The sequence below is a fragment of the Flavobacteriales bacterium genome (assembly GCA_016779935.1).
Taxonomy (GTDB): Bacteria; Bacteroidota; Bacteroidia; order Flavobacteriales; family UBA7312.
Genome location: JADHMQ010000007.1, coordinates 1 through 57,671 on the forward strand (window position 1 = coordinate 1; position 57,671 = coordinate 57,671).

Genomic DNA, 57,671 nt, shown 5'->3' on the forward strand with positions numbered 1-57,671 from the left:
CTCAAGTCTGCACCACCGAAAGAGAGTCTTAAATCATCCGGCAAAAACATAAGCCCTGCTACGGCTAATGGAATTATAACCGATATAGCCACAATAAGTGGTATATAAAATTTATCGTTTTGATTCATCTTTATCCTTCTTCGCCAAATTGTACTCAGCCATTAACACCTTAATATCGTCAATAAGTAAATCTACCTCGTAATCGCTTGTTCCGTCATAGACTCCAATATTATTTCCATTATCGTCCTCTCGTGCTCTGATTCGACCCTCTTTATCAATAAGCACAAAATACTCTGAATGCAAGAAACCGCCCTCTGCAGTGCTGTCTTCCATTGCACTTACGAAATAGCTTTTGGCAATGCCATAAATGTCTTCTCGATTACCGGTTACAAAATTCCAATTGGATAAATCGGCTTCCATCTTCTGAGCATATTCAAGCAATACTTCTGGGGTATCGTATTCTGGGAAGACAGAGTGAGAAATGATTTTAAAATCAGAATAGTTTTCCATCTTTTGCTGTATGCGACGCATATTGTAAGTCATCACTGGGCAAATAGTTGGACAGGTAGTAAAGACAAAATTCGCTAAGTAGATACTCCCTTTGTAATCGTCTTGGCTTATAGCCTCTCCAAACTGATTGGTAAAACTAAATTCTGGGATATATTGGTGTTGTGATTCATCTTCTCCACCAACATAAGGCAGATGGGCAAAGTTATGATTGCCATAACTAAAGAAAATATAAATAGCCGATGGCAGTATGAGAATTAGGGCTGCTAATAAGCCTTTATACTTCTTCATTTCTTATAAGGTTCCGAAGATGTAGTGACCTTCTGTTAGTAAAATAAATACTAGGTAAGGAATCAATACAACTGCAGGTAATAAGATGGAAAGTTTTAATCCCTTCACCTCATGTCCTAAGTGCATGAATTCCATTACAATATAAGCTGCCTTAATGATAGTTAGAACAATAAAGATTAGGTTCAATAAGGTTGTTCCTAAAAATGAATTGTCAATCAATACTGCAGGCTTAATAATTCCTAAAATAACCTCAACAGCGGTAACGATAAGGAGTATCCAAAATACTCTCCAAATCCACCATGTTCCTGTTTGCTCTGACATAATATTATTTTTTATTGTTAGACTAAATAGAAGAATGTAAATACGAATACCCAAACTAAATCGACAAAGTGCCAATACAGTCCGACTTTTTCAATCATTTCATAATGTCCTCTTCTTTCGTATGTTCCTTTAATTACATTAACGAATATCACTATTAAAATTACCACTCCACTGAAAACGTGAAATCCGTGAAATCCAGTGATGAAGTAAAAGAAATTAGCGAATAACTGATGTCCATATTCATTACGGATTAAGTTTGCGCCTAATACTACTTCTGCATTATTCAAATACGCTTGTGCTGCGGCATCGCTTACTACGGATTTATCAGTTAATCGTATTCCTAAATCTGGGCGTTGAGCTAACGCTTCTTTTACATCTTCAATAGTAATGTTTACATCATCGGCATATGAGTCAACACCAACCAAATCGTAAATAGAGTAAAAGTGTTCGTCTTCATCTACTACATGAACTATCTCATGGTTTGGTAATTCTATTCCTCCTTTATCGCCGTGAATAAAGTGTCCCCACTCCCATGCTTGAGAGCCTAAAAAGGTAAATCCACCAATTATGGTTAGTAACATCCAAAGGGTTACTCCTTTTTTATCGTTTTTGTTTCCTGCATTTACAGCCAATACCATTGTTACGGAACTCATAATAAGTATGAAAGTCATAAGGGCAACGAACAATAATGGATGGTCGCCGTGTAAGAATGGGAAATGTGTAAATACGTCTTCAGCTACTGGCCATAGATGCGAGTACTTGAATCGCATAAAACCATATGCTGATAAAAATCCAGAGAAAGTAAGTGCATCTGAAACTAGGAAGAACCACATCATTAGCTTGCCGTAGCTCGCTACAAATGGTTTTTCTCCACCAGACCATGCTTCTTTTTCATTTTTAGTGATGTCTGTCATTTTTTCTAGGTTTGAAAAGTTTTGCAATATTAATGATTATATAGTAAAAACAGGAATAAATAAAGCCATAAAAAGTCAAGAAAGTGCCAAAAAATAGCACAAAGCTCAACTCCTAGATAATTATTGCTATTGTATGCTCCTTTTTTCGCTTTGTAAGTTGTTACTGCTAGGGCCAATAACCCGCCTCCTAAATGAAATAAATGCATAAGAGTAAGCACATATAAAAAAGAGCCTGACGCATTACTTCCTGGACCTGTAAAATATACACCGTTGGTATATAAAACTTGCCATGTTATGTACTGTGATAATGCAAAGGCCAATCCTAATACAAGGGTGTAATTGAAGCCTTTTTGTGCTTTTTCTAGCTCATCATTTTTTATGCTCTTCTTAGCCCAATTCATAGTCAAGCTGGAAAGGATTATGAAGACTGTACTCAGGTAAAACCATATTGGGAATTCGAAATCCAACCAATTACCTTCTGCTTTTCGCACTAAATAAGCACTGGTAAGACCGGCAAAAATCATTGCCATACTTATCATTGAAATCCATAATAACGGCTTAGCCGATTTCTTTTTTTGCTCTTCAAATGTTGTCATAATAGTTTATCAATAACATAGATTAATTGTAAAATAGGAAGGTAGAAGAATGAGGCAAACATCAGTTTTTTTGCGTCTTCGTCTTTTAAGGTTTTAAAAAGGATAAGGGATTTTGTAAAAAACCATAGTCCAAGCAATACCGCCAAAAGCAATGCCACAGTGGACATCTCTAATGCTCCTGTGAAACTGAATACTGGTAATATGGACAAGGGTATTAGAAAAAATGTATATATCATGGTTTTTGATGCTGTACCCTTATCTTTTCCACCAGGCAACATTTTGAATCCAGCTCTTGTATAGTCATCATCACAAACCCAAGCAATCGCCCAAAAGTGTGGAAATTGCCATATAAACTGTATGGCAAAAAGTATTCCTGCTTCAATGGAAAAGTCATTTGTAACTGCTACCCAACCCAACATAAATGGTATTGCTCCCGGAAAGGCTCCAACAAATACCGAAAATGAAGTCGTTCTTTTTAAAGGAGTATACGCTAAAACATATAGCAATACTGATAAGGCTCCAAAAAACCCGCAATACAAGTTTATCATGAATAAGAGGAGTACTCCAAAACCTCCCATAAAAACAGATAAGAAAAAAGCCTGATTGACTTTCATCCTACTTTTTGGTAACGGACGATCGGCAGTTCTCAGCATAAGCTTGTCCAAATCTTTTTCAATAATCTGATTGAAGCCGTTCGACGAAGCCACAACTAAAAAACCGCCAAGTATTAAACATAGCAAGTCGATAGAATTAAATGCTCCACCTGCTATAAAAAAGCCAGCAATGGCAGAAAAAACAACACTTGTTGTCAGTCTAATTTTTGAAAGTTGAAGAATGTCGCTTAAAGACATTTTATAAGTGGTTGATTTAATGTAACTTACGTATTATTTGAAAGGTTTTTTTCCAAAGTGTAAATTTACCACTTTTTCTATTTTCAAAGCCCTCTTAAAAGGATAAATATTATCAAATTTAGAAAAGGTCTAAAAATCGTAGTATATATTTCTTAAATCTGTTTTAAGTCCAAAAAATAAATATTGATTTTCCGTACTCATACTTAAATCTTCTGTATTTCTACTGGACACTCCTACCTCAAGCTTCAGATTGGTGATAGGGTTAATCAGATAACCCACTCTAAAATCTACAAATTGTAGGTCAGTAGTATTTCCTTGAGCCACTTCGTTTCCATAATCTTCTCTATTTTCATCATAAGAAACAAGAATATCACTTCCGTAGTTTCTGGAGTCACCATCAATTTGACCACCATGTTGAGCAACAACTACTTTTAAATCAGCAGTCCACCTATCCTTTCGGTACCTCAATATGCTTACATTCTCTATAAAGTTTGCTCCAAGAGGGTGAGCCAATGGCTGTGAATAATGTGCGTAGGATAAAATGGGACTTTTATGGCTAAATGTAAACGGTCTTGCTGAGTTTATCTCCGTTTGAAAACTTAAATTCTCATACCCAAATAAGTCAAAACATTTAAAGCCTATTTGCCCCCCAAATTTATTAGCCCAATAGCCATTTCTTGCTCTTAACTCAGACAAAGTGAATTCATCAAGAACTACTTGTCCATACAAATGAGATAAATCAGAAAGCTTGTATTTAAAGCCTAATCCCATAATAGCATTGCCTTGTCTAGAATAGGAAACCGAATATTCAACGGGTCTGTAGAATATTATTGGATTTAAGTAATTGATGTCAAAAACATTGCCTAAGCTATCTTCTCCCAATATGATAGACTCAAAGATATTTAATGTTAATCGACTGCCAATATTTGCACTCAAATAATGAGTCGCGTTAAATTTTTCACGACTGAGATCAGGGAAACCATTATGGGCGGTAGTCTCTGAATCCCAATCAATCTGTTGAAGGCTTGAAAAAAGGTTAACATACTTTACTTTCCAGATACTAGTAGTTATCTTAAAGTAAGGATAGTTGAAGGAGTTATCGGACAATAACATAGAGCGATAACCGTCGCCGAAGAAATGTTTACCATGACCTATTTCAAAGTTAAAATAGTCATTCGCATCATAATTTACATAGGCTTGGGAAAAATAAAAATCTAAATCGGAATTGGGAACAGAATTATTTTTTTTTGCCATTCCCTGGCCAGGAACCACCCTGTCGTGAGTCAGCATATAATCGTAGATATAATCAGATACATTCATCTGATTTTCATAAAAAGAGGAGTTAAAACGTACTTTATCACCTATTCTACCTTTAAGCTCAATTCCTCGAGTATTCACATATCTGTTTTCATCATCAGCACCAATTTCTAGATGTAAAAGGGGGTTTACATAAAAGTCGTAATTTTTTGATTTTACAAAAAATAAATTATCATTCAAAAAATTGTGGAGATAGGTTTTTTTTGTTTCAATAGGGAAAATTGAACTATAATACGAGGTATCATTCAAGGATAATTTAAAAGGTTTAATAGATGTATGTTCCGAAATTCCAATAGCATGCGAATCTTTCTCAAAATTGGCATAATAGGCATGACTCAAAGGGGTATTAAACTGAGCAAATGAAGCCTTAAATATCAAGAGAAAAATAAATTGAAAGAGTATCCTTTTCATATTTAAACAAAGGTAATTAAAAGATTAAGACAGTAAACTTTTGTACGAGGCTGCTATTTGATTCCACGAAAAACTAGAGTTCATTGTTTCAAGCGCTGACTTTGAATAAGTATTTATTGACTTCTTGCCGTCGAAAAGACTATTAATCTTGTCGGCTAAATCGTCGATACTAAGTGATTCAAAAAGCAATCCATTTTTATTATGCTCTACGACTTCTTCAAAAGGAGTAATGTTGGAGGCTACTACCGGTAACCCATAGGACATCGCCATAAGTAGAACTCCACTCTGAAAAATTATTTCGTAGGGTAAAATCATAGCATCCACCGCTTTAAAATACAATTCTCTTCTAGCGTCAGAAATATAATTTATGTCCAAAATTAAGCGTTGGCTTATATTAAGCTCATCAATGATTTTTTGATACTTTTCAAAATTTTCTTTTCCTGTATCGCCTGCAATTATCAAACGAACATTCGGATTAACTTTTGGAATAGCTCTTAACAAAACATCAAGTCGTTTAGTGGGTTTAAATCTACCAAAGAAAAGGATATATGGGGAATCAGCGTCTAGTTTTAATTCCTTTCGAGCAATCGTTTTGGTAATGTTAGAATCTGGTAAATCTGTAAATCCTCCATGTTTTATTATGCGAATTTTAGAATGCACTTTAGGAGATATTAAAGGGAGTAAATTTTTCCTAGAATAGTCGTTGTGTACTATTATATGCTCTGACCAATGGTTGTATATTAATCGGTGATACAGACTATTGTCTTGATTCGTGAAAGATGAAACATCATGAGAAATGGTAATGATTTTAAAACCAAAAAACTTACTTATCAAATACGTAAAAAAGGCCATATTATGCGTAGAAAACACATGTACTATAAGCTCTTTTACGCCTTGTCTTTTACAATCTAAACAAGACAAAACCATTCCCTTCAAGAAGTTAAATGTTTGATGAATTTTTGACGAAAAGAACGTTCCAAAAAACACTTTTGCAACTATAGATTTTGAACGGTACTCAAAGTTAGAGTAAATAAAAGTCTGAACATTTATATTGTCTAGGGCTTGGCATAAATATGTATCATAATGATTCATGCCACTTTTTATCCCAACAGGATCTATTATGGCTACTCTTTTTTCCATCTACTTAAATCTACTTCTAACATGGACTCTATTTTTTCAATGTCAGTTAGGTAATGTAATCTTATTTTTGATTTTAGTTCATCTGAAAATACAGGCTTGCTTTTTTTAAGAAAAACTGCTTTTCTCAGACGATCTAGGTTCTTTTTTGAAAGTAAAAACTTAACGGATTTTCTTACCCAATTGTACTTGTAAAGAAAAGAGATGATTGTAGACGATGGGGATAAGAAAGGGTTTTGAACAGTAAAGTCTGTATCCAATTTTTCAATTTCTAAAAAGTCCACAAGCTCTTCCATAACTTGAGCAGTATTATTTTTAAAATCAGAATAAAAAATGATTTTCACTTTATCTTTTCCAAAAGTAGAAAGATAACGTTCAAGCTGAGCATGATATAAACCCAACTCTATGAACTGCTGAAAAAATTTTGGATATTTTTCTTTGTTTGAAATAATATCTTCAAAACTCACATTACAAAACCCTAACCGACAATCCATAAGGTAATGAGATAACGCCCTTTCGACTGGGCTTCTTAGCATAATGATGATTTTAGCATTCTTATTGTAATCATAAATACGCTTTGGAACATCTTCATAGAAAAGGTAAGACACACTGGCCTCACCCATTATCTTTTTATCTTCAGCAAATAGATTATGATAGTTTTTTGTGCTTTCAATTGACTTAGAATTGTAATATAAGGAGGAGACTTCTTTTGATGAAAAAAAGTTAGGCTCTTTGACTGTACTCATGCTTACTTTAGCATGTTTACTTAAATAAAAATGAAGAGAGGTTGTTCCTGCTTTTGGAGCGCCAACTATAAATGTATTTACCTTCATCATTACATTTTTAATCCTTTAAAATATGAGGACTGAATTAATTTAAAGGTGCTCCATTTTTTTTCAAAATTAACGCTGAAAAAAAACCTTAAAGTCACATAAAACCATAATTGAATAAGGTATATAATTGAAAAGCGTGATTCATTTTTTTTCAAAAAGTATACATGATTTTTGCAGTTTTGTTTAATGAAAAAATCACTGTAATAATTTGAGCCCTTTGAACTTCTGGACTTTGTTAGGCTTCCAATTTTATGAAAAAACTCCACATTATGCATATATCTTATCTCATGTCTATCATCAAGCTTAAGTCTGTAAAAAAAGTCAGAGTCATCAAAATAAACGAAATATTTTTCATCCATATACCCAATATCCTCAAAGACTTTTTTGTGAATTAACACACAACATGAAGGTGCATAGTCAACAATATCGTCTTCATTATACTGCTGAGTATCAACTTCTCCTTGACCTCTGTGATAATTCAATAAGGCTTTATTCTTATTATAAAATCCGCCCGCATACCAAATTTTGTTGGGAGGGGAAAAATAATTCATCTTAGGAACCACTACACTTGAACCATACTTTCTTTGAGTGTTCAGTAATTTAGACAGTAAGCTAGATTCAAAGACTGTATCGTTATTAAGTAAAAGGACAAAATCACAATCGTTTTCAATAGCTAACTTTATGCCTTGATTATTACCTGTTGCTATACCTAAATTTTGCTTGTTTTCAACGAGTATTTTATTAGTAAAGTTCCATGAATTAATGTTGTCTACCGATTTGTCTGATGAAGCATTGTCAATAAAAAAAAGAAGAAAATTTTTATATTCTTGTTGCTGAATTGAGTTGAAAAAATCGGCTAAGACATGTTCACTGTTATACGTAACGGTTACAATTCCTATTTTCATTTCATCAAGCCTTTTTTCTTCATTTCGTTGATAGATTTCTCATAATCATCAGATTGAACATCTTGTTGCTTTACCCAATCAACAAAGTTTCGCAGACCCACATCGAATGATGTTTTAGGAATGAAACCTAACACTTCTTCTACCTTTTCTATATTCGCTTTATTATGACGAATATCACCTATTCTATAATCTCCAGAAACATTGACCTCAACATCTGAGTCATAAAGCTTTTTCAGGCTGTCGGCTAGATGCTTTACTGTCGTTGAAACTCCAGAGCCAACATTTAATGCGATATTGTTTTTAATATCCATTTGAATTGCTAATACAGTAGCGTTTATCACATCATCTATATACACGAAGTCCCTACTCTCATTACCGTCTTCAAAAACGTTAATTGGGTTATTATTAAGTATTCGAGTTGAAAAAATTGATAGTATGCCTGTATAGGGATTAGTTAACGATTGACCTGGACCATAAACATTCTGATACCTTAGAGCTACAGCCGAAATACTCAAACTCTCACAGCTCATTAACACCATTTGCTCTTGGCTGCTTTTTGTTATGCCATAAATTGATTCAGGGTGAATTTTAGAGCTTTCATCAGTAGGGATAAGGTCTAATGGTCCACCACAAAAATTACAAAAACACTCAAATTTTCCGTTTTCTAAATGACCTTGACTTCTTTTTTCTGGAAAAACTTCTCCATGTTTTTCACAACGGTATTTTCCTTCTCCATAGATAGCTCTTGATGAAGCAACTATCACTTTTTTTATGGTGTGTTGGGAGTTTGCCAAAACATCGAGCATTTTGGCTGTTCCACCACAATTGACCTCAACATATTTGTCTATTTGATACATAGACTGGCCTGTGCCTGTTTCGGCTGCCAAGTGTACTATGATGTCATTTCCATCAATGGCTTTTTGCCAATCATCAAGGCTGCGTACATCACCGTGAATAAAGTGGACTTTCCCTTTTATGGAGGTGTATAAAAAAGACTCTTCAGGTTTATCTGAATGAATCTGTTTTGAAAGATTATCCATTACAGTTACTTCGTACCCTTGCTCAACCAAGTACAAACTTAGTCTTGAGCCAATAAAGCCTGCTCCTCCCGTAATTAATATTCTTTCCATCTAAATTGTTCAAAAAAATGTATCGTTCCAGACATCACAAAGGTTAAGAAAAATGGCCTAAGTAATAGTGGCTCTGACATCAAAGAAATTACTATAAATATAAAAAACCATAATCGTTTTTCCAAAAATAACTGCTGATTGTAAAGCATATAGAACACCACAAAGAAAAATGGAATTCCTGCTGCAGCTAAAAAAAAGGTTACCGAATTTGTCGATCCTTTTTTTCTGTTCGTAAAATCAACAGCATCAAGGTTTAAAGAATATGATGTGCTTTGCCGGGTGCTAACATATTGCTCCTCATCTAATCCCACTCCAGTTAGCGGACTATCTGCTAGTATATATAAAGGTTGAACTAAATCAAATAATCTCGCTTGAAAAGAAACTTTTCCATCTCCAGATATTTTATTTTGCACATTTGCAGCAGTAATTAAATAGACCACGCCAATAAGTCCAAAAACAATAGCAGATATAAATATGTTTTGTTTGAAAGTGTTAAAGAAATATAAAATCAATTGAACCAACATCACTACAAAACCTGTAGTAGAAAAAGTGCTGACAATTGAAAATATAGAAAGCCAAAAAACTAATCCTCTTTTTTTCATTATAAATGCCTCAATAAATAATAAAAGGTTCATAAAGATTTGCAATATGCCTGGCTCCCAAAAGATTCCTTGGTTTCGAGCCATTTCAAATGCAGAAAATTTGATAAGATGTGTTTCTCCTAAATAATAAAACAAGTAATTATAGGTCAGACAATCATACCTTTCATTACTAATTTCAGTCAAGTTAAGTTCAATGTATGGGTATATAAAGAAGTTGATTAGGCTATGAACTAACACAATCTTTAATAAGATACGTAAATGAGAAATGAATTTATTTTTATTTTCTTCTCTGGAATAATATAGTGCCGAAAAAATTGAAGTCGTAAATATTAAAATATTTGCTAATAATTTTTGGATAGACTGCTTTTCAACGGCAAAATAGTAGTTTACAGTTAGAAGTAGTGAAAATAGAGCAAACAACTGAAAAAATCTGACGAGCTCATTTTTATATAAACCTCTAATAAAAAATATAATTAAGAATAAAAAGAATATTACAAAAAGCAATTCTTTTCTAAAAAATACATAGCCAATAGTTCCTGCTGAAAATAAAAGTAATAGCATTGGGAACCAGTTGAAATTATATTTTTTTAAATCAATTTCCATTTGCTACACCTCAATCCAACAGTTAGTAGTGTAATCAAACTTCTTTATCACTTTTGCCGGAGTACCTACAGCCATTGAATAGTCAGGGATGTCTTTTGTAACCACTGAATTTGCTCCTATAATACACTGTTTGCCTATATGAGAAGACAGCACACATACATTTTCTCCTAACCAGGACCCTTGACCTATGAGCACTTCTTTTTTGAACCCAACACCTTGGTCTTTATAGGGTTTGTTTCCATTTTCAAAATGATGATAATTATCAGCCAAATAAACATTATCGCTTATCAATACATCGCTAGAAATATGAACTCCTTTTATTGCAACAATATGCACATTTCTTCCAATATAAGTTTTGGAGCCAATACTTAATTTTTCATTTGTTGAAGCGTCATCATCAAGAGCAAGAAGCCATGAGTTAGGCTTTATATAAACCTCCGATTCTATGGATATGTATTTAGCCCCATTAACACTAAATGGCATACATAAAATCGATTTTCTACCCATTTTTTTAAACGAGCTTCGATAAAGCTCAGTAAATGCTTTATCATAAATCTTTTTTAAAAAATTATGAATCCTTTCCATTGTTCAGCCAGTTGACATTGTGTAAAGGTAATATCTCTTTTAATTTATTCATATCATCCAAGAAAAAAGATTCTAATTTCAATCTAATAGCATCATCCATTTCCTTCTTTGATTTTGTTAAGTTCTTTCGCATAATTAACTCTCTCATAAGTTTAGTCTTGTCTTGTCCAAAAAGGCTGTAAAACACTTTTTTAAGAACTTTAACATTTGAAAAATACTGCAATAGAGAGTTTAGCCATTGCCTTTTAGGAACTCCTGTACTCTTCTTATTTACCATAAAATTAGAAGGCACAAAAGACGGGTCTACTTCTAAAAACTCAAAGATATCTGAAAGTGTTCCGTTAATATCCTTTATGAAGTTTTCAAAAAATAAAACCTTAACCTCCTTGAATTCCTTTTGATATGCACCGACATGTTTGGAATACAAACTTAGGTGTTTATAGTACCAAAAGGAATTAAATTTTTTCTCTAAACGTTGCTCTTCTTCATCAATAGCCTTATCAAAACTTAAATTTTCAAATGTTGACAAATTGTGCTGATAATTCGAATACGATCTTTCGACAGGGTTTCTTAATAAGATTAATATTTTCGGCTCATTCTGTAATGCTTTAATTTTTGGAATAACCTCGTCATGATGAAATAAATACTGAGTGCTTGAGTCGCATAAAATCTTTTCAGTCTTGCCTTTATATAAGTCAAAATATTCTTTTTCATCTAAAACAGAACTTCTAAGAAGGTAGGGTTTTATAGGATCCTCATCAGATACTTCGAGAATCGAGTCTTTAATAAAATAACGAGGCTCTTTCTCTGGAATACATATATCTGGGTGTTGCTTCAAATAATGGTAAAGGGAAGTTGTCCCAGACTTTGGAGCTCCAACAATAAAAAAATTAGGACACTTTATCATCTAATCCAAGGTATATATATGGTGTAAAAACCAAATTTCTTTTTAATGTAAATTATCATTGATGCATTCCAAAATATTCCTGAAACTGCACTTGCTATGGCTGCCCCACCAATACCATAAATGGGTATGAGCAAATAATTTAATACTACGTTAATTATTGCTGCTAAGATAAGTATGTTTTGAAATACTTTTTGCTTACCAACCATTTGAAGAAATGTACCTACAGAACCAGAAATAGCACTAAACATTTTGCCTATGGATAATATCACTAAAGTGTATGATGCTACTTTGAATTCATCGCCAAACATACTCAAAATGAATTCAGGAAAGAGCAATAATACAATTAGCACAGGTATGCTCAACCAAAAAATTGTTTTAGTTGATTGTTGGACAATCTTTTTTAGCCCATCTATATCTCCAGAGGAATGAATTTCAGAAAATTTTGGTGCAGCAATACTATTAACTGCCATCAGTCCCATATAAGACAACATCGATAATTTCAGGGCGACATTATATATGCCTACTTGTGCTGACCCACTCATATTTGCTAGCATAAACAAATCTACTTTTCCCATAATAATCATCATAGATTGTCCTAGTAATAGTGGAAAAGAAGTAGTGAGTAATTCGTTAGTCGATAAGGCAGCTTCATTATCTGAATCTTCTACTTTAACTTTTGCCTTATGATTAAACCACAAAAAGTAAGAAAATAGGGTAAGAATGAATACACTTGAAACATAAGCGTAAATCGGCAACATATCCGATGCGCTAAATATTGAAAATATTACTAGAAAAATGAACACCCCTAAGGTTATGGCTACATTATTTAAAAATGAATACGATATCATTTTTTTCAATCCACGTATAGCCTGAACATTCATATAAAACAAAACCAAAGGAATAAAGGAAAACGAAACTATCAATAAATAATCCCTATTCAGATTCATAAAGTCTGCAATTTCGACTGAGAAAAACAATAAAAGTAGGGTGAAGAAAATAGCTGAAAAAGTTACTAAAGCAACCGATTTGAAATACAACTGATTAATTAATTTTAAAGAACCCTTTTTGGCATATTTTGAAACAAACCTAACTAGAGATGTGTCGATTCCTAAACGGGAAATTATACTAAGTATTTCTACAACTAATAAAGCCGTTACATACTGACCAAAAACAAAGGCTCCATACTTATTAGAAATATAAATCGCAAAACCATAACCTACGATAAGGCCAAATAATTTTATTATCAAAGTACTAGAAGCCCCTTTCAGCAATTCCATAAGATGGATGTCATCGTATAAATTTGTTAGATATGTTCTAATTTTATTCAATGATAAAAGTTGAATTACTAGTAGTCAGAATTGCTCTCTAAGCCTTTTAAAATCTTGAGTGCTGAAGAGGTCCCAAGTCGCTTAACCCCTAAGTTAATCATACGGATGGAATCTTCTATATTTCGTATTCCACCTGATGCTTTTACTGGCAAAGGGAAAGAATTTTTTATCATAGTTTTAATTCCTTCAAGTGTTGCTCCACTTGGACTTCCGTCAGTAGTTTTAAAAAATCCAGTTGAAGATTTAACAAATACATCATTTGCTTTTTGGCTACCAAAATTTTCAATAACAGTATTCTTTATAAGAGTGCAAATTGATGATAATTCATCAATTGTAAGGGCTGCCGATTCAACAATCCATTTCGTAATTTTTCCATTTTCAAGACATAAAGAAGTACACTTTATAACCTCCTCAGTAACTTCAGAAATATTACTTTTTTTAAAACTGGAATAGTTGATGACTATATCAATTTCATCTGCACCCAAATCAATGGCTGATTGTATCTCTTCAAGCTTTTGACGGCATGAAGAATTGCCGAACGGAAAATCAATGACTGTGCCTACAAGTAATTTACTTTCGTTAGCTGATATCAACTTTCTAGCTAATGAAATATATTGCTGCCGTATCATAACAAGTTTGAATTTATACTCAATAGCTTCGTTAATTACAGAAGTGATATTGACTATATTTTCTTCTTCTGAAATCTGTTGTTGTTCGGAAGTTTTAAGATAGGTGGAATCGAAAAAATCGGTAATAGGTTCAGTCATAAATGCTCTGAATTGGTAAAGATTATAAAGGTACTTTTTTTTATGGGAACTAAAAAAGGCTTGTCGAAATTGACAAGCCTCTTTAAAATTATTATTAAAACTTAGTTTAGTCTAAAACTAATTGGAACATTATACTGCACCTTTACAGGTTTTCCTCTTTGCTTTCCTGGTCTAAACTTGGGCAGACTTTTAACAACTCTTACTGCTTCAGCATCTAAGTATTTATCTACTCCTCTAAGTATTTTTACATTTGTTACTGAACCCGTTTTATCTACTACAAAACTAACAAATACTCTACCAGTGATATTGTTTTCCTTAGCAATTGGCGGGTATTTTGTTTTTCTAGCGATGAATTGCATTATTTTTGTTTGAGTACAGGTTTCATCCGAACATCCTTCAAAACGAGGCATATCCTCAACTACCATAAAGATTTCATCAGTAGTTTCTTCTTCTTCCTCAATAACCTCTAAATCTTCATCCGACTCTGTTTCGTCAATTATCGTTTCTTCTATTTCCTCTTCGTTTTCAACGATAACGATTTCATCAGGTGGTGGTGGTGGTGGTGGTGGTGGTTTTTCTTCTCTAAAGGTGTTCTCGATTTCTTCTTCGAAATCAGCCTCTAAAATTAAATCTCCAAGAGAAGAAACTACTTTTTCATAAGTTCTGTATTCAAAAGCACCAAGAACTATCAAAAGAGAAAGAGCCAAGCCTATTTGCATAAATAAGCCTCTTTTTTTCTCTAAATCGACTTTAGGATTTTTCTTTGGGTCCATATTCAATAAATGTTACAAAACAAATTTAAACTTTTTTACAAGAAGTGGTAGAGGATAAAAAAGGAATTTTACGAAAAAGTATAAGGCCTATCAAAATTCCACAAATATCAGCCAACCAATCAAAGACATCCATGCTTCTATTTTCAAAAAAATAGCCTTGAGAATATTCTAAGGCAAATCCATAGATGACTAAACCAACAATTATATAACGAAATGAAGGCGGTTCATATTGCCTTTTTTCTGCATTAGCTAATAAGACAAAAGCAAGAATAAACATTGTAGCATGAACTACTTTGTCAATATGTAATCCATCTAAAAAATCAAATTTTGAGATGTCGTCACCTGGAATTGCGTGTAGTATCGCTATTAACACTAACCATGATATAGCGAGAGTGTAACGCATTAATGAATCAGGTCCTTGTAATCTTCAGCAGATAATAAACCGTCTAATTCTGATGTGTCCGAAAGCTTTATTCGAATCATCCAGCCTTCACCATAAGGGTCTGAATTTACGGTTTCTGGAGCATCTTCCAAATCAGAATTGAAAGTCATTATTTCTCCAGAAAGTGGCATGAATAAATCTGATACGGTCTTTACGGCCTCTACTGTTCCAAAAACTTCTTCTTTATCAATAGTTTCGCCTTCAGTTTCAATTTCAACGAATACGATATCGCCCAATTCACTTTGAGCAAAATCCGTAATTCCTACCACTGCTTCATCGCCTTCGATTCTTACCCACTCGTGGTCTTTAGTATATTTTAATTCAGTTGGGATATTCATAATTAGTAAATTTTAATGGTGCAAAAGTACAACATTTGTTGTACAATAATTCTATTGTGCCAATGTAAATCTCACACTAAAACCTCCATTTGTAACAGCAGAGGGGAAGCTATTTGAAACATATGGATTAGTCATGACTTTATCGAAGAATAGGCGCAAGTTAAATCGGCTACTTACCACATAATCAGCAGTAAATTTCAATGATAGCACGCTATTTCCGCCTGTTATTTCCTCTAAATTTTCTTCAAGTTTTCGGATGACTACTTTATTTGAACGTATTGAAAAATCTAACTTTAAATCCAGGTCAGAGCTAATCTTTTTAGACCTTCCTGCTGCCTTCACATTAAATGCTAGTTCTTTAATTCTATAGCCCGTTCCAATTATCAATTCGTTAGAAGCTCTTTCGGTAAGTTGGTTATTACTCAATCCAAGATTAAGCGTTCGTTCCTTTTTAATTTCAAAACGAGCCATCAAACTATTTTTAAAGGTCATGTCCACTTTAATTAGTGGATTTAGGCTTTCTCTTAGTGTAACTTGATTAATCTCATACTTTTCGAAGTAATTCGAGGTCGCTTCATTCACTTTATTAGGCCAATCTTCAAATCCTTGCTCATAATCTAAACTTGTAACATAATTTCCAACGCTATAAGTCGATTGATAGGAATGGCTGAGGATAATATTATTCAAACGTTTTTTAATCCAATTTACATTTCTTAATCCGTCAAAATTTATCCTCCAATTTGGTATTGGAATATTTGGAAATTTATTCAAGCTAACCGTAGATGGATTTTTGCCGGCATAAGCTGCTAAAAATGCAGGAATTAAAACCTCTTGAGAGGAACTCTGATAACCCAACGGAAAACCAGTGCTATCAACAATTGAATTATCATAAGGGTTTTCATTTGCTAGCCTATTAGCAATAATAATTCTATTGTTTCTAAAGTCTTGGAAGGTCTGGTTAGAATGGTCTTCAGCATCACGAATAAAGGCTGTATTCCAACTTATGAATGAGATACTATGACTTCCATTTTCAACGGTGTTGAAAGATTGATAATCATTAGTCAAATCATCATATCTAAATATCTCTTGAGAGTTAATGGTTTTTGTTCTATTAGCAGTCAGCTCTATTCTAAAGCCTTTTGCCGGTTCGAGCGTTCCTCTTAAATTTACTGTTTCACTATTAGTAAGCCTAAAGAACTGGTTTAAATCCGTTCGGTTGGTCAACCAGCCTCCTTGAGTACTTAACTCCCTGATGTCTATGTCCTGACTGCCCAATGCAAATGGTATCCCTGGCGCCATTGCGTCCCAGTCTTGACCAAAGAAATGAGGTTTTTTGGTGAAACCTGGCATTACTATTCCCTGATTTTGTCTATAGGAAACGGAGACATTTCTTACGAGCATAGTGGTTCTCAATAAGGTGTTTAATACATCTTTAATTGAGGTTTTTACCGTATCCTGAGCTTCATTTGGTAATTGTATAACGTTTGCAGAAGTTCGAGAGGTTCGACGGGGACTAGGCTTATTTAATTTTTTAAGGAAAGGTACTTTGTTGTATAACTGAGTGAAGTTAAAGGTTGTGTTAATCTGTTTATTATTGCTATTTTGTATGGTATTCCCTAAACTTTGAATACTCAAAGGTGCTGAAAGCCAATCATAGTTTGCTGTGTATTTAGCATTCATATTTATCCAAGATGTTAACGGAAACTTGGATAATGGCACATTGTATGTAGCATTTACAGAATGATGGTACAATGTTGGACGACCAAAATTGAGGATGTTATTCCAAACTGAATCTCTTTTAACAGAGTAATATGGGTCGGACTTTGCTAAATCGCCAAGGGGCTCGTCTATACTAGCAGTATTTCTGACCTTAAACTCTGTTTTTAAAGTACGCGTTAAATCATATTTAATGCTATAATTTCTATTCCATACAAACGCTTTATTATAGAATGGTGATAGGATAAAATCTGGATTGTTTAGATTTCTAAACTGTGTCTTATTGTAGTATCTGTCCAAATCTGTTTGGAAGCTTATTGATTTAGGCAAAGTGTAGAAGTTGAAATCTCTAATTAGAGCAAAGTATTTGTTTTTAAACAACTTCACTTTTTGGAAAGGCTTAATATTCTTTGGTTTCGAAGAATAGCTATAATTCAAAGCTAATTTTGAGGTTACCGTAGTACGTTCTTTAAGGCTGGAATTTCTTGAAAAGGTCTCATTTCTTGAATATGTAGTTGAGAAGTTTTCTAAATCATAAATTCTACTCTTTTTGGATGTGGAATTAGATTTATTTTTTCTGACGTTCGTAAAGTTTATTGACTTTCGCTTTGTAAGGTCTTGTGCAATTTCTTTAAGCTCATCTTTTTCCTCTTTAGTTTCTAATTCATCCAAAGAAGCTTTTAGTGTTATGTCAGGGTCAAGAGGATTGTATTGAGGGTTTTGAATAGACTCCGATACCCCAATATACATTGGCACTTTTATATTGGCTTTTTGCCCAAAGAAATTACCAAGTGCAAAGGATGATGAAAAGTCGTATTGGTAAGCATCATACTTTTGTCGTGCAGTGAGACTTTGGTCAATTGTACCGAAGCCAATAGTACTCATGCTTCCGGTAAGATTCACATTTGCAAAGTCCGCTAATCGAGCATTAATACGTCCATTGGCCGCATAACCACCTCTTTCGTCAAAGTCAGTTAACCTTAACTCGTTCAGCCACACTTCACCACATTTTGTAGAGCCATCATCAAAACTTGAAGAGTTAGGCTGACCTTTTTTAGGGTTACGAATACCCAACATTATAGTTTTTACTTTACTCAAGTTTGGATTTCCTACAACGGTAATCTGTGAGCCAGCTCTAGAAAATGGGTCTGTAGTACTTGAATGGTCACCATCTCTTACGGCTTTATTTCGCAGTTTCTTCTCATCTAGTAATTCTTCAAAAGCAATATTTAGCTCGTTTGCAGTAGGCCAAATTAACTCGTCATCCAGTTTTGAAACACCCCACGGGGTTACTTTTAAAGGAATCTCATATTCGTAATAGTTATCATTAAAATCTGTTCCTAATCGAATGAATAATGATAAATCGTCGTCGGCTAAATCCAACTCATTTTCTCCAGAAGCTTCGGCATGAACATACATTTTTAGACGTTTATACGTTCTGAAGTCGTTGTTAAATGTTTTGTAAGCTGCTCTAGAGTCTCCGTCCTCCAAATCACAAACTTTAAGTACTAATGACTGTTCGTTCTGCCTTCTTACATAAGTTGTAGTATTATCCACCTCTTGTTCAATTCCAGGAGGTAACACATATGGAATTGGAACTCTCTCTCCATTCTCCTCAATATTCACTACTGACACATCAAATGAAGTGTTGGAAACATTATCATTTGGCACGTATTCCCCTTCAGTTTTAAGGTCAAAATTGTAACGCCTCCACTCCCCACGAACTAATTCTAAGGTAGCAAATCGTAATACAACAGGCTCTTCAAAATCTTTTAGCATCATTCGAATAAATCGAATGGATTTGAAATCTCTAATTGACCCAACAACTTTATCTGCTTGTTGAACTGGAACTTTGAACTGATACCACTTTATCACTCTGTTGCCATTTGGTGTTTTGGCAACAGATTCTTGTATATCGGTAATGTAACTTTCTCCTACTTGCATATTCGGAAAAATAGGAATGTTGTAGTGGTAATAGCTTTCTGACTCATTAAGCGTATTATCAAAATTTATGTCTTCCGTATTTGGTATTGTAGTTGACATTGTTGGCGTGGGATTTGGAATGGCAGAGTTTCCGTCAATTCCTGAAAAATACTTGTACCTATTTAATATGGAAGCTCTTTGATCGTCTAAATCATCCCCTAAAAAGTAGTTGTAATTATCTGAAGAAGGGTCTTCTATTGCTAAATTGTAGGCTTGACTAGTTGTCCCATAAATATTGCCTATTTTTTGAATGTATGCGGTATCAAAAAATGCTCGTTCATCCACATCTCTCAAACCGTCAAGACCAACATCTTGAAATTCTCTCGACTCTGCATCAACATCAAAAGAGTTGGTTAAAGCAAAAGTAGTTGGCATTCTTCCCCATACACTGCTAGTATCATCTACATTTAATAAGTCTGTTGAAGAAGGCAGTCCATTTTCAAAACTTTTAAATCCGTCTCTAAGTACATCTTCTGAAACATTACCTAAATTAAGCATAATTGTACCACCATTCTGATTATCAGAATCATCATTGAAAGGATCCATTAGCCAAAACTCAACAAACTCAATGTTTTGTGTTTCGAAGTCAGTAGTTTCAAGTTTTCTCATTATCCCTGCCCAACGTTGTTCTGGATTTAGCAATAGACCTGAAGTCGTAATATTTTCAGTATCGTAATTGTATGGACCTCTTTCATTTGGATCAAAATAAAGATTCAGTACTGGTAAGTTTGAAACTTGGGTAGCATACTGTGGGTCTTTATTTGGAAAAACTTCCTTTTCTAAAACCTCTCTTACATTATGGTCAGATAATTGATTATCATCATTGGCAATATGAGAAGGTGTTGTGCTTGAGTTTCTATAAAAAGTAGGATCAATATTGTACCAAGAAAGTAAGGCTCTATTAGCTCCAGTATTGATATTTCCCAAACGTGGTGCTTGATTTTCAAGCATTGATTCTGGAAAAATATTTGGGTCATTTGGCAAACTCGCTAAAAACCAAGCGCCTGGATTTTTAATGTCAATGCCTGTGCTACTCGCTTCAAAATCATCAATGTAGGCTGTACCAGACTCTCCAATTGCTCTTTGATGTCCAGGAATAAGGTGAGCAAATTCACCTTGAGCTGTGAGTGTTGATTTCTCTTTGGTTTCTAGAATTGGCAAAAAGTCAACAATCTTTGTAAGAAGGCTTGACTCTCTTCTATATGTCCCGTCTAATCCCCAAATGGTATTTGAAATAGGCTCGTCTCCAGTATTTACTTTTTTAGAATACGGCTTTTCGGTAAGGTTCAAGATGGTTCCTCCCAACATAAAGTCGTCGGAAATGCGATAATCAACATGTGTTCCTACTAAGGTTTTTTGCTGAAGTCCAAGGGAATTGCTTTCAACCGCAATTCGTATAGGTGTCCCTGAAAGTAAAATACCTTCGTTAATAATATTGACTTTACCCATTGAGTAATTTACGGTAAAGTCTATTCCTTCTTCAAGGCGAAGTCCGCCAGCAGTTACAACGACTGAGCCTTGCTCTATAGAAAATACACCCAAATATATTTCAGCACCAGACTCGGACTGATAACTTCCTTTCAACCTAAATTTATTGTACTCTGGAAATTGCTGAGCGATGGTTAAAGTAGAATCATACAATTCATCATACACATACTGATTTGCTATATCGTTATTATCAAACTTATCTCTCAAATCATCTCCAAAAGGTTCTAGAATTGGAAATATAATCTTTCCGTTAGAAGTCAAAATAGTCGTGCCTGGTAAAAAATCAAAAATACCATCGGCACGCCTCTCTTGTTGGACGTCCAATTGATCCAGCGATAAAAGATTAATAAGCGGTTTGTTTTCTAAACCATCCTCAGGAATATAATTCGTAATCGTACCATTATCTCGAGTATTTTCAAATACAACATCCAAGTAAAATTCTTTTGCACTGATATTATACGCCCCTAAGGAATAGATGTTTTTCATCATCAAATCCCAGTTGGGTAAGAGTGGAGAAAAGCTTAGGTTTTTTAACAATTTAACGTAAAGAGAACTAGGGGCAGATGGACCGTTTGAACTAAATTCACCAACTTGATAAATTTCATTACCAACTGTATATTGAAACGCTACTGCAAGTACTTCATCAGGACCTATAACGCTATTGAGTGAGATGTATCCTAGTTGTGGGTGGAAGCTATATTCAGTTGGAGAAAGTAAGCGTGCTCTTTCCAATTTCTCATAATCTTGTGAACCCAAGAAATTAGGGTAATTAGTCGTATTGAAAATACTATTGACTTGATTAATATTTCTCAAATTGATGCCTTCAGACAACATTTGTTGATAAAGAGTATTGTTATCATTATCTGGAAAAGACTGGTCAGCATTGTCAGAAAATAAAGTTGTATTGTACATTTCTGAAGCCGATTCTCCTAGATCTAAAAAGGCAAGTAAGTTTCTATTATTCTCTACTGTACCTGTTTTGTTGGTTACCCAAACTTCAATTTTTGTAATGTTTATGGGGGAGCTAATAAATGGTAAATTTGACATCGCCTCATTATATTGTGACCTAAAATAATGCGATAAGAAAAAGTGTTTATTGGCTTCGTACTGATCGGCGTAGATATCAAACTCGGTAGTTTGAGCACCACCTTCAACATCAATAACTTTTGAATTACTTTTTTGTTGAGAAATAATGGTAGTAACTGTCGCTCTACCAAATTGTAACTGCGTTTTTAGCCCTAACAAACTTTGGCTTCCAGAAATTAATGTCCCATTAAGTGGAAGTCCAACATTTCCTATTTCTATCTTCTTGATTATTTCATCCTCTTCACCCTCGTATTCTAGCTTAATTTTATTATCAAAATCAAATATGGCTTCTGTATTATAGTTGGTGTTTAGCTGGAGTTTATCGCCAATTTTACCAATCACATTCATTTGTATTTTCTGCTTGAAGTCAAAACTCGTGTTGCTTTGTCTATCCAGTGGCAAAGCGTTGTTTTGAGTCTTGTTGTGCTTTACAGAAAAGATGAGCTCGGCAGAACCTTGAGGTCGAATATCGACTGTGCTATTTCCGAAAATTTTATCGAATATTTCACCGCCAATATCAATACTTAGCGGACCCTTATTCTGATTTTCACCGTTTAATTTTGGGCTTGATGTTTTTTCCTTCCAATACTCTGAAATAGACTTTCTAATGTTATAATCATTATACTCATCAAAAGTCAAATATGAAGAATTGCTTAAACGTAAACCGTTATTTTCATGCTCTATATTATAGAGTTTACTTTCAGGATCGTATTCTATTGTTGGTTGTAGAAAGGTGGGGTTCGAAAAATAAAAACCACTCGAGGGCTCATCTAGTGGAGATTCCCATGGTTCAGATTCAGGCAAGTCAAATATAAGACTATCGCTTTGGCTCTGAGAAAAAAGGCTATTACTCTGTGCCAAAAACAACAAAAAGCACCAAAGTGCTCGCTTAAAAATAAGATGTCTATAAATCACTATCTGATTTCTTAATAAGGCACCAAAAATATTACATTTTTTTAAGTACTCTTTTAACCACTTCTTCAACCCCTAAATCAGCAACTTCTTGCAGTTCTTTATCGATTACTTTTTCGATACTATTTTTATTAAACCCTAGCATAGTTAAAGCCGATAACGCTTCATCCTTAACAGTATTGTGTGAAATCATAGAAGAATGGCCTAAATCTAACTTGATGACTTTGTCTTTTAAATCCAAAATTATACGCTGAGCTGTTTTGCCCCCTATACCTTTCACACTTTGTAGGGTTGTCACATTATTAGAAAGTATGGCTTGCTGAATTTCATTTGGATTCAATGACGAAAGAATCATTTGGGCAGTATTTGGCCCTACACCAGACACGGAAATGAGTTGTCTGAACAAGTCTCTTTCAGCATTATCAAAAAAACCATATAGGGTATGAGCATCTTCTTTTATGGACAGATGAGTAAACAGTTTGCAAAATTCATCATCTGATAATTTTGAAAACGTTTGCAATGAAATTCGTAATAAATACCCCACGCCATTACAGTCTATTATAACATATGAAGGGTTTTTCTCTATTAATTTTCCTTGAATGTGTGTTATCATTTTCTTTTTGCTTGAGCATCTATTACTGCTATGGTTACCATATTGACTATTTCTCGAACTGAGCACCCCAACTGTAGAATGTGAACAGGCTTTTTCATTCCAATAAGAATTGGTCCTATAGCCTCTACATCGTCAAATTCTTGGAGTAGTTTATACGCTATATTACCAGACTCTAAGTTAGGAAATATAAGTGTATTAGCATTTTCTTTTAAATCTGTAAAGGGGAAATTTTGTTCTCTTTTTTCTTTATTGAGTGCGAAGTCAGCTTGGATTTCTCCATCAACAATAAGGCTTGGATTGCTTTTCTTAATTAAATTTCTAGCCTCCATAATTTTGGAAACATTTGGACTTTGTGATGAGCCGTAATTTGAATACGATAGGAGAGCAATTTTTGGAGTAATATTAAATCGTCTAACTGCTTTGGCTGTAAGTTCAGCAATATTTGCCAATTCTTTAGCAGTAGGGTCTATATTAACTGTAGTATCTGCTAAAAACAAACTTCCTTTTTTTGTGTTCAAAATGAACATTCCAGCAACCTTTTCAACACCTTCTTCAGTACCAATAATTTGTAGTGCTGGACGGACAGTATTGGGGTAGTTTCTGTTAATTCCTGAAATAAAAGCATCGGCTAAACCTTGATCAACCATCATTGCACCGAAATAATTTCGCTCACGCATCAATTTTTGCGCCTCAAATAATGTAAGCCCTTTTCGTTGACGTTTTTCAAATAATATTTGACCAAATTCATGGCGTCTACTTCGTTCGTGTTCACTTTTTGGATCTATAATCTGAACTCCTTCAAGTTCAAGCACATTATCTTCAATCAGCTGCTCAATGTTTTTTGTTCTTCCTAATAATATTGGGATAGCAATTCCTTCGTCTTTAACTTGCTGTGCTGCTTTTAAAATCTTGTAGTTTTCAGCTTCAGCAAATACAATTTTCTTTGGGCTTCTTTTGGCCTTGGTTGTAATTTGTCTTACTAATTTGTTATCAAGACCTAAGCGTTTCTCAAGCTCTTGAGCATATTTTTCAAAATCGGTTATTTTTTTACGTGCTACTCCAGATTCTATCGCTGCTTTTGCTACTGCTGGTGCTACTACAGAAATTAATCTACTATCAAGCGGCTTTGGAATAATGTACTCTGGACCAAACGTAATGACTTTTTCGCCGTAAGCAAGGTTAACGGTATCAGGAACTATTTCTTTAGTTAAATCAGCAATACTTTTAACAGCTGCAAGTTTCATTTCTTCATTAATGCATGTAGCTCTTACATCCAAAGCACCCCTAAAAATGTATGGAAATCCTAATACGTTATTAACTTGATTAGGATGGTCGGAACGACCTGTTGCCATAATGATATCTTCCCTTGCTGACACAGCCTCATCGTAAGAAATTTCTGGGTCAGGATTAGCCAATGCGAAAACGATAGGTATTCTAGCCATAGATTTAACCATTTCCTTAGACATAATGTTTCCAGAAGAAAGTCCAAGAAAAACATCAGCATCTTTTATAGCTTCGTCTAAAGTATTAATGTTTTTATCGGTTGCAAAAAACTGTTTTTCCGCAGTCAGATTTTCAGCGTCCTTTCTAATAACGCCTTTACTATCCAGCATTACTATATTTTCCTTTTTTGCACCTAAGGACAGGTACAATTTAGCACACGACATTGCTGCTGCTCCAGCACCATTAATAATAATATTTACTGACTCTATTTTCTTTTCAGCAATTTCTAAAGCATTTATTAAAGCCGCTGCAGAAATAATCGCAGTTCCGTGTTGGTCATCGTGCATAATTGGAATAGACAACTCCTCTTTCAAACGCTTTTCAATTTCAAAGCATTCAGGAGCTTTAATGTCTTCTAAATTTATCCCTCCAAAAGTTGGGGCAATGGATTTCACTACCTCAACGAATTTATCAACATCAGAAGCATCTACCTCTATATCAAAAACATCGATATCTGCAAAAATCTTAAATAACAAACCCTTTCCTTCCATCACTGGTTTTGAAGCTTCAGGGCCGATATCTCCTAAACCCAATACTGCCGTTCCATTAGTGATAACGGCAACCAAATTGCTTTTTGCAGTGTATTTATAAACATCGTCTTTGTCTTCACTAATACGAATACATGGTTCTGCAACTCCAGGCGAATAAGCCAAGGCTAAATCCCGCTGTGAACTGTGTTTTTTAGTTGGTACAACTTCTATTTTTCCAGGTCTTCCAGACTGATGATAATCTAGAGCTTCTTGTTTTTTACGTGTAGTAGACATGGCGTAAAAATATATAAAAAAACCGGCTTGAAGCCGGCATTTTATTAATATGATAGTATTATTATTTTCTGACTAGCAATCGCTTTATAGCGTCTAACTTTCCATCAACATATATGTTAGCAAAGTATAAGCCATTTGGCGTATTACTCACATCTAACCTTACAATACCCTGATTGTTTTTAATAATCTTATTCTCTACAATTGTACCTAGCATATCAGTTACTACCACTTCAGCAGACTGAGAAGGAAGAACTGAATAGTTTAAACTCGCATAAGAAGATGCTGGATTAGGGTGAAAGTCTGAAAAGTTACTTAAACTATTTTCGTCAATGGAGGTTCCTGTAATGACATAGTTAACAATAGTACAAGCAGAGTCAGGTTCATTATCAGCATTAAATGCACAATATTTGATTGAAGCCGAAGCGGGTAAAATTCCTTTATTGTCAAAATGAACTTGAAAGTTTGTTGGTAATTCTTGCCCTGGAGAGAAAGAGATAGTATGTGGGGAAACAGATGTAGAAGGCAAGTAACAAGACTGCCAACAAAAATAGTTTTCAGTTCCTGAAGTTGCTGAAATAACTTCTCTAGAAACTTTAATATTAATAGAACTTGGTGAAATATTTTTCACTTTAATATCAGTTCCTAAATCTCCAAATAATGAGGTAGAGTTGGAAGTGTTAACATTGTTTTCATGCGGCTCAACAGTAATACTACTACTTTGTGAAAATACTTGAACTGTTGACACAACTAAAAAGAAAAGTATTGCTTTTTTCATAATAATATGGTTTTGTACAAATATACTAAGAAAAAAAATAAAATCATGTTTGATAAAAGTTTTTAAAAATAGCTTTGAAAGTGTAAGATTTGACTATATAGTTAAAAAAAAATCTTTAACTTATAAGAAAGATATGTATTATTTTGCAACCCCTTATTATAGCAATAAAATTTGTAAAGATGCTCGAAAATAGGTATCTTATATAATTTAACTAGAATAACTACAACTTAAAAACTTGAAATAATCATGAAAAAACATCTACTATTATTTATCGGTATTGCCGCTAGTGTTTCCTCAATTGCGCAACAACTTGTTGACACTACACAAGCCGAAAACAAAAATGTTTTACTCGAGGAATATACGGGTAGAAACTGTCCCTACTGCCCCGATGGACATAAGATAGCAAACGATATAAAAGTAGCTAACCCCGGCGATGTTGTTCTAATTAGAATACATACTGGAGGTTATGCTCCTACAACCAATCCAAACCTAAATACTGCATTTGGTCCAACTTTAGCTGATCAGTCTGGAATAACAGGATACCCTACTGGGACTATCAATAGGCATGTTTTTTCTGGCAGCTCAACGTCTATGGGTAGGAGTGCATGGAGTGCTGTTTCAGATCAAGTTTTAGCTGAAACAGCAGTGGTAAACATTGGAATGAATGCTGTTGTTGATACCGCTACAAGAAATTTATTTGTTGAAGTTGAAATGTATTATACTGGCTCTCAAACAGTTAGCTTTAATAAGCTGAACGTAGCAGTCTTACAAGACAATATTTTTGGCTCTCAATCCGGAGCTTCAAGTTATAATCCAGCAGATGGAAATGACAACAACTACAACCACAAACACATTCTTAGACACATGCCTTTAGGAGCATGGGGAGAAAAAATTGAAGATATTGAACCTGGCACTTTTGTAAGAAAAACTATAAATTATACACTCCCTGGAAATATACAAGGTGTAGAATTGAAAGTTAAAGATTTAGATATTGCTGTTTTCATAACAGAGGATAAGCAAGAAGTACTTAATGCTACACACATGAAGCCTATTTTGGGCTCTGCAACCAATATTGAAGAGTTTTCAATAAAACCGTTAGAACTATACCCAAACCCTACAAACGACAAACTTAATGTAGAATTTGAAATCAGAAAAGCAAGTGATGTAAACATCAAGATTCATAATCTTCTTGGGCAAACTGTGTTTAATGAAAATATAACTTTTTCTTCAGGACAACGAAAATTTCAGGTTGATGTGAGTGCTTTAGAAACTGGGATATATATTCTTGAGTTGTCAAATGAAATAAATTCAAGTACACAAAAAGTAATTATTAAATAGAAAAATGAGCATGAAAAATTATTTAACAACACTATTAATTTGTTTATCTGTAGTTGGTGTAAAAGCACAACTTCCAGACGGAAGCGTTGGTCCTAATTTTACTGTGACAGACATTGAAGGCAACTCACATACTCTATATGATATTTTAGACAGTGGATATACGGTGGTTATGGATTTAAATGCAACATGGTGCGGTCCTTGTTGGTCGTACCACCAAGCTGGTCATTTAGAGACATTGTGGGAAGAGCATGGGCCTGCAGGTTGGCCTGGCGTAAGCGCAAATACAACAGATGATGTTTTTGTATTTATGATTGAGTCGTCATCAAATACTGGACTAGCGGACTTACAAGGTGAAACTTCAAATTCTTATGGCGATTGGATTACTGGCACACATTTTCCAATAGTCAATGAAGAAACTGTGGCATCAAGTTATGAATTAGTATATTATCCGACCGTTTTTACCGTTTGTCCTAATAGGATTGTAACAGAATCTGGTGCAATATCAGCAGACGCCCATTATAGTGTAATTGGTGAGTGTGTAAATGCCCAAAACGGTAAAAACTTAGCAACTTTTGACTACACAGGAGAAAAAACAACCTGCGGAACAAATGTTGACGTTAAAGCTAGATTTCAAAATATGGGAACAGATAATGTAACTGCTTTTACAGCAGAAGTATTTGATGGTAGCAACTCAATTGCAACTCAACAATACAGTGGAAACTCAATAAGCACCTACGGTTTTGTTGAATTAGACTTTGGAACCGTTCAAATTGATGGTCCGACGTCATTAGAAATCAAAATCACTAGTGAAGATGTTTTGCAAAGCGATAACAGTTTGAATCAGAACATTGTACTCGCCAAAGAAGGTTCTGGCAATATGACTTTACAAATTACAACTGATAATTTTGGAAATCAAGTAAGTTGGGAAATTAAGGACCTAAATGGCACTACTGTAGAAAGTGGAGGGCCATATTCAAATTCATCGAACACTACTGAGTATGACCCACAGCCACAAGATGATCAAAGTATAAGCTTAGAATCAGACGGCTGTTATTTCTTTGAGGTTTACGACAGTCAAAATAATGGTATGTATAACTATCCGACTCATGATGATGGTCCTTCATTCTTCAGATTATTAAGTGGAAGTCAGAACACAACAATTGTTGAGATATTTGGCGATGAGTATAAAGCCTCATTAAAACGTAAGTTCCTTTACAAAAAAGTTTCTGCCATTAAGGAAAATTCTATTGTGAAGAATTCTATCTACCCAAATCCGACAAACGGTCTTAGCACATTAGAAGTTGATATGAAAGAAAAAATCAACAATGTAGCGCTAAATGTGTTTAACATTTTGGGTGAAATGGTAATATCAAAGTCTGTCAATCTAAATGTTGGAGCTAATACAATACCACTAAAATTAGAGCATCTAGAAGCAGGAATATATACCGTCGAATTATTATCTCCATCATTAAATATTTCTCAAAAGCTAATAAAAATAGACTAGAAAGTTATTTTAATTATTAATAAATCATGAGAGCAGCCAATTTGGCTGCTCTTTTTTCGTAAGGATAATTGTCCTTATAAGCTGTATAATGGTCTTTTTTTATTAATTTTGTGTCAAACTAAACTTAATTAATACAATTTTATGAAAGCAATTTTAATAGTACTAGCGTTTTTATTGTCATTTACTTTTAATACTAGTGCGCAGTTACCAGATGGCTCCATTGCTCCTGACTTCACTACTACAGATATGAATGGAAACCAACATAGACTTTATGATTATCTTGACCAGGGGTATACTGTAATTTTAGATATCAGTGCGACTTGGTGTGGTCCATGTTGGAACTACCACTCTGGTGGAACTTTTGAAGAAATTTGGGCTGCTCACGGTCCAGCTGGAGAACCTGGTGTAAATGCTAATACTACTGATGATGTAATGATTCTTTGGTTCGAAGGTGATGATGGCACACCAGAAAGTGAATTAGAAAACAGCGATTTAGGAAATTGGCTAGAACCAAATGGAGAAGAAGTTCATTTCCCAATTATTAATGACAACAATATAGCTGACTTGTATGCTCTTCCTTATTGGCCAATAATTTACACTATTTGCCCAAATAGAACACTCACTGAATCTGGTCAGGCTACGGCTGCAAATCATTACAGTAATTTAGACGACTGTATGGCAGCTTTTTCAGGCACAAATGCTGCTTTACTAGACATCAACACAACAATAATGCCTGTAGGCTGTGAAGCTAGTGCATCAGGTAATCTTTCTGTTATAGTTCAAAATATGGGAACAGAATTATTAAGTAACTTTTCAGTTGAATTGTCTGCTAATGGCCAAAGTATTGGTACAGAAGACTTTAGCGGTTCTTTAGAAACATATCAAACTACAACTATTGATTTTGGAAATGTAACGGTTGACAGCGAAACTATTGAAATAGAAATAACAACTCCAGACGACAATAATGCTGACAATAATATGTCACATTCTATTAACTTTTCGAATGCTCAAACCACACAAAAAGTTACTGTTAATCTTTTAACAGATAATTATGGAAACGAAGTCTACATGGAGATTACTGATGAAAATGATAATGTGATTTGGTTTGAGGGTAATGAAGCTAACGCTGGAATTACTGGTACTGGACAGCTACCTTCAGATGATGCAACAAATCCACTAGGAAATAATCAATCTTACGATTGGGATGTTAACCTTCCATCTACAGGTTGCTTTAAATTTACAATTTATGACTATTATGGCGATGGGCTTGCAGCATCAACAAATACTAATGGTGGTGTTGATGGCAATTGGTCAATTGAAAATAGTAACGGTATGGTAATTGCAGAACAAATGGTACAAAATTTTGAAAATACTGATGACGCTTCTTTTGAAAATACTCAAGCAGCAGACCCATCAAGTATCAACGAAGAATCAAATATTGCTCTTTCTGTATTTCCTAACCCAATTCAATCTGATGCAAAATTATCTTTTAGTTTAACAAAAACTTCAAACGTAAGATTAGATATATTAAACGTATTAGGTGAAACAATTTTGTCTAATGATTATTCGCTTCAACCTGGCAATAATAACATAGACATTAACGTTGATAGAATGACTAACGGCATTTACTTTGCTCACCTAACAATTAATGGTGTAACTAACACAGTAAAAATTACCGTTAGCAAGTAAGAGTTAATTTGCTAAAAACAAAAAAGGTCAGTAGATTAACCAAAACTAATTGCTGACCTTTTTTAATGCTTAAAAAATAAAATACTATGAAAAAATCCCTATTGATTATTGCTCTTATTAGCATCAATTTTATCGCCTTTTCTCAGAATAGGACATTACCAAAAGTTGATCTTAAAACACTAGAAAATACCATTTTAAACTCATCAGAGTTTGATAATGATGGTAATCCGATTGTTATCAGTTTTTGGGCAACATGGTGTAAGCCTTGCATCAAAGAATTATCTACCATTGCCGAAGTATACGAAGATTGGCAAGACGAAACTGGTGTTAAAATTATTGCTATATCCATAGATGATGCAAGAAATATGTCAAAAGTAAAGCCAAAAGTAAATTCCGAAATGTGGGAATACGAAGTATATTGTGATCCAAACGGTGATTTCAAAAGAGCTATGGGCGTAGGTGGAGTGCCACATACATTCTTACTAAACTCGAAAAAAGAAATTGTTTGGCAACATACTGGCTACAAAGATGGTGATGAGTATGAATTATATGAGCAAATAGAAGCACTATCAAAATAGACAATGAAAAGATTAAATCTCCTCCTATTAGGGCTATTGCCATTTATAATATTCGGACAAGAAAATTCCCCTGGAACTATTCAAGGGGATTTTAACTTCAATGCACAGACCTATTCAGAAGACCCTTCAATTAATGCCTCAAAAGTAGATGAGTTTATGCTCATGAATGGCTATGCAAACATCCTTTTCAATAAAGGAGATTTTACAGCAGGTATTCGTTACGAGAGCTATCTAAATGCTCTTCAAGACTTTGACTCAAGATTCAACGGAAATGGAATTCCTTACCGATTCGCTCAATACAATGTGTATGGACTAGACATTACTGTAGGTAATTTCTATGAGCAGTTTGGTAATGGCCTAATTTTTAGAAGTTATGAGGAAAAAACTTTAGGAATAGACAATGCAATGGACGGAGTGCGATTAAAATATAATCCTGTCAAAGGTTTATCTCTAAAAGGTTTTGTAGCAAAACAAAGGTTGTTTTGGGAACAAGGACCTGGTATTATTCGAGGGATTGATGGCGAATTAAATATCAATGATGCCTTATCTCTTGAGAATAGCAAAACTCAGGCCATTGTGGGTGGCAGCTTTATAAGTCGTTTTGAAGAAGATAATAACCCTGTTTATAACCTTCCAGAAAATGTAGCTGCATATGCTCTTAGAACAACCCTAAATAGAGGAAAGTTTTCGTTTAACTCTGAATATGCCTACAAGTACAACGACCCCGCTGGCTCAGTGACTTACAATAACTATGCTCCCGGCAACGCTTTAATGGCAAATTTGACATACTCTGAAAGAGGATTAGGGATTATTCTTGAAGCCCACAGAGTAGATAATATGGACTATCGTTCAAAACGAGGAGCAACTGGAAAAGAATTAACCTTAAATTTTATTCCTGCAATTAGTAAGCAACACGTATATACATTAGCCGCCTTTTACCCTTTTGCTACACAGCCTTTAGGAGAATTAGGCTTTCAAGGGCAAGTAAATTATACCTTTAAGAAGAAAAGCACTCTTGGTGGTAAATACGGAACGCAGTTAAACATTAATTATTCCAGAATAAATGCTTTGAATGGAGGCCCTTCAGAATTAACTATAAACAGAGAACATAGCCCTATGTTCTTTAGTCTTCTAGATGAAGAACTTTACTTTAGAGACATAAACTTCGACATTAAAAAGAAAATTAGCAAAAAGGTAAAACTAATGTTTAACTATCTCGACCTCATTTACAACAAGGATGTGATTGAAGGGAAAATCATTGGAAAAAACGTCCATGCTAGAATTGGAATTGCCGAAGTCAATTACAAACTTAAACCCAAACATACCATCAGAAGTGAGTTTCAATATCTCTCTATTGATAAAAGTGATGAGTACTACAAAGACCAAGGCGATTGGGTAATGGGCTTAGTAGAATACACCTTTTCGCCGCACTGGTTTTTTGCTTTTATAGACCAATACAATGGCGGCTACACAAGCCAAGATGGTGTAACTTATGAAGCTGTTCATTACCTCAACATTAGTTGTGGTTATTCAAAAGGAACGAATAGATTTGAATTAGGATATGGTAAAAAACGTGAAGGGATATTTTGTGTAGGAGGAGTTTGTAAAAACGTGCCATCTTCTAATGGATTCACTTTAAGTATCACTTCAAGCTTTTAATTATGAAACAGTCTTATTATATTTTTCTAAGCGTACTTGTACTAAGTTTAACTATCTCATGCGACACCATTGAGAAAGATAATTTCACAGACCCAAACGCAAATTTCCCTTGGCTAGGCAAAAAAATTCTTGTTGAAGACTTTACAGGATACAAATGTACTAACTGCCCAGCGGCATCATCTGAACTTCACACCATAGAAGAGTTATACCCTGATAAGGTCATTGGGATTGCCATTCATGCTGGCTTTTTCGCAAGGCCTAGTGGCGATTTTGTTGAAGACTTTAGAACAGCTGAAGGTAATGAATTAGCTGAATTTTTTGGACCTGACGCCTTTCCAATTGGCATGGTAAATAGAGTAGGCTATCCAAACAATATACTCAAAGAATATACTGATTGGGCGACTGAAGTAAGTAGTCAATTACTTGAAATACCAACTATTGAACTGTCAATTTCTGAAGAAAACAATACCATAAACGTAGAAGCCAGACGACTTTCAGATGATAATACCAGTTTGAAGTTAGTAGTTTGTATTACTGAAGACGGTGTTATCTATAAGCAAATTGATGGTTCAAGCTTAATTGAAGATTATGAGCACAATCATGTGTTACGAAAAGTGCTGAATGGTACTTGGGGCAGTAATATTCAATTGGGTAATACAAACACTACCTTCAGCTATGACTACACTCTTGACGAATCTTGGGTAAGAAGTAACTGTAATGTCGTTGCATACGTATACAACGACAGCAATAAAGAAGTATTACAAGCAGAAAAGATTCATCTAACCGATTAAAGAAATTAGACTATGAAAAACGTCTTAACCTTAATTTTTGCATTTGTATTTCTTACATCTGGTGCTCAACAAAACAATATCGTTAATAGCGATGATGCAGAGGCATTCTTATCAGCCTATTTTTCACCCTTTTCAAATAGTATAGGAGCAGGACTTAATAGCGGCTGGTACAATACTGCTAAACCTCATAAACTAGCTGGTTTTGATGTGAGCCTTACAATAAACATGATAACCCTTTCAGATGAGCAAAAATCATTTAATCCAAATGATATTCCTAATTTTAGTAGCAGTGATAACTCTACTCCATCCATTCTTGGTGAAGGTATGGGAGCCGAAATTGATTATACAAGCGATAATTTTTCGAGTACATTCACTATGCCTGAACAGAATATTTCTCTAACAGCTGTTCCAATACCAACCTTGAACGCAGGCATTGGACTCTTTAAAGGCACTGAAATAAATGTAAGATATATACCGGCTTATAATTACGACATTGGTTTCATAGGTGAGGGCTCTATCGAATTGTATGGCGCAGGCATTAAGCACGATATTCTACAATGGATACCGATAGTGAACAAATTACCTTTCGATTTGTCTTTTCAAGGGGCATTAACTAAGTTTAAAACCTCTTTTGAAGTCGAAAGTCAAAGCGTAAAACAAGATGTTAGCCTTAACATTGATGCAAGCACATATAATCTTATCGTATCCAAGAAATTTGCCCTCATTACGGCCTATGGAAGTATGGGTTATAATTCCGTAAAAACCTCATTCAGTTCAAATACTAATTTTCAATTGGGAAGTACTAACGTTATCGAATTTAATGTCCCTTTGGATATGGAGTTCGAAAGTCAATCAGTATTTCAAGCAGCTGCAGGAGTTAGACTTCAATTTGCTATATTTACAGTCTATGCCAATCAAACTTTTTCAGACTACCCTATAACCTCGGCTGGTATTGGCGTAAGCTTTAGATGATTCGACTAAAATTAATATTCATATTTATTTTCACTGCTAGCATTCTTTCGGCACAAAATTTTAAAGCTGGTGCTGTTGGTGGAATTAGTACCTCACAAGTTTCTGGTGATCAGTTAGGTGGTTTTAATAAAGTAGGACTAAAAATAGGTTCTTTTGTAAACCACCCTATAAACTTAGCTACCAGAGGTGAACTAGCCATGTATTATATCGATAAAGGCAGCAATGACCTCAATAGTAATTTTCGCATAGACCTTTCATATATCGAAACATCTTGGTGTGTACAAAAATCATCAAAAGGTTTTATTTATGAGGGTGGATTACTTTTTTCTGTATTGGTAGATGGCAAAACCTATGACATTTATGGCTATGAAGACGTCACAAAAAGTGATTACTACAAATTCGATATCGGAGCAAAATTAGCAGCAGGGATAAAATTAAAACCAAGGCTATTTATGTTCTGGGAAATCACCAATTCACTACCATTCACTCCTATTCAAGACCATCCTGGAGGAGCTACATACGGATTAAACAAAGGGAAATATAATTCCATATTAAGTTTTTCTTTCCGATATTTGTACTCTGAATGAGTAAGAAACAAAAAATAGTCGTTTCGGTGAGTGGTGCAAGTGGTGCCATCTATGCTAAAGTGTTGTTTGACAGACTACAACAACTATCTGATCAAGTTGATGAGGTGGGAGTGCTTATGTCGGATAATGCTAAATATGTTTGGAAAACTGAACTTGGAAATACAGATTATAAGGATTTGCCTTTCAAATTTTATTCTCCACAAGATTTTACTGCTCCTTTTGCATCGGGTTCTGCACGCTTTGAAACAATGATTATTTGTCCATGCTCTATGGGTACTTTAGGACGAATAGCGCAAGGCATTTCTAACGACCTAACGACTAGATCGGCTGATGTTATATTAAAAGAGAGAAGAAAACTAATTTTAGTTGCACGAGATTCCCCTTTGAATCTTATTCATATCAATAATATGAAGACTATTACTGAAGCGGGTGGTATAATTTGTCCAGCTACACCTTCTTTTTATAGCAATCCTACCACATTTGAAGAGCTTGCCTCGACCGTAGTGGATAGAGTAATTTCATTAAGTAGTTTAGAATTAGACTCTTATCAGTGGGGCAATAAATAGAGTCTTCTCTACGTTTTGGTAAAAACAATATTATTATGCTCAAGTTTTGCCAAACTATCCTTCAAAAAGTTTCTTTTGACAAACAGTTATTTAAAAAAGAACTAAGAAAATCTGCTGGTCTTCTTAACAAGCACGAGCTTCTATTATTGAAAATCTGGTGTCTGACAACTTTTTCTAACTACAAAAGTGTAATTATTGAGGTTTTTGAAAGTACTATTTAAGAAAGTCTAAATTTCTCTTCAAACCAGAAAATTTTGTTCGTTTTACAGCCGATTTTTTAAATACTTTATTGAAGGTAAGCTCATTCATTTCATTCCAATCGTCTTTTGTCATATCCAATAAATCTGGATGAGGTCTAAAACGTTCTTCGTTATGCTGAATGGAAAATCTATTCCAAGGGCAAACGTCTTGGCACACATCACAACCAAACATCCAATCGTCCATTTTACCTTTCATTTCATTTGGAATAGACTCTTTTAACTCTATAGTGAAATAGGAAATACACTTGCTTCCATCAATCTGGTAAGGTGCAATAATGGCTTGTGTTGGACAAGCATCAATGCAAGCGGTACATGTGCCACAATGGTCTAGTACAGCATTATCTGGCTCTAACTCTAAATCAATGATCAACTCTGCAATAAAGAAAAAAGAACCTTTTGTCTTGTTTATGATATTGGTGTTTTTACCCATCCAACCTAAGCCCCCTTTTACTGCCCATGCTTTATCCATTACGGGGGCGCTATCGACAAATACACGTCCATTGACCTCTCCTATTTCATCTTGAATAAAAGCAAGTAAGCTCTTTAGTTTATCTTTTATTACAAAATGATAATCTTCTCCATAGGCATATTTAGATAGCTTTGGTGCGTCTGGATTTTGAGGCTCATCGGTGTAGTAATTTAGTAATAGTGAAACCACTGTTTTGGCATTGTCAACCAATAGTCTGGGGTCTAATCTTATATCAAAATGATTCGCCATATAAGACATCTCACCGTGATAATTATCATTTAGCCATTTTTCTAAACGAGGGGCTTCTTCTTCTAAAAAGTCTGCTTTGGAAAAGCCACAATATGAAAAGCCCAAGCGAAGTGCTTCCTCAGAAATTATCTTTTTGTACGATTTATTCGAAGAGTCCACCGATTTGTGAAGATGGATTTAAACCTAAGTGTTGATACGCTTTTTCGGTAGCTTGTCTACCTCTTGGGGTACGCATAAGATAGCCTTCTTGAATTAGGAAAGGCTCATACACTTCTTCAATAGTACCGCTTTGTTCTCCAACTGCCGTAGCAATAGTAGTTAATCCAACTGGGCCTCCTTTAAACTTATCAATTATTGCTAATAGAATACGGTTATCCATTTCGTCGAGTCCATGAGCATCTACATTTAGGGCGTCTAAGGCAATATGAGTGATGTCAAGAGTTATGGTTCCGTCTCCTTTGACTTGAGCAAAATCTCTGACTCGACGCAACAAGGCGTTAGCAATACGTGGCGTTCCTCTGCTTCGCCCTGCAATTTCATCAGCTGCGGATTTTGAAATGGAAATATCTAAAATACTAGACGAACGATTAACGATGTCTGAAAGTGTTTCAATTTTATAATACTCTAATCGTGAGTTGATTCCGAATCGCGCTCTTAGAGGAGCCGTAAGCAAGCCTGAGCGTGTGGTAGCGCCGATTAATGTAAAGGGATTGAGCTCTATTTGAACGGCTCTGGCATTTGGCCCTGACTCAATCATAATATCAATCTTGAAATCTTCCATAGCGGAATATAAATACTCTTCTACAATTGGACTCAAACGGTGTATTTCGTCAATGAATAAAATATCCCCTTCTTCGAGATTAGTCAATAAACCTGCAAGGTCACCTGGTTTGTCTAGTACAGGCCCAGAACTGATTTTAATTCCTACACCCATCTCATTGGCAATAATATTTGAGAGGGTAGTCTTTCCTAATCCTGGAGGACCATGTAATAAAACGTGGTCAAGTGCTTCGCCTCTCATTTTTGCAGCACTAACAAAGACTTTTAGGTTTTCAACTACTTTGGGTTGACCACTAAAATCATAAAACTGCTTGGGACGTAATGCCTTGTCAAGTTCTAAATCTACCTTAGAAAGGGATTCTCTTTCCGGATTTAAATTATCGTTCATTTAGAACAAAGATAAACTAAAATAGAAGCAAACGAAATAGCTTTAGACAGCTATTATTTCCACCTCTACTCGCCTATCATACTTAGGGCCTTTGCCAAGAGGGAATTGACCTTCAAAACCAATGTATGATAACCTAGACTCATCAATGCCTTTGAAGAGTAGGTAATCAAAAATGCGTTTGGCTCTACGGGCCGATAGAGTCATTTCATTTGTTGACATTTCTTTAAAGGTAAAATCAGCATCATAAATATGCCCTTGAATTTGAATTATCAAATTAGGGTTCTTTATCAACTCATTATACAAGGTTTTGAGAGTAGGCATAGACTCTTCAAGTAAGATATCCTCGCCACCTTTAAAAAGAATACCGTTTAGAATAAATTTGTCGCCTTTTTGAATTGTAGCTGAAGCAGAGCCTTTGTATTCTTCAATATTGAAAACAATATCAATACGCCTGTACTTTGCCAAAAGGGAATTTATTTGCTCAGTATCCATAGATTGCCAATCTAGCTTATGACACCAATTAATCTGTTTTAGTTCTTGCTTATCAAATACTTGTTTTAATTTTTTCTTGATATAGTTAGAGCGTTTTTTAGATAAGTTCAATACTATGCTTTCATGTTCAATATCGTCACAGTACCCCAACACCTCTATTTTAATGACCTTGTTTTCTTTGGACACGTTTTGGATATAGCTTTCAAACTTCTTAAACTCCTCAGCACTCAAAATACTTTGATTAATATCAAAATAAACCGAATGGCTGAAGGAATTTAAGGCTTGAATTTCTAAACCAAAAAGAAGTAAAAAAATAAATGTCCAAATTTTAATTTTCATAGGCACACAAGTTTTATAAAGAAGGGTTAGTGTGCTTGATTGTACGAAAATTAATAACTGTAGGTTACATCAAAATGATTCCAAGAATGATTATATCTCTGTTTAAATTACTTTAGAGGCTATAGTTGTTGACAAAATTTGAAACAAAAAAAGATTTTTTTTTATGACTATTTAATTTTAATCGATGAATTTTTCAATCTTACTAGACTTAAAATCTTCAAGAGACTTATTCCAACTATCTATATGTTCACCTTTATCTTTTTTCTTAACTAAGTCTTGAAGTAATTGAAGGTATTTTATGTAAATTTCATTAATGAATAACCTGTGATTTATAATTTGAACTTCAAAAAATGGTGGTCTCAATGGTGAATATTCTTCTATAATTTTAAAATAGTAACGATTATCTTTGATATAAAACCATAATGAAGGCTCAAGACTTTCTGCATTATACCTTAAAAGTGTGTGCTTTGAACCTTTAACAATACGCTCTAACCACTTTCTCAATTAATTAGACCAATAATGAATTTCATAACCAGCAAAATAAGTTTCAAAAGTTTCAGAATTTGAATTATTGGTTAGTTTAAAATAGATATCATGAAATTCATCAAAATAAAAATCAATACTAAAATTGGATTCTTTAGAAACATTGAGTTGTTTTTTCATAATAAAAGGTCTTCTGTAAGGATTAATTACATCATGATATAAAAACCCCATCTTTCAATGAGGCTTCCTTATTAAATATGTTTTAAGAAAACGGCTAATGTTCTTCTTCACCCTCTTTGAGCGGCACTATTTGAGATACAAAATCTTCATCAGCACCTGGCTTACTGTAGTCGTATGCCCAACGGTGAACGCTAGGTATTTCACCTGGCCAGTTACCGTGTATTCTGTCGTGTGTAGGTGTTGTCCATTCTAATGTATTCGAACGCCATGGGTTTTGTGGAGCGTCTTTTCCTCTGTAAATACTGTAGAAGAAATTGAAGAAGAAGAATACCTGAGCAACTGCTCCTAAAATAGCAAAGACCGTTATCAACTCATTGATTTCTACTAATCCGTCAAACATTGGGAAAGCAGTGTTAGAGTAATATCGTCTTGGTACACCTGCCAAGCCTACAAAATGCATGGGGTAGAACACACCATAGGCAGAAATGAAGGTTAGCCAAAAGTGAACATAACCAAGGTTTTTATTCATCATCTTACCATACATTTTTGGGAACCAATGATATACTCCAGCAAACATCCCGAAGATAGCAGACAGTCCCATTACAATATGGAAGTGAGCCACTACAAAGTAAGTATCATGTACATTTATATCTAATGCACTATCTCCTAAGATAAGCCCTGTTAGTCCACCAGAAATAAAGGTAGAAACCAAACCTATTGAGAATAGCATTGCAGGAGTAAATTGTATGTTTCCTTTCCAAAGAGTAGTAAGGTAGTTAAACACCTTTACTGCCGAAGGAATAGCAATTAATAAAGTTGTGAATGTAAATACAGAACCTAAAAATGGGTTCATTCCTGTCATAAACATATGGTGACCCCATACTATAAAGGATAGGAAACCGATAGCTAAGATAGAGCCAACCATCGCTCTATAACCAAATATAGGCTTACGAGAACTGGTAGATACTACCTCTGACGTAATACCTAGTGCAGGTAGTAATACAATATATACCTCAGGGTGTCCTAAAAACCAGAATAAGTGTTGGAACAATACCGGAGAACCGCCCGTTTGTGTCAACATTTCACCTTGAATCATGATGTCTGATAGGTAAAAGGCTGTACCAAACCCTCTATCGAAAATCAACAATAAAGCTGCTGATAATAATACTGGGAAAGATAACACACCTAAAATTGCCGTTACTAAAAACGCCCACATTGTTAGAGGGAGTCTAGTCATTGACATTCCTTTAGTTCTCAAGTTCAGTATAGTTACAATATAGTTTAGTCCACCTAATAATGCTGAAACAATAAATAAAGACATACTCACTAACCAAAGCGTCATTCCTAAACCAGAGCCAGGCATGGCTTGTGGCAAGGCACTCAATGGCGGATAAATAGTCCAACCAGCAGCTGCGGGTCCAGAGGTCACAAATAAGGATATAACCATAACTACTGAAGATACAAAGAAGAACCAATAGGATAACATATTCAGGAATCCTGATGCCATATCTCTTGCTCCAATTTGCAGTGGAATAAGTAGGTTAAAAAATGTACCACTAAGTCCGCCAGTCAATACAAAGAACACCATGATTGTTCCGTGAATGGTTACTAATGCTAAATAGATATTTGGATCCATTACCCCATCAGGAGCCCACTTACCTAAAAATGTTTCAAGTATAGGGTAGCCTTCTGCGGGCCATGCCAATTGCATTCTGAAAAATACAGACATTAAAATCGCAATGACACCCATTACCATCGCCGTAATAAGAAATTGCTTAGCAATCATCTTATGGTCAGTACTAAAAACGTACTTGGAAATGAATGTTTCTTCGTGGTGGTGTTCGTGATTATCTGACATAATTATTCTTCTTAATCTATATTTTTAGTTTGAACTTACTAGAGTCTTGAAAGTCTCTTGTTCCTTAAGCCAAGCATCATATTCTTCTTGGGTTTCAACAATTACTTTAATCTGCATATTGTAGTGGGCAGAACCACAAATTTTATTGCAAAGTAGAACATAATCAAATTCAACAGGAGAATCGCCTCGTTTTGCTCTTGCATCGTTAATATTTTCCATACGCTCAATCATCTCAGGATCTTCCCTCATTTCTTTGGTTGTCTTGGTTGGCGTAAACGCAAATTGAGTATTCATACCTGGGACACAGTTCATCTGTACATTAAAATGAGGAAGGTATGCTGAATGAATCACATCTTGAGACCTAAACTTCATCAGCACTTGCTGATTAACAGGAAGGTGAATCTCTCTAACAACTTTATCATCAAATGAGGTTGAGTCGTTAATGTCAACACCCAAAGTGTTAACCCCACCAATCAAGGTATAATGAGCTCTACCTAACTGATTATCATCTCCAGCATATCGAGCTGTCCAGTTAAATTGTTGAGCATATACCTCTACAATTTTTGCGTTAGTAGTATCAGGCACCATAGTATTGTTCCAAGTGCTTAATCCAAACAATATTAAACCTGTTAAAACAAAAGCTGGAACAGATGTCCATAGTAACTCTAATTTATTATTGTGGGTTTGGAAAAGAGCTGTATTTCCTTCTCTACCTCTGTATTTATATGTAAATACAAATAATAAAGTTTGTGTGATGAAAAAGGTAACAAGAATTAGAACCATAGTGGTATCCCACAATAGTTTTATCCCTTCACCGTGTACACTTACAGGGTCAGGTAGTATTAAATGTCCCCATAACTTGAAAGAATAGGCAACAAAGGCCGTAAATCCTAAACCTACTATCAACATTGCAAGTGCATTGTAGCGGTTATCTTGATCAGTAATTATCTTGTCTTGTGGACCTTTTAACTTTGTAGCCAACTCGATTATTCGAACAACTTGTACTAGTCCAATTACTGTTAGGGTTATGATTAAAAAGCTTAAAAAAGTAGTCATTTTCGCTTATTTGTTTTTTTGTTATCTAATAATATATATCTATATGTGATGATGAACACTCTCATCAGCAAAAGGGTGATTCTTTACAAATAATGGTGCCTTTGTTAAGGCTTTATTTACAATGAGTAGGAATAAGCCTAAAAATCCAGCAAACATACCTATTTCAGTGAACCCAATATGCCAGTGATCTTTCATTACACCAGGCTCAATCAACAAAAACACATTACACCAATGTCCAATTAAAACTATAACACCAACGGTCATTACATAGCCAAAATTTCTTTTGCTGTCTCGACTCATTAAAATTAATAAAGGGAATATGAAGTTGATAACGGATGTAATCCAAAATAAAGCATTGTAGTTATCCCAACGTGCCATGTAATATGTTACTTCTTCTGGGATATTAGAGTACCAAATTAGCATAAACTGAGAGAACCACATATACGTCCATAAAATGCTAAATGCAAAAATCCATTTACCTAAATCATGGATATGGTTTTCATTAACCTGCTCTAAATAACCTTTTCGTTTTAGGAATATCGCAATCATTGCAATCATCGTAAAGCCAGTTACTCCCATAGAGGAGAAAACAAACCATCCAAACAATGTACTAAACCAGTGAGTATCAATCGACATTATCCAATCCCAAGCCATCATAGAAGAGGTGTAACCAAAGAAAACTATGAATATTACTGATGTGGTTATGCTTGCTTTATAGCTTTTTAATCCTCCTTCAGCATCTTCTCTTCTTGACAATTCAATGAGTCGTTTAGCAGCATACCACCATCCTAAGATATAGGCTACAGCTCTTAGGAAGAAAAAAGGGAAATTAAGGTAGCCTTCTTTACCCGCAATAATGGCGTCATAATGTTCGTCATTTGGATCCATAATACCATCTGCCATCCAGTGCCATATGTGATTCCAGTGCATCTTACCTGCAATAATTATGAATAACATAATGATACCACCAACGATAAAGTAAGAAGTAATTCCTTCTGCTACACGCTTAAAAGGTGTTGCCCAAGCTGCCTCTGAAGCATACTGCAATGCGATAAAGAAAATAGCAAATGCAGAAATGGCTAAGAAAAAATAGTTATTAACCATCAAGCTAGGCCAAGCTCTATGAGCATCGTTAACAAAACCAAAGATAGTGGCTAATAAACCCACTAGCATTAAAGCGTAAGAGATTAATCTGGTATTTTTAGTTACTGTGTACATATAACAGTTGTTTTAATCTTTATAATTTTAGTTTCCTTTTTGTAATTCTTTAACGTACATGGTAATTAGCCATCTTTCAGTATCGTTCAACTGAGTGTTATGCGGTCCCATAGCGTTTAATCCATAATAGATTGCATGGTAAATATTACCATCTGCTAGAGTGTTCATATTTCCTCCAGTTCTTCGAATCATCACATCATCAGCATAACCAGGGATAGCACCATATACTGGATGTGTAATGCTTCCTTTACCGTCACCATTTTTTCCATGGCAATGGGTACAAAACATTTGATATAACTTTTTTCCTTTCTCTAAATTCTCTTCAGAGTTTTCAAAAGGGTTTTTCAATTCATTTCCCGCTAAAAGATAATCTTCTAGAGTATTATCGTAATCAAAGGCTACAAAACCACGTGGCATGGTTCCCTCAACAGGCTGACGTGCATTGAGACTGTCTTTGAAAAAGGTATTTGACGAATATATTTCTAAAGAAGGCGAACGGTACATATCTGGCATAAATTCATAACCAGGTCTTCCATCCTCATTATTAGAACAAGACGAGAAAAACAACGATATCGCTAAAAAAGGTACCGCTATTAGAAGGATTTTAGTAGATACTGTTTTCATTTATGCAATGTCTTTAACGTTAATTTCTGTTGCACCAGTCTTTTTTAATAAATCACTGATTTTCTTATCATCATCAGATTCAATTTCCATTAGGAATTTATCATCTGTTGTACGTGGGTCAGGGCTAGATGACTCCTGGCCAGGAAATAGTTTAGATTTAAACAAATAAGTTATTACCATTAAATGGGCTGAGAATAATACAGTCATTTCAAAGATAATAGGAACGAATGCCGGCATATTTAAATAGTATGCAAAACTTGGTTTACCACCAATATTTTGAGGCCAGTCTAAAATCATAATGTAGTAAGTCATCCATATTGCTAAAGCACAACCTATAGCTCCATAGATGAAGGCCGCTATTGCCAATCGAGTTCTTTCCAAGCCTAGGGCATGGTCAAGTCCGTGAATAGGAAATGGCGAATAAACTTCTTTAATGGAAATATCTTTTGAACGAACTTCTTTTACACTTTTAAGAAGAACTTCTTCATCATCAAATATTCCGTAAATGACTTTTTTACTCATGTCTTTACTTTTTATATTGTTCACTAGAAGATTTTACAATCGTTTTCAATTCGGCTTGTGCAATTACTGGGAATGTTCTTGAATACAATAGGAATAGTACAAAGAAGAAACCAATTGACCCCACAAAAATACCTATGTCTACATAAGTCGGAGAGAACATACTCCAACTTGATGGTAAATAATCACGGTGAATAGATGTTACAATAATTACAAATCGCTCAAACCACATACCTATGTTTACAAACAATGCTAATATAAATGTAAATACGATGTTGGTTCTTAATTTTTTGAACCACATTAATTGAGGTGAGATAACGTTACACGTCATCATACTCCAATATGCCCACCAATAAGGGCCAGTAGCTCTATTTAAGAAAGCATATTGCTCAAATTCCACACCTGAATACCAAGCCATGAAAAGCTCAGTTAGGTAAGCAATGCCTACCAAGTTACCTGTTAACATGATAACTATATTCATGTACTCTACGTGCTTTATAGTAATGTAAGCTTCAAGACCAACAACTTTTCTCATCACTAATAGTAGGGTTTGTACCATCGCAAAACCAGAGAATACTGCTCCAGCAACAAAGTACGGTGGGAATATAGTAGTATGCCATCCAGGGATAACAGAGGTTGCGAAGTCAAAAGATACAATAGAGTGTACTGAGAATACAAGTGGAGTAGCTAAACCTGCTAATACCAATGATACTTCCTCAAATCGCTGCCAATCTTTAGCTCTTCCGCTCCAGCCAAACGATAGAATACTGTATACCTTTTTACGTAAAGGCCAATACTTTTCATTAACCTTATCTCTAATCATGGCAAAGTCAGGAATTAAACCAACATACCAGAATACAAAAGAAACAGAGAAATAGGTTGAAATTGCAAAAACGTCCCAAAGTAATGGTGAATTAAAGTTTACCCATAATGATCCAAATGTGTTTGGAATAGGGAACACAAAATAGCCTAACCAAGGACGTCCCATGTGAATCAATGGGAACATTGCCGCCTGAACGACTGCGAAAATAGTCATCGCTTCTGCAGAACGGTTAATAGATAATCTCCACTTCTGTCTAAACAGTAATAGTACGGCTGAGATAAGCGTTCCAGCATGACCGATACCCACCCACCAAACGAAGTTAGTAATATCCCATGCCCATCCAACAGTTTTGTTCAATCCCCAAACACCAATTCCTATACCTATTGTGTATCCAACAGATAAAATCCACCAAACAAATAAGACTAATGAGATTCCAAATACAATCCACCACATTTTGTTGGCTTTAGCCAATACGGGCTTAGCAACGTCAACAGTAATATCATGGTAACTTTTATTACCTAAAATTAGTGGCTCTCTTATAGGGCTTTCTTTTTGCATAATTTATAAATTAAGCTTTTCTATTTCTAATCTTTGTCTGATAAAACACAGAAGGAGCAGTGTTTATCTCTTCGAGTAAATAATACTGTCTTTCATCAGATTTTAGGGTTCTTACTTCACTTGATTCGTCATTAACGTCACCAAATACAAGTGCATTTGTTGGACATGCTGTTGAACAAGCGGTTTGTGCATCTTTATCTAAAACTTTTCTGCCATCTCGTTTAGCATCAAGTTTTGTTTTTTGAATCATTTGAACACACATACTACATTTTTCCATGACTCCTCTAATTCTTACGGTAACATCTGGATTTAATACCATTTTACCTAGATCGTCATTCATATTATAATCAAAGGCATCGTTTTCGGCATAATTGAACCAATTGAAACGACGAACTTTATATGGGCAGTTGTTTGCACAATAACGAGTACCTACACATCTGTTGTAGGCCATATGATTTTGTCCTTCTGCACTGTGAGATGTTGCTGCAACTGGACAAACCGTTTCACACGGAGCATGGTTACAGTGCTGGCACATTACTGGTTGGTAAGCAACATCTGGATTTTCTGAAGGAACTTCCATTGCTTTGTATTTAGATACCGCTCCTAAATCTTGTTCTTCAGCGACTTCTTCAGTCATATCACTAGAGAAATATCTATCAATACGTAACCAATGCATATCTCTACTCTTTCTTACCTCTTCTTTACCAACAACAGGAACATTGTTTTCTGAATGACAAGCTACCACACATGCATTACAGCCAATACAAGAAGTTAGGTCAATGGATAAATTCCAGAAATGACCTGTTTCGTGGTCATGCTCTTTCCATAATGTAACCTCATCAGCAAACAACTTGCCTTTATGTGTTTCGAACATAATGTCAGGGTTACCAGATTTTGGATCGGCATTATATTCGTCTAGGGTAGTTTCTTTAATAAGACTTCTACCCATCATTGTGTGATGTAATTGTACAGAAGCAAAACCGTGTTCTCCTTCTACTTTCTCCATTTGAACTCCTGAAGCTATGTAGTCGTTATTGGAAACTAAAGTATAAGCATTTACTCCTACACCGTTTCCTACTTTACCGGAGGCTGTACGCCCATAGCCTAAAGCTAAACCGATAGTGCCTATTGCTTGTCCAGGCTGAATTAATACAGGAACTTTCTCAATTACTTTATCGCCAACCGTAAGCTTTACAACGTCTCCGTCTAATGAACCGTCGGAACCATTCCAATTCGATAATCCATTTTCTCGAGCTGTAGTCGCTGAAATTGTAATGTAATTATCCCAACATGCTCTTGAAATTGGATCAGGTAATTCTTGTAGCCAAGGGTTGTTGGCTTGTGAACCATCACCGATAGAATTAGACTGATACAATGCTAACTCTAACCCCTCAGAATTTTTAGTGATTGGTGTTATATTTGCTGAGAAAGAAGTTAATCTTAATGGCTCAGTTGATATACTTGCTACTCCATCATGAATTGATTTTGACCATGATGTTTTTCCTCTCCAATACTTCTTTGCAAAAGAGTAATAGTCTGAGTCTGATCCTGACCAAGACAATACAGAGTCTTGAAACTGACGACTATCAAATAGGGGTTGGATAGTAGGCTGTGTAAATGATAGTTGACCGTGGAATGCTTCCGCATCTCCCCAGCTTTCTAAATAATGACGATCTGGACATACATATTCAACATTAGTTGATGTTTCATCCATACTTAAAGCTGTAGAAACTGTAAGCGATACTTTTTCTAAACCTGAGTTAAAATCAGCGGCGTTTGACAATGTGTAAGATGGGTTAACACCACTCATTATTAAAGCACCAACTTTTCCAGCATTCATATCTTCAACAAGTTGAGCTACTGAATTATCGTCTCCTGCATTCAGATATGATGGATTTGATAAATCAATAGTTGCTCCATAGTTAGAAAGCAAGTCATTAATAGCATTTACCATTATCTGAACCGCTTTATCGTTGCTGTCACATATTACTAAAGATCTTCCTTTTGCTGCTGACAACTCACTTACCATGTCTTTTATTCTTGCATCGGCAGAGGAATTACCTTTTAAAGCGTCATATAAATTTTGAAGTAAACTTAATTTTTCAGACGGTTTTACCGGAATTCTTACATCAGCATTTGAACCTGATAAAGACATATTTGTTTCAACCTGGAAATGACGAGACATTTTACCAGACTTTGGATTTCTATTGGAAGCGTACTGTTTTTCAAAACCTACATTCAACCAACTTCCTAAAAAGTCAGCGCCAAAAGACACTAGGACATCTGCCTTGTCTAATTTGTAGGTAGGAATTACTCTATGACCAAAAGATTCAAGATTAGCATCGAGCATGCCTTGATATGAAATGGCATCGTATTGAATATGAGTTGCCTTGTGTTTGGAGCAGAATGAATCGATTACTGACTGTGTTGTTGGGCTAATAATAGTGTTTGTTAAAACAACTACATTACCTTCTACATCAGCAAGTCTTTTAATGATATCATTATCAGCATCGGACCAAGAAACTTCTTTACCATTTTGCATTGGTCCTTTCAATCTGTTTGAATCGTATAAGGATAATACAGAAGAAATAACTCTTGCGTTAGGTGCAGCGGATGTAAGGTCGTTAGACTTGATAAAGATTGGACGCCCTTCTCTAGTTTTTACTAAAACGTTTGCAAAGTCATTACCATCATAGAAGGTGGATGCATACCAATTGGCAACACCTGGTGTGATTTCTTCAGGTTTAACAACGTAAGGAATAGATTTTATAACTGGAGTTTCACATGCTGCCAATGTTGCTGCTGCAGTACTAAAACCTAAAAACTTCAAAAAGTCTCTACGAGATGTGTTTGAATTAGAAAGCGTTTCGCTATCGCCAAGAAAATCATCAACAGGAATCTTTTCAGCAAACTCATTGTGTTTTAAATTTTCAATAGCTGGATCATTAGCTAACTCTGCTAATCCTTTCCAGTATTTCTTTTGCTTAGTCATATCTTAAACTAATTAAATTTTTGATTTAGTAGTGACACTTACCACATTCGAGACCACCAATTGCCTCAACATTAAACGCCTCATCGGGGTGGTTTTCCTTAAATTTAGCATGCATCTCTTCATAGTAGTCATTGTCAGCAACGTTAACTTCTGTTTGTCTGTGACAATCAATACACCAGCCCATTGTCAATTCAGAATGCTGCTCTACAACTTCCATTTCTTCAATAGGTCCATGGCATTCTTGACATTCAATACCTCCAGCGACAACATGTTGTGAGTGGTTGAAGTATGCTAAATCTGGTAAATTATGAATCCTCACCCACTTAATAGGTTTTTGCTCATAATTCTCAATATATCTCCCTTTTTCAGGGTCAAAACCAACAGCATCATAGATTTTTTGAATTTCTTCTTTTCCGGAAGGGCCTTCGCTAATATATGTATGACAGTTCATACAAACATTTGCTGATGGTATTGCAGCGGACTTACCATGTCTGGCAGAGTGGTGACAGTAATTACAGTCAACACCGTTCATTCCAGCATGTAGTTTGTGAGAAAATGCTATAGGTTGCTCTGGCTTATAGCCTTGAGTTACACCAACACCTATCATTAAATTCCAAGCTGAATTTAATCCAAAGACAGCTAGTACTAGAACAGTCAGCACAACTAAAGACTTTCTTTCTAAATAAGAATTAAGTAATGAAGCAGATGACGCAAAGAAATCTTGACTTTCTTCCCCTGAAGCTTCCTTTAAGGTGTTTTTTACTTTCCATAATCCTGCTACTACTAATAATAGAACTATAGAAATTGTAAGAATTATATAGTCTGCTGTTTTACTTTCATCAACTACTACACCGCCATCGGAGGTAGAGGCAACAGCTACTTTTTGTTTTGCAGGCGCCTCCTCAATATATGCAAGAATATTTACGACATCCTCATCAGAAAAGTAAGGAAAGGCTGTCATTAGAGACTTATTGTACTCTTCGTAAATTGCAATTGCATCAGCATCCCCTGAAGCAATTAACTCAGCGGAATTTTTAATCCATTTTATTAACCACTCTTCAGAGTATTTATCACTAACTCCTCGTAAAGCTGGACCAATCAGCTTACTGTCAATTTGATGACAAGCTGTACAATTCGCCTGATAAAGCTTTTCCCCCTCTTCAATGCTCTGAGAATGAGAGGTAAAAGAGAAAAATGTGAACAGAAATGTTAATAAAAAAATTGAGAGGAAATGATGCTTATCTAATCTAATAAATTTAGCCATATTTATAAAATAATATTCAGTATAGAATTGAGCCACTTTTTACGCCCACAAATTTAGAACATTCCTAAATTTTTAGTGCGTCCTACTTGATATTTTTACAACAATTTATACTCATTCTAAATAAAGCTTCGTTTATGTATTATATCAATCTCAAATTCATATACTTACAGTAATAAATAAGTTATCTTTGCCGTATGAAAGCCCTATATTTTTTATGTTTTTGCTTAGTAAGTTCTACGATTTTGTCACAAAACACTTCAATTGATGACAGAAACGAAAGTAGAATCGATAATTTGGTATCAAAACAAATTCAAATCAATAGCTTAAAGAAAGGCATTGATGGATTCAGGGTGCAAATCCATCATGACAAAAGTCAAAGTCGAGAGGAGTCACAAAAAGTGAGGGCTAATTTCTCACAAGATTTTCCTGAACTTAAGACATATTTAGAGTTTAAATCTCCTTACTACAAAATACAGGTAGGTGATTTTATTACTAGAATTGAAGCTTACAAAGTTCAGAAAGAAATAAGTAAAAAATACAGAGGAACGTACATTGTCCCTTCTATTGTGAATTTCGAATTAGATTTGGAATTGCAAGACTAGTATTATTGAAGAGTTTTCTTCACTTCAACTTCTTCAAAACCTTCGACAATATCTCCTACTTTTATATCATTAAAGTTATTGATGCTTAATCCACACTCATAACCTGCTGATACTTCTTTAACATCGTCTTTAAAACGTTTTAAAGTTGCTAATTCTCCTGAATAGACTACAATACCATCGCGGATTAATCGAATCTTAGTGTTTCTGTTTATTTTTCCGTCAAGAACATAACATCCTGCGATTGTACCGATTTTAGATATCTTAAATGTTTCTCTAATTTCGATATTACAGACTACTTTCTCTTCGATATCTGGCGACAACATACCTTCCATCGCTTTCTCAAGTTCTTCAATGGCATTATAGATTACTGAGTAAAGTCTAATATCGATTTGTTCTTTTTCAGCTAGCTTTCTTGCATTAACAGATGGTCGAACTTGGAAACCAATGATTACTGCATCAGATGCCGCTGCGAGCATAACATCTGATTCTGAAATCTGACCTACAGATTTATGAATAATATTTACAGCAATTTGATCGGTAGATAGTTTTTGCAGTGAGTCAGAAAGTGCTTCAATGGATCCGTCAACGTCACCTTTAATGATGATGTTTAATTCTTTAAAGTCTCCTAAGGCTAATCGTCTACCTATTTCATCAAGAGTGATGTGCTTCTGCGTTCTTACTCCTTGTTCTCTCTGGAGTTGCATTCTTTTGGCAGCGATATTCTTAGCTTCACGCTCATCATCCATCACGTTGAACTTATCTCCTGCCTGAGCTGCTCCGTTCAGTCCTAATAGAACCGCTGGAGTGGATGGGCCTGCATTCTCCATTTTATTTTCTCGCTCATCAAGTAAGGCTTTTACTTTACCTGAGAAACATCCTGCTAAAACATAGTCTCCTACTTTAAGTGTTCCAGATTCAACCAGAATTGTTGTTAGGTATCCTTTTCCTTTATCTAATGAAGCTTCGATTACTGTACCGATAGCATTTTTCTCAGGGTTTGCTTTTAAGTCGAGTAATTCGGCTTCTAATAATACTTTTTCTAAAAGTTCAGGAATTCCAAGACCTGTTTTGGCAGATATTTCTTGTGATTGGAACTTTCCTCCCCAATCTTCCAACAACACATTTTCATTGGCTAATTGTTCTTTAATTTTATCAGGGTTTGCAGTTTCTCTATCAATTTTATTCAAAGCAAACACCATAGGTACGCCTGCTGCTTGAGCATGGCTTATCGCTTCTTTTGTTTGTGGCATGACTTTATCGTCTGCTGCCACAACAATAATTACCACATCGGTTACTTGGGCTCCACGAGCTCTCATCGCCGTAAAGGCTTCGTGACCTGGTGTATCTAAAAATGTAATTTTCTTTCCTTTTAGATTTACCTCATAAGCTCCAACGTGCTGGGTTATTCCCCCTGCCTCACCACTAATAACATTTGCGTCTCTAATGTAGTCAAGCAAAGATGTTTTACCATGATCTACGTGACCCATAACAGTAACTATTGGTGCTCTTGAAACCAGGTTCTCTTCGATATCTTCTTCTTGCTGTATAGACTCTTGTACTTCAGCACCGACAAATTCAACGGTAAATCCAAACTCTTCAGCTACAATTGAAAGTGTTTCGGCGTCAAGTCTTTGATTTTGAGTAACCATCATTCCTAATGAGAAACATGCTGAAATAATTTGGGTTGGCTCCACACTCATTAGTTGTGCAAATTCGGCCGTAGTAACAAATTCTGTTACCTGAATTGTTTTGCTTTCTTCTTCTGATTTAATCAGATTAATTTCTTCTTGCTCTTTCCGAGCTTGTCTTTTTTCTCTTCTAAGTTTAGCTCCTTTGTTCTTTCCTCCACTTTGAAGTTTAGCAAGGTTTTCTCTTACTTGTTTTTGTATTTGTTCTGGTGTAAGTTCTACTCTTGGAGTTGTATTTTGCTTGCCTCTGTTAGGTCGTCTGTCTCTATTTCCTCCTGTTGAGACTCGCTTTCTTTTCTTCTTAGTTTCTACATTTGCTGAAGATGATGCAACCGGAGTTTTTTTCTTAGGTTTTTGAAACTTAGTTAAGTCAATTTTTTCAGAAGATACTAGGGTCGGTCCATCTAATTTCTTTGCTCTTCCACGAATAATTGAAGACTCATCTGTTTTCTTTTCTTCAGAAACTTTAGCTTCTTTTTTCTTTGTTGGTGGGACTGATTCTTTTGGCTCATCTTTAACCTCTTCGGCAACTTTTGGTTCCTCAGCCTTTAGGGGCTGCTCGGCTGCCACTTTTTCTACTACAGGAGCTTCAATTTTTTCTGGCTCAACCTCTTCTTCTTTGTCTTTTACTTCTAGCTCAACAGTTTTTGATGGATTGATATCAACTTTTGAAACAATTTTAAGCCCTTCTATTTTAGGCGTTTCAACTCTAACCGTTTCTATTTCCTTTTTAACTTTTGGCTTTAGGTCATCTTCGGCCTTCTTTAATTCTTTAGCCTCTGCTTTGACTTTTTTGTCTGGCTGATACTCATCAACGAGCACTTCATATGTTTCAGGAGATATCTTTGAATTTCTATTCAAATTATCTATTCCCTTACTTTCTAAAAAATCTAAAATAGTATCTACACCTACATTAAATTCTTTAGCAACTTTTGATAGTCTTTGTGACACTCCTGACATAATTTAATTTAAAGTTATTCGAGCTCTGCTTTTAAAATACTTAGTATTTCATTCACTGTCTCTTCTTCTAAATCTGTACGCTTAACAAGATCAGTTTTATCTAATTTAATAACATCTCTTGCTGTATCGCATCCAATTGATTTCAACTCATCAATTATCCACCCTTCTATTTCGTCTGTAAATTCTGTTAATTCAACATCATCATCTGCTTCATCAATGTTTCTATAAACATCTATTTCGTAGCCTGTAAGCATACTCGCTAATCTAATATTAAATCCGCCTTTACCAATAGCCAAAGAAACTTGATCTGGGTGCAAATATACATCTGCTTTAGTCGTTTCTTCATCGAGTTGAATTGACGATACTTTGGCTGGATTAAGTGCTCTAGTAATAAATAACTGAATGTTATCTGTGTAATTTATAACATCAATATTCTCATTTCTAAGCTCTCTAACAATTCCATGAATACGTGCACCTTTCATACCTACACATGCTCCTACTGGATCTATTCTCTCGTCATAAGATTCTACAGCTACTTTAGCTCTTTCTCCAGGGACACGGACAATTTTCTTTATGGTAATCAATCCGTCAAAAACTTCTGGTACTTCTTGTTCAAAGAGACGTGCTAAAAATTCTGGAGCAGTTCTTGAAAGTACAATCAACGGATTGTGATTTCTCATTTCTACACTTTTCACTACGGCCCTAACGGTGTCTCCTTTTTTGAAAAAATCACTAGGAATTGCTTCAGACTTTGGTAATATTAATTCATTTTCTTCTCCATCTAAAATTAGGATTTCGTTTCTCCAAACTTGATAAACTTCACCGTTAATGATTTCACCGATTCTATCTTCATATCTATCAAAAACTTCTTTTTTCTCTAGATCCAAAATTCGTGAAGTAAGTGTTTGACGAAGTGATAATACTTGTCTTCTTCCGAAGTCTTCTAAGAAAACTTGTTCCGAAACTTCTTCTCCAATTTCAAAGTCTGGTTCAATCTTAATCGCATCGGTATATGCTATTTGAAGGTTAGAGTCTTCTAAATCGGCATCGCCTACAATTTCTCTATTTCTCCAGATTTCTAAATCGCCTTTGTCAATATTTATAATGACATCGATATTTTCATCAGTGCCGTATTGTTTTATCATAACACCTCTAAAAACATCTTCAAGTACGTTCATCATGGTTTCACGATCGATGTTCTTAAACTCTTTAAACTCTGAAAATGACTCAATTAGATTTGTTGCATTCATCTTTAATTACTTATTTAAAATGAGATAACAATCTTAGTTTTATCTATCTGATCGAAACTAAAAGAATGTTGTTCAATAATATTTGTTTTCTTTTTTCCTACTTTTTCTTTTCGTGTAGTCTCAAGTGTAATTCCTTTTCCTTCTTCGGCCTCAATCATTTTGCCAAATAATTTCTTTCCTTCTTTGAGAAAAACATTAACATTTTTGCCAATGTTTTTTTTGTATTGTTTAAACACTTTAAAAGGCTCACTCAAGCCTGCACTTGATACTAACAGTGAGAAGTCTACTTCTTCTCTATCAAAATTACCTTCAATATGTCTGCTCAGCTCAATACAGTTCTTGACACTAATTCCATCAATAGAGTCAATTAGAACTTCGATTTGATTTGATGGGCTCATTTTAAATGACACCAAAAACACAGCCTCATTCGCTGATATGAACTCATCAATTAACTCTTGTACTTTTTCTTTACTTAGCATAACTAATAAAAGAAGGGGCTGCATGCCCCCTCGTATATCAAATAATTTCTTGTGCAAATGTAATGCTTTTTAAAGAATATGCAAAAGATGATTATTATATTATATCCTAGAACTGTGTTTAACCTACAATTCTCGCACTTATAGCAACATTCTTTAGCTACTAAATAGGACAAAAAAAAGCCCCAAAATTGGGGCTTTAAATTCTTACTGAATCACTACTATTTGTCGTGATTTATTTTTTCCGTCAAACTCAAGGAAATAGATTCCTTCTTTTAGATTTTCTTTTTTAATAATGAGTTGACTAGACTGCGTTGATGTATTCATTACTGTACGTCCTCTAGCATCCATAAGACTGATACGGTAAGTATCATTGTTAGGGTTGTTAAACTCTACCGTTGTAAACTCTTTAAATGGGTTAGGGTAAACGTTTACTCCTAATAATGTGTTCTCAGTAATTCCTACTGTTTCTGAGATGGTAACGTCTAAGAAAGCTGTATCAGCTTTACATCCGTTTTCGTCTGTCAACAAAAACCATACTGATCCTGTTGAAGGCCCATCACCCCAAGTAATGTTTGCTGTAGCAGTACCTTGACCAGAGTTGACTTCTCCGTTTACAACACCCCACTGTAAAGTAGATTCATCTTCTACATCAACATTATAATCGTAACTTTCATTTTCAGTTGCATTTGTTTCTCCAGAAATTGTTGGTGTAGCTACTACATCAAAGAAAGATAATGTAGTTGTTACTGTACTGTCACAACCTGATGCTAAAGCGTATACATTAACATACTCGCCTGCTTCATCATAAGTGTTTTCTCCAATAGTTAAAGTTTCACCTGCACACAGTGTAAATGCTTCAGATACTTCAACATCTTCACATGGGCAAACAACACTATATGCGCCATCAAATTCAGAAGAGTTATTTAATTCAGATGTGAAAGATCCATAAAATTCATAGTCACCTTCATTTGGATTTACAAATACGCCTGAAAGAGTTACTGCTGTACTATTACCAAGTGTTGTTGTATTATCATCACCAGGAGATGTAGTCGAAATTTGAACGCCTTCAGCTAAGTTTGTAATTGTAAATGAAGATGTTTGTGTTTCATCATCATCATTAACTGCTAATATTACTGCACCTGTAGCTGTTACCTCATCTACGTATAGACTTAAATTAAAAGTATTATCTCCTCCGTAAAAACCTGAGCCAGTTCCTACTAGGTCACCAACTTCTGAAGATGAAAAATCAAAAGAACCACCAGTCATTGTTAGTATAGATGATGCCATATCAATTTCACCATTATCTTGTGAAATTGTAAATGTCATATCAGTAGCTGCATTACAGTCATTGTTAGCAAACACCACTTCAAGTTCAGGGCTAAAATCAACCACTTCTTCCAATGTAACTTCAAAGGTATTTGTTTGACTAAGGTTTATTTCAGACACAAAATCAGCTGTCATTGTTAACATGTCAGAATCAGGTGTAACGAAAATACCCTCTAGTGTAAAATCGTTGCTATTTCCAGCCGTTGTTGTATTATCATCACCTGGTGAAGTAGAAGAAATTTCAGCACCACCATCTTCATAATTTACTATAGAAAAAGTTGCAATAACATTCTCGCCATCAACTGCATTCAACACAGCAGTTGTAGCTGTTACTTGGTCAACCACTATTGAGTAATCTCCAGAGGCAAAACCGCCGCCAAATGAACCACTACCATTACCAACTACGTCGCCTACTGTCATTGAAGAAATTGCAAATGAACCACCATCGAAAGCGTAAGTAACACTAGCCATATCTTCTTCACCGGCATCTTGACTAACGCTAAATGTTAAGTCCGTGAAAGTTGAAGGTTCTGAGCTGCTAAGAGTAACTAATACTTCTGGGCTAAAATCAGCCATTAAATCCCATTGCGTTGAATAATCGGCAGAAGGACCATTAGGGTCAAGCTCAGAAAATATAGAAGAACTAAGAGTTACAAATGAACTCATAGGATTGATAAATATTCCCGCTAATTCAACTTGTTGATTATTTCCAGCGGTTACATTATTGCCGTC

General features: G+C 35.0%; 50 protein-coding genes (1 of these 50 running past the window's edge). 11 read left to right on the plus strand and 39 right to left on the minus strand.

Features of this window, described 5'->3' with window-relative positions; all coding sequences use genetic code 11:
• Positions 1 to 111: 111 nt before the first annotated feature.
• The 22 genes from ISP73_04815 to ISP73_04920 all read right to left on the minus strand — a co-directional run bounded on the left by ISP73_04815 (position 112) and on the right by ISP73_04920 (position 26,398).
• Complete coding sequence (locus ISP73_04815) at positions 112 to 798, minus strand: SCO family protein (protein ID MBL6657908.1); 687 nt, start codon at positions 796 to 798, stop codon at positions 112 to 114.
• A 3-nt stretch (positions 799 to 801) separates the two neighbouring features.
• Positions 802 to 1,119, minus strand: coding sequence for a cytochrome C oxidase subunit IV family protein (locus ISP73_04820; GenBank protein ID MBL6657909.1), 318 nt, complete (start codon positions 1,117 to 1,119; stop codon positions 802 to 804).
• A gap of 17 nt (positions 1,120 to 1,136) precedes the next feature.
• A complete protein-coding gene (locus tag ISP73_04825) occupies positions 1,137 to 2,033 on the minus strand; it encodes a cytochrome c oxidase subunit 3 (protein ID MBL6657910.1) in 897 nt (298 codons plus the stop codon).
• A gap of 29 nt (positions 2,034 to 2,062) precedes the next feature.
• Positions 2,063 to 2,629 (minus strand): cytochrome c oxidase subunit 3, encoded by a 567-nt coding sequence (locus ISP73_04830; GenBank protein ID MBL6657911.1) that lies wholly within the window; start codon positions 2,627 to 2,629, stop codon positions 2,063 to 2,065.
• Complete coding sequence (gene cyoE, locus ISP73_04835; protein ID MBL6657912.1) at positions 2,626 to 3,480, minus strand: protoheme IX farnesyltransferase; 855 nt, start codon at positions 3,478 to 3,480, stop codon at positions 2,626 to 2,628. Before cyoE ends, ISP73_04830 begins: the two co-directional genes overlap by 4 nt.
• 129 nt (positions 3,481 to 3,609) lie before the next feature.
• Positions 3,610 to 5,208, minus strand: coding sequence for a hypothetical protein (locus ISP73_04840; protein MBL6657913.1), 1,599 nt, complete (start codon positions 5,206 to 5,208; stop codon positions 3,610 to 3,612).
• Positions 5,209 to 5,232: 24 nt separating this feature from the next.
• Positions 5,233 to 6,348 (minus strand): glycosyltransferase family 4 protein, encoded by a 1,116-nt coding sequence (locus tag ISP73_04845; protein ID MBL6657914.1) that lies wholly within the window; start codon positions 6,346 to 6,348, stop codon positions 5,233 to 5,235.
• Positions 6,333 to 7,181, minus strand: a complete 849-nt coding sequence (locus tag ISP73_04850) for a sulfotransferase (GenBank protein MBL6657915.1) — start codon at positions 7,179 to 7,181, stop codon at positions 6,333 to 6,335. Before ISP73_04850 ends, ISP73_04845 begins: the two co-directional genes overlap by 16 nt.
• Positions 7,181 to 8,083, minus strand: coding sequence for a glycosyltransferase family 2 protein (locus tag ISP73_04855; GenBank protein ID MBL6657916.1), 903 nt, complete (start codon positions 8,081 to 8,083; stop codon positions 7,181 to 7,183). Before ISP73_04855 ends, ISP73_04850 begins: the two co-directional genes overlap by 1 nt.
• Positions 8,080 to 9,213 carry an NAD-dependent epimerase/dehydratase family protein gene (locus ISP73_04860; protein ID MBL6657917.1) on the minus strand — a complete coding sequence of 378 codons (1,134 nt, stop codon included), beginning with the start codon at positions 9,211 to 9,213 and terminating at the stop codon, positions 8,080 to 8,082. The genes ISP73_04855 and ISP73_04860 overlap by 4 nt, the downstream gene beginning before the upstream one ends.
• Positions 9,198 to 10,418: a hypothetical protein gene (locus tag ISP73_04865; GenBank protein ID MBL6657918.1), complete on the minus strand. Its 1,221-nt coding sequence runs from the start codon at positions 10,416 to 10,418 to the stop codon at positions 9,198 to 9,200. Before ISP73_04865 ends, ISP73_04860 begins: the two co-directional genes overlap by 16 nt.
• 3 nt (positions 10,419 to 10,421) lie before the next feature.
• Complete coding sequence (locus ISP73_04870; protein MBL6657919.1) at positions 10,422 to 11,003, minus strand: acyltransferase; 582 nt, start codon at positions 11,001 to 11,003, stop codon at positions 10,422 to 10,424.
• The gene (locus ISP73_04875; protein ID MBL6657920.1) at positions 10,987 to 11,910 is read right to left on the minus strand and encodes a sulfotransferase; all 924 of its coding nucleotides are present in this window, start codon (positions 11,908 to 11,910) and stop codon (positions 10,987 to 10,989) included. Before ISP73_04875 ends, ISP73_04870 begins: the two co-directional genes overlap by 17 nt.
• Complete coding sequence (locus ISP73_04880; protein MBL6657921.1) at positions 11,907 to 13,238, minus strand: flippase; 1,332 nt, start codon at positions 13,236 to 13,238, stop codon at positions 11,907 to 11,909. Before ISP73_04880 ends, ISP73_04875 begins: the two co-directional genes overlap by 4 nt.
• A gap of 17 nt (positions 13,239 to 13,255) precedes the next feature.
• Positions 13,256 to 14,005: a deoxyribose-phosphate aldolase gene (gene deoC / locus ISP73_04885; GenBank protein ID MBL6657922.1), complete on the minus strand. Its 750-nt coding sequence runs from the start codon at positions 14,003 to 14,005 to the stop codon at positions 13,256 to 13,258.
• A 101-nt stretch (positions 14,006 to 14,106) separates the two neighbouring features.
• The gene (locus ISP73_04890) at positions 14,107 to 14,778 is read right to left on the minus strand and encodes an energy transducer TonB (protein MBL6657923.1); all 672 of its coding nucleotides are present in this window, start codon (positions 14,776 to 14,778) and stop codon (positions 14,107 to 14,109) included.
• Between the two features lie 25 nt (positions 14,779 to 14,803).
• Complete coding sequence (vanZ, locus tag ISP73_04895; protein ID MBL6657924.1) at positions 14,804 to 15,181, minus strand: VanZ family protein; 378 nt, start codon at positions 15,179 to 15,181, stop codon at positions 14,804 to 14,806.
• On the minus strand, positions 15,181 to 15,558 hold the full coding sequence (gene gcvH, locus ISP73_04900; GenBank protein MBL6657925.1) for a glycine cleavage system protein GcvH: 378 nt from the start codon (positions 15,556 to 15,558) through the stop codon (positions 15,181 to 15,183). Before gcvH ends, vanZ begins: the two co-directional genes overlap by 1 nt.
• Positions 15,559 to 15,609: 51 nt before the next feature.
• Positions 15,610 to 22,692, minus strand: a complete 7,083-nt coding sequence (gene sprA, locus ISP73_04905) for a cell surface protein SprA (protein MBL6657926.1) — start codon at positions 22,690 to 22,692, stop codon at positions 15,610 to 15,612.
• Positions 22,693 to 22,777: 85 nt separating this feature from the next.
• A complete protein-coding gene (gene ruvA / locus ISP73_04910; GenBank protein ID MBL6657927.1) occupies positions 22,778 to 23,356 on the minus strand; it encodes a Holliday junction branch migration protein RuvA in 579 nt (192 codons plus the stop codon).
• A complete protein-coding gene (locus ISP73_04915; GenBank protein ID MBL6657928.1) occupies positions 23,353 to 25,623 on the minus strand; it encodes an NADP-dependent malic enzyme in 2,271 nt (756 codons plus the stop codon). The genes ruvA and ISP73_04915 overlap by 4 nt, the downstream gene beginning before the upstream one ends.
• A gap of 61 nt (positions 25,624 to 25,684) precedes the next feature.
• Positions 25,685 to 26,398: a T9SS type A sorting domain-containing protein gene (locus tag ISP73_04920; protein MBL6657929.1), complete on the minus strand. Its 714-nt coding sequence runs from the start codon at positions 26,396 to 26,398 to the stop codon at positions 25,685 to 25,687.
• A gap of 246 nt (positions 26,399 to 26,644) precedes the next feature.
• On the opposite strand from ISP73_04920, the gene ISP73_04925 reads away from it, so the two are divergent.
• The 10 genes from ISP73_04925 to ISP73_04970 all read left to right on the plus strand — a co-directional run bounded on the left by ISP73_04925 (position 26,645) and on the right by ISP73_04970 (position 36,303).
• Entirely contained in the window at positions 26,645 to 27,736 is a 1,092-nt protein-coding gene (locus tag ISP73_04925; protein ID MBL6657930.1) for an Omp28-related outer membrane protein, read from the plus strand.
• A 10-nt stretch (positions 27,737 to 27,746) separates the two neighbouring features.
• Positions 27,747 to 29,240, plus strand: a complete 1,494-nt coding sequence (locus tag ISP73_04930; protein MBL6657931.1) for a T9SS type A sorting domain-containing protein — start codon at positions 27,747 to 27,749, stop codon at positions 29,238 to 29,240.
• 141 nt (positions 29,241 to 29,381) lie between these two features.
• Positions 29,382 to 30,929, plus strand: coding sequence for a T9SS type A sorting domain-containing protein (locus ISP73_04935; protein ID MBL6657932.1), 1,548 nt, complete (start codon positions 29,382 to 29,384; stop codon positions 30,927 to 30,929).
• Positions 30,930 to 31,015: 86 nt separating this feature from the next.
• Positions 31,016 to 31,507, plus strand: coding sequence for a TlpA family protein disulfide reductase (locus tag ISP73_04940; GenBank protein MBL6657933.1), 492 nt, complete (start codon positions 31,016 to 31,018; stop codon positions 31,505 to 31,507).
• Positions 31,508 to 31,510: 3 nt separating this feature from the next.
• Positions 31,511 to 33,166 carry a hypothetical protein gene (locus ISP73_04945; protein ID MBL6657934.1) on the plus strand — a complete coding sequence of 552 codons (1,656 nt, stop codon included), beginning with the start codon at positions 31,511 to 31,513 and terminating at the stop codon, positions 33,164 to 33,166.
• Between the two features lie 2 nt (positions 33,167 to 33,168).
• Positions 33,169 to 33,957 (plus strand): Omp28 family outer membrane lipoprotein, encoded by a 789-nt coding sequence (locus ISP73_04950; protein MBL6657935.1) that lies wholly within the window; start codon positions 33,169 to 33,171, stop codon positions 33,955 to 33,957.
• Between the two features lie 12 nt (positions 33,958 to 33,969).
• On the plus strand, positions 33,970 to 34,929 hold the full coding sequence (locus ISP73_04955) for a hypothetical protein (protein ID MBL6657936.1): 960 nt from the start codon (positions 33,970 to 33,972) through the stop codon (positions 34,927 to 34,929).
• Positions 34,926 to 35,516, plus strand: coding sequence for a hypothetical protein (locus ISP73_04960; GenBank protein ID MBL6657937.1), 591 nt, complete (start codon positions 34,926 to 34,928; stop codon positions 35,514 to 35,516). The genes ISP73_04955 and ISP73_04960 overlap by 4 nt, the downstream gene beginning before the upstream one ends.
• Positions 35,513 to 36,082, plus strand: coding sequence for a UbiX family flavin prenyltransferase (locus tag ISP73_04965; protein ID MBL6657938.1), 570 nt, complete (start codon positions 35,513 to 35,515; stop codon positions 36,080 to 36,082). Before ISP73_04960 ends, ISP73_04965 begins: the two co-directional genes overlap by 4 nt.
• A 35-nt stretch (positions 36,083 to 36,117) precedes the next feature.
• On the plus strand, positions 36,118 to 36,303 hold the full coding sequence (locus ISP73_04970; protein MBL6657939.1) for a hypothetical protein: 186 nt from the start codon (positions 36,118 to 36,120) through the stop codon (positions 36,301 to 36,303).
• On the opposite strand, the gene queG is transcribed toward ISP73_04970, so the two are convergent.
• The 13 genes from queG to ISP73_05035 form a co-directional block, all read right to left on the minus strand.
• Complete coding sequence (gene queG, locus ISP73_04975) at positions 36,296 to 37,219, minus strand: tRNA epoxyqueuosine(34) reductase QueG (GenBank protein MBL6657940.1); 924 nt, start codon at positions 37,217 to 37,219, stop codon at positions 36,296 to 36,298. The two genes, ISP73_04970 and queG, sit on opposite strands and share 8 nt — an antisense overlap.
• On the minus strand, positions 37,203 to 38,228 hold the full coding sequence (ruvB, locus tag ISP73_04980; GenBank protein ID MBL6657941.1) for a Holliday junction branch migration DNA helicase RuvB: 1,026 nt from the start codon (positions 38,226 to 38,228) through the stop codon (positions 37,203 to 37,205). The genes queG and ruvB overlap by 17 nt, the downstream gene beginning before the upstream one ends.
• Before the next feature lie 42 nt (positions 38,229 to 38,270).
• A complete protein-coding gene (locus ISP73_04985) occupies positions 38,271 to 39,059 on the minus strand; it encodes an OmpA family protein (protein MBL6657942.1) in 789 nt (262 codons plus the stop codon).
• 177 nt (positions 39,060 to 39,236) lie between these two features.
• The gene (locus tag ISP73_04990) at positions 39,237 to 39,563 is read right to left on the minus strand and encodes a hypothetical protein (protein ID MBL6657943.1); all 327 of its coding nucleotides are present in this window, start codon (positions 39,561 to 39,563) and stop codon (positions 39,237 to 39,239) included.
• The gene (locus tag ISP73_04995; GenBank protein ID MBL6657944.1) at positions 39,564 to 39,773 is read right to left on the minus strand and encodes a hypothetical protein; all 210 of its coding nucleotides are present in this window, start codon (positions 39,771 to 39,773) and stop codon (positions 39,564 to 39,566) included.
• Positions 39,774 to 39,816: 43 nt separating this feature from the next.
• A complete protein-coding gene (locus tag ISP73_05000; GenBank protein MBL6657945.1) occupies positions 39,817 to 41,580 on the minus strand; it encodes a cbb3-type cytochrome c oxidase subunit I in 1,764 nt (587 codons plus the stop codon).
• A gap of 24 nt (positions 41,581 to 41,604) precedes the next feature.
• Positions 41,605 to 42,636, minus strand: coding sequence for a cytochrome c oxidase subunit II (locus tag ISP73_05005; GenBank protein ID MBL6657946.1), 1,032 nt, complete (start codon positions 42,634 to 42,636; stop codon positions 41,605 to 41,607).
• 39 nt (positions 42,637 to 42,675) lie between these two features.
• Positions 42,676 to 43,854: a quinol:cytochrome C oxidoreductase gene (locus tag ISP73_05010; GenBank protein ID MBL6657947.1), complete on the minus strand. Its 1,179-nt coding sequence runs from the start codon at positions 43,852 to 43,854 to the stop codon at positions 42,676 to 42,678.
• A 27-nt stretch (positions 43,855 to 43,881) separates the two neighbouring features.
• A complete protein-coding gene (locus ISP73_05015; GenBank protein ID MBL6657948.1) occupies positions 43,882 to 44,478 on the minus strand; it encodes a cytochrome c in 597 nt (198 codons plus the stop codon).
• Positions 44,479 to 45,000, minus strand: a complete 522-nt coding sequence (locus ISP73_05020) for a DUF3341 domain-containing protein (GenBank protein ID MBL6657949.1) — start codon at positions 44,998 to 45,000, stop codon at positions 44,479 to 44,481.
• A gap of 4 nt (positions 45,001 to 45,004) precedes the next feature.
• A complete protein-coding gene (nrfD, locus tag ISP73_05025; GenBank protein ID MBL6657950.1) occupies positions 45,005 to 46,378 on the minus strand; it encodes a polysulfide reductase NrfD in 1,374 nt (457 codons plus the stop codon).
• A 10-nt stretch (positions 46,379 to 46,388) separates the two neighbouring features.
• Positions 46,389 to 49,370: a TAT-variant-translocated molybdopterin oxidoreductase gene (locus ISP73_05030; protein ID MBL6657951.1), complete on the minus strand. Its 2,982-nt coding sequence runs from the start codon at positions 49,368 to 49,370 to the stop codon at positions 46,389 to 46,391.
• Between the two features lie 25 nt (positions 49,371 to 49,395).
• Positions 49,396 to 50,634 carry a c-type cytochrome gene (locus tag ISP73_05035; protein MBL6657952.1) on the minus strand — a complete coding sequence of 413 codons (1,239 nt, stop codon included), beginning with the start codon at positions 50,632 to 50,634 and terminating at the stop codon, positions 49,396 to 49,398.
• Positions 50,635 to 50,828: 194 nt separating this feature from the next.
• Between ISP73_05035 and ISP73_05040 the strand changes: the two genes are divergently transcribed.
• Entirely contained in the window at positions 50,829 to 51,236 is a 408-nt protein-coding gene (locus ISP73_05040) for an SPOR domain-containing protein (protein ID MBL6657953.1), read from the plus strand.
• A 2-nt stretch (positions 51,237 to 51,238) separates the two neighbouring features.
• On the opposite strand, the gene infB is transcribed toward ISP73_05040, so the two are convergent.
• From infB to ISP73_05060, 4 genes are all read right to left on the minus strand, one after another.
• On the minus strand, positions 51,239 to 53,884 hold the full coding sequence (gene infB, locus ISP73_05045) for a translation initiation factor IF-2 (protein ID MBL6657954.1): 2,646 nt from the start codon (positions 53,882 to 53,884) through the stop codon (positions 51,239 to 51,241).
• A 14-nt stretch (positions 53,885 to 53,898) separates the two neighbouring features.
• Positions 53,899 to 55,134: a transcription termination/antitermination protein NusA gene (gene nusA / locus ISP73_05050; protein MBL6657955.1), complete on the minus strand. Its 1,236-nt coding sequence runs from the start codon at positions 55,132 to 55,134 to the stop codon at positions 53,899 to 53,901.
• Positions 55,135 to 55,148: 14 nt separating this feature from the next.
• Positions 55,149 to 55,637: a ribosome assembly cofactor RimP gene (rimP, locus tag ISP73_05055; GenBank protein ID MBL6657956.1), complete on the minus strand. Its 489-nt coding sequence runs from the start codon at positions 55,635 to 55,637 to the stop codon at positions 55,149 to 55,151.
• Positions 55,638 to 55,817: 180 nt separating this feature from the next.
• Positions 55,818 to 57,671, minus strand: the 3' portion of a protein-coding gene (locus tag ISP73_05060) for a T9SS type A sorting domain-containing protein (GenBank protein ID MBL6657957.1). 444 nt of this gene lie beyond the right edge of the window; the window shows 1,854 of its 2,298 coding nt (coding positions 445-2,298); its start codon lies off the right edge, out of view; its stop codon occupies positions 55,818 to 55,820.

What these genes read in the sequence shown, in the direction of transcription:
- ISP73_04815 (MBL6657908.1), bottom strand. Translation starts at nt 798, where the DNA reads ATGAAGAAGTATAAAGGCTTATTAGCAGCCCTAATTCTCATACTGCCA.
- ISP73_04820 (MBL6657909.1), bottom strand. Translation starts at nt 1,119, where the DNA reads ATGTCAGAGCAAACAGGAACATGGTGGATTTGGAGAGTATTTTGGATA.
- ISP73_04825 (MBL6657910.1), bottom strand. Translation starts at nt 2,033, where the DNA reads ATGACAGACATCACTAAAAATGAAAAAGAAGCATGGTCTGGTGGAGAA.
- ISP73_04830 (MBL6657911.1), bottom strand. Translation starts at nt 2,629, where the DNA reads ATGACAACATTTGAAGAGCAAAAAAAGAAATCGGCTAAGCCGTTATTA.
- cyoE (MBL6657912.1), bottom strand. Translation starts at nt 3,480, where the DNA reads ATGTCTTTAAGCGACATTCTTCAACTTTCAAAAATTAGACTGACAACA.
- ISP73_04840 (MBL6657913.1), bottom strand. Translation starts at nt 5,208, where the DNA reads ATGAAAAGGATACTCTTTCAATTTATTTTTCTCTTGATATTTAAGGCT.
- ISP73_04845 (MBL6657914.1), bottom strand. Translation starts at nt 6,348, where the DNA reads ATGGAAAAAAGAGTAGCCATAATAGATCCTGTTGGGATAAAAAGTGGC.
- ISP73_04850 (MBL6657915.1), bottom strand. Translation starts at nt 7,181, where the DNA reads ATGATGAAGGTAAATACATTTATAGTTGGCGCTCCAAAAGCAGGAACA.
- ISP73_04855 (MBL6657916.1), bottom strand. Translation starts at nt 8,083, where the DNA reads ATGAAAATAGGAATTGTAACCGTTACGTATAACAGTGAACATGTCTTA.
- ISP73_04860 (MBL6657917.1), bottom strand. Translation starts at nt 9,213, where the DNA reads ATGGAAAGAATATTAATTACGGGAGGAGCAGGCTTTATTGGCTCAAGA.
- ISP73_04865 (MBL6657918.1), bottom strand. Translation starts at nt 10,418, where the DNA reads ATGGAAATTGATTTAAAAAAATATAATTTCAACTGGTTCCCAATGCTA.
- ISP73_04870 (MBL6657919.1), bottom strand. Translation starts at nt 11,003, where the DNA reads ATGGAAAGGATTCATAATTTTTTAAAAAAGATTTATGATAAAGCATTT.
- ISP73_04875 (MBL6657920.1), bottom strand. Translation starts at nt 11,910, where the DNA reads ATGATAAAGTGTCCTAATTTTTTTATTGTTGGAGCTCCAAAGTCTGGG.
- deoC (MBL6657922.1), bottom strand. Translation starts at nt 14,005, where the DNA reads ATGACTGAACCTATTACCGATTTTTTCGATTCCACCTATCTTAAAACT.
- ISP73_04890 (MBL6657923.1), bottom strand. Translation starts at nt 14,778, where the DNA reads ATGGACCCAAAGAAAAATCCTAAAGTCGATTTAGAGAAAAAAAGAGGC.
- vanZ (MBL6657924.1), bottom strand. Translation starts at nt 15,181, where the DNA reads ATGCGTTACACTCTCGCTATATCATGGTTAGTGTTAATAGCGATACTA.
- gcvH (MBL6657925.1), bottom strand. Translation starts at nt 15,558, where the DNA reads ATGAATATCCCAACTGAATTAAAATATACTAAAGACCACGAGTGGGTA.
- ruvA (MBL6657927.1), bottom strand. Translation starts at nt 23,356, where the DNA reads ATGATAACACACATTCAAGGAAAATTAATAGAGAAAAACCCTTCATAT.
- ISP73_04915 (MBL6657928.1), bottom strand. Translation starts at nt 25,623, where the DNA reads ATGTCTACTACACGTAAAAAACAAGAAGCTCTAGATTATCATCAGTCT.
- ISP73_04920 (MBL6657929.1), bottom strand. Translation starts at nt 26,398, where the DNA reads ATGAAAAAAGCAATACTTTTCTTTTTAGTTGTGTCAACAGTTCAAGTA.
- ISP73_04925 (MBL6657930.1), top strand. Translation starts at nt 26,645, where the DNA reads ATGAAAAAACATCTACTATTATTTATCGGTATTGCCGCTAGTGTTTCC.
- ISP73_04930 (MBL6657931.1), top strand. Translation starts at nt 27,747, where the DNA reads ATGAAAAATTATTTAACAACACTATTAATTTGTTTATCTGTAGTTGGT.
- ISP73_04935 (MBL6657932.1), top strand. Translation starts at nt 29,382, where the DNA reads ATGAAAGCAATTTTAATAGTACTAGCGTTTTTATTGTCATTTACTTTT.
- ISP73_04940 (MBL6657933.1), top strand. Translation starts at nt 31,016, where the DNA reads ATGAAAAAATCCCTATTGATTATTGCTCTTATTAGCATCAATTTTATC.
- ISP73_04945 (MBL6657934.1), top strand. Translation starts at nt 31,511, where the DNA reads ATGAAAAGATTAAATCTCCTCCTATTAGGGCTATTGCCATTTATAATA.
- ISP73_04950 (MBL6657935.1), top strand. Translation starts at nt 33,169, where the DNA reads ATGAAACAGTCTTATTATATTTTTCTAAGCGTACTTGTACTAAGTTTA.
- ISP73_04955 (MBL6657936.1), top strand. Translation starts at nt 33,970, where the DNA reads ATGAAAAACGTCTTAACCTTAATTTTTGCATTTGTATTTCTTACATCT.
- ISP73_04960 (MBL6657937.1), top strand. Translation starts at nt 34,926, where the DNA reads ATGATTCGACTAAAATTAATATTCATATTTATTTTCACTGCTAGCATT.
- ISP73_04965 (MBL6657938.1), top strand. Translation starts at nt 35,513, where the DNA reads ATGAGTAAGAAACAAAAAATAGTCGTTTCGGTGAGTGGTGCAAGTGGT.
- ISP73_04970 (MBL6657939.1), top strand. Translation starts at nt 36,118, where the DNA reads ATGCTCAAGTTTTGCCAAACTATCCTTCAAAAAGTTTCTTTTGACAAA.
- ruvB (MBL6657941.1), bottom strand. Translation starts at nt 38,228, where the DNA reads ATGAACGATAATTTAAATCCGGAAAGAGAATCCCTTTCTAAGGTAGAT.
- ISP73_04985 (MBL6657942.1), bottom strand. Translation starts at nt 39,059, where the DNA reads ATGAAAATTAAAATTTGGACATTTATTTTTTTACTTCTTTTTGGTTTA.
- ISP73_04995 (MBL6657944.1), bottom strand. Translation starts at nt 39,773, where the DNA reads ATGGGGTTTTTATATCATGATGTAATTAATCCTTACAGAAGACCTTTT.
- ISP73_05000 (MBL6657945.1), bottom strand. Translation starts at nt 41,580, where the DNA reads ATGTCAGATAATCACGAACACCACCACGAAGAAACATTCATTTCCAAG.
- ISP73_05005 (MBL6657946.1), bottom strand. Translation starts at nt 42,636, where the DNA reads ATGACTACTTTTTTAAGCTTTTTAATCATAACCCTAACAGTAATTGGA.
- ISP73_05010 (MBL6657947.1), bottom strand. Translation starts at nt 43,854, where the DNA reads ATGTACACAGTAACTAAAAATACCAGATTAATCTCTTACGCTTTAATG.
- ISP73_05015 (MBL6657948.1), bottom strand. Translation starts at nt 44,478, where the DNA reads ATGAAAACAGTATCTACTAAAATCCTTCTAATAGCGGTACCTTTTTTA.
- ISP73_05020 (MBL6657949.1), bottom strand. Translation starts at nt 45,000, where the DNA reads ATGAGTAAAAAAGTCATTTACGGAATATTTGATGATGAAGAAGTTCTT.
- nrfD (MBL6657950.1), bottom strand. Translation starts at nt 46,378, where the DNA reads ATGCAAAAAGAAAGCCCTATAAGAGAGCCACTAATTTTAGGTAATAAA.
- ISP73_05030 (MBL6657951.1), bottom strand. Translation starts at nt 49,370, where the DNA reads ATGACTAAGCAAAAGAAATACTGGAAAGGATTAGCAGAGTTAGCTAAT.
- ISP73_05035 (MBL6657952.1), bottom strand. Translation starts at nt 50,634, where the DNA reads ATGGCTAAATTTATTAGATTAGATAAGCATCATTTCCTCTCAATTTTT.
- ISP73_05040 (MBL6657953.1), top strand. Translation starts at nt 50,829, where the DNA reads ATGAAAGCCCTATATTTTTTATGTTTTTGCTTAGTAAGTTCTACGATT.
- infB (MBL6657954.1), bottom strand. Translation starts at nt 53,884, where the DNA reads ATGTCAGGAGTGTCACAAAGACTATCAAAAGTTGCTAAAGAATTTAAT.
- nusA (MBL6657955.1), bottom strand. Translation starts at nt 55,134, where the DNA reads ATGAATGCAACAAATCTAATTGAGTCATTTTCAGAGTTTAAAGAGTTT.
- rimP (MBL6657956.1), bottom strand. Translation starts at nt 55,637, where the DNA reads ATGCAGCCCCTTCTTTTATTAGTTATGCTAAGTAAAGAAAAAGTACAA.